Origin of the sequence: Pedobacter africanus (assembly GCF_040548825.1) — a bacterium.
Classification (GTDB): domain Bacteria; phylum Bacteroidota; class Bacteroidia; order Sphingobacteriales; family Sphingobacteriaceae; genus Pedobacter; species Pedobacter africanus_A.
Genome location: NZ_JBEPSL010000001.1, coordinates 2,190,717 through 2,248,387, shown reverse-complemented (window position 1 = coordinate 2,248,387; position 57,671 = coordinate 2,190,717). Strand labels below are relative to the sequence as shown.

The following is a 57,671-nucleotide window of genomic DNA, read 5'->3' as shown; positions in this document are numbered from 1 at the left end:
TGGCAGCAGGAAATTGATTTTATGGCTTTAAACGGAATTAATATGCCGCTGGCAATGACTGGTCAGAACGCACTTTGGTACAGGGTTTATAAAAGCATGGGCTTTACCGATAAGGATATGGATGCCTTTTTCTCCGGGCCTGCTTATTTTATGTGGTTTTGGGCTGGGAATCTCGACGGTTGGGGCGGACCGCTCCCACAATCCTGGATGAAAAGTCATGAGGAACTGCAAAAAAAGATCCTGGCACGCGAACGCGAATTGGGAATGACCCCGGTACTCCCTGCTTTTACCGGTCACGTACCTCCGGCATTTAAAGACCGGTTCCCGGAAGCTAAGCTGCAAAAAACCAATTGGGAGGGAAGGTTTGCAGATACCTATATTCTTGATCCCAAAGACCCGATGTTCCAGGTTATTGGTCGCAAATTTATTGAAGAACAAACCAGAACTTTTGGCACCGACCACTTATATGGTGCTGATACCTTTAATGAAATGTACCCGCCAAGCAGTGACCCGGCTTACCTGGCCGAATCAAGTAATGCGGTATACCAGTCTATGGCGGCGGCAGACCCTCAGGCAGTATGGGTGATGCAGGGCTGGACCTTCTGGGATAAAAGAGATTTCTGGAAACCGGAACAGTTGAAAGCCTATCTGAACGCTGTGCCTACAGATAAACTAATCGTATTAGACCTGTGGAGCGAGGTACAGCCTATATGGGACAAAACAGAGGCTTATTACGGAAAGCAATGGATATGGTGTATGCTCCACAATTTTGGGGGTAAGATCAATATGTTTGGGCATATGGATAAAGTTTCAATAGAACCCGCGGCAACACTTCATAACCCCAAGGCCGGCAACATGATCGGGATTGGGGTGGTTCCTGAAGGCATTGAACAGAATCCGGCCATTTATGCACTGATGCTGGATAACGTATGGAGAGATAAAGTGATTGATGCTGATGACTGGGTTAAAGATTATGTACACCGCCGGTACGGACAAAAAAATGCCGACGTAGAAAAAGCCTGGAATATACTTCATTACACAGTTTACAATGCCGATGGCGGACACGAAAGCATAGTTACCGGCCGGCCGACTTTTAAAAAGAGCACAGACTGGACAGACACCGAGCTGCCTTATCAATTAATTGATCTGGTCCCTGCGTGGGACCATATGATCAAAGCCTCGGAAAACTTTAAAAATGTAGATGGCTTTCAGTATGATCTGGTTGATTTAAGCAGGCAGATTATGGCTGATTATGCAAGCCTTTTACAGCAGGATATGGCGCTTGCCTATAAAAACAAAAACCTAAAATCATTTCAGCTGAGCAGCGGTAAGTTTATAACGTTAATCAAAGACATGGATAAACTGCTGGCAACCAGAAAAGATTTTTTGTTAGGCAAATGGTTAAATGACGCAAAAAGATGGGGTACAAATGATGCAGAAAAGGGACTTTATGAAAAAAATGCCAGAAATCTGATTACTTTATGGGGAGATAAAGATGCATCACTGCATGAATATGCCAATAAGCATTGGTCTGGGTTGCTAAACGGCTTTTACCTACCCAGGTGGCAGCAATTTTTTAAAGCAGTAACAACAGCGATGAACAGCAAGCAGCAGTTTAACCAGGAGGATTTTGACGGTGAAATCAAAACATGGGAGTGGAATTGGGTAAATGGAAAAGAATTATACACGGAAAAGCCGCAGGGAGATCCGGTAATCATTTCAAAAATCATGCACCAGAAATATGCGGAGGCTGTTAGAACAGCTTTCAAAAAACATAAATAAATCTACTACAGAAAAAAATATATACTGATGAAAATAATCAATGACAAGGAAAGTGCGGGTAGGCGCCTTATTGTTTTGTACCTGTTGTTTTTTTTACCGTATGGCATCGGTATTGCTACTGCCCAGGTTAAAAAAAAACCTCTAACATTTACCAATCCCATTGGAAACGGAGCTGATCCATGGGGCATTCATCACAACGGCTATTATTATGTGTGTCAAAGTAACGGAGATATCAATAGTAAGGGGATTTCAGTAAGCAAATCCAGTAAACTGAGCCAGTTGGGAAAACCGATAACCGTCTGGACTGCGCCAGATAAAGGTTGGAACAGTAATCAGATCTGGGCCCCTGAATTACATCACTTTAACAACAAATGGTATATTTATTATGCTGCTGGTAAAGCCGGCCCACCATATATTCACCAAAGATCGGGCGTTCTCGAGTCCGTAACCGACGATCCGCAAGGCAAGTATATCGATAAAGGTATCTTGAATACAGGCGAGGACAAAAACGATGAAACTGGTATAGTCTGGGCGATAGATGTTAACGTTGGCCGCATCAACGGACAGCTTTATGCGGTATGGTCGGGATGGGAGCAAAATGAAACAACAGATAAAACATCCCAGCATCTTTATATTGCCGAAATGAGTAATCCATGGACCATCAGCTCGAAGCGGGTTAAAATATCAAGTCCGGACCAACCTTGGGAACAAGGCGGGCCCCTGGATTTGAATGAAGGACCACAATTTTTGATGAGAAATGATCACGTATTTATCATTTACTCTACCCGGGAGTCGTGGACACCGGAGTACCGTCTGGCACAGTTAAAACTTCGGGACCGGACTAAATCCCCACTGGATGCAGGGAACTGGGAAAAGAAGGGCCCGGTTTTTCAGGGTAATGCAAAAGTACTGGGCACAGGACACGCAAGTTTTACCCAATCACCGGATGGTAAAGAGTGGTGGATGTTTTATCATACCAAGAAACATACCGCGCCCGGTTGGGAAAGGGATTTACGGATACAAAAATTTACCTGGAATACAGATGGAAGTCCTCATTTTGGCAGTCCGGTTCCTGCGGGTATAGCATTACCTGTGCCTTCTGGAGAAAAATAATACGCATATTGACAATCGATAATCTATTAAAAATGAACATCAGAAAGACTTTAGTATTTCTTTTTATCCTCACTGCAGGGATCGGAAAAAACAATGCGCAGCAACCAGCAGGAACATCGGTTGCGGGAACAAGATGGACAGCAGCACAGGCCAATGCCTGGTATGCTCAGCAAAAATGGATGGTTGGTGCAAATTTTTTGCCCAGTACAGCCATTAACCAGCTGGAAATGTGGCAGGCCGATACGTTTGATCCTCATACGATCGATAAGGAATTGGGATGGGCTGCAAAAATTGGTTTAAATACCATGAGGGTATACCTTCATAGCATTGCCTGGAAACAGGACTCTGATGGACTGAAAAAGCGTATAAATCAATACCTGGAGATTGCCGATAAACACCATATAAAAACAATATTTGTGTTTTTTGATGATTGCTGGAATAAAGAGGCAAAGGCCGGTAAACAGCCCGCGCCTAAAACGGGCGTACACAATTCAGGTTGGGTACAGGATCCCGGTCAGCCCATGTCCGCGGATATCCGTCTTTTTCCTGATCTTGAAAAATATGTGAAAGATGTACTCATGAGTTTTGGTAGGGATAAACGAATTTTACTATGGGACCTGTATAATGAACCTGGTAATTCTGATAAAGGAAATGAGTCACTTCCGCTGCTGAAGAAAGTGTTTGCCTGGGCGAGAACGGCCGCGCCTGAGCAGCCAATTACTTCGGGGATCTGGAAATGGGATCTCGAAGAACTGAATGTTTTTCAGGTGCAGAATTCTGATGTGATCACCTATCATGATTATGAAGATCCTGAATGGCATCTTAGAGTCATACAAATGTTGAAAACCCACGGACGTCCGTTGATCTGTACAGAATACATGGCGAGAACCCGGAATAGTCGTTTCTCGAATATTTTGCCAATGCTAAAAAAGGAAAATATTGCGGCAATCAACTGGGGGCTTGTTGCCGGAAAATCCAACACGATATATGCCTGGGATACACCCATGCCAGACGGGCAGCAACCAGAAGAATGGTTTCACGATATTTTTAAAGTTGATGGAACTCCATACCGGCAGGAAGAAGTAGATTTAATTAAAAATTTAACAGAGCACGGGGCCAAAGGTCAGACAAAAATATATCATATTAGAAATAACGGTATGGAAGCCTTGTTTTCTGATTGTGGAGCGCGCCTGATGAGTTTATTGGTGCCCGGAAAAGATGGGAAAAAAGTGGATGTGGTAATGGGATTTGATGAACCATCGGCCTACGATTCTTCCACTGAGCCTTACTTCGGTGCTACCATTGGCCGGTATGGGAACCGAATTGCCGGAGGGAAGTTCTCTTTGGATGGAAAACAATATCAACTTAGTATCAACAATGGTCCAAACACACTTCATGGGGGAATTACCGGTTTTCAGTATAAAAACTGGACCTTATCAAAAGCTTCGGATTCGGTTTTGGTCTGTACGCTCCAGTCACCTGATGGTGATAATGGTTTTCCCGGAAACTTATCGGTAAAGGTGGTTTATACTTTAACTTTTAAGCATGAATTACAAATTGATTACACCGCGGTATGTGACCAGCCAACAATTGTGAACCTAACGAATCATGCTTTTTTTAATTTAAATGGAGCTGGTAGCATATTGAAACATTTAATTCTGATTAATGCAAATAAATATACTCCTGTTGATAGTACGTTGATCCCAACGGGTAAGCTGGCAGACGTTAAAGGTACACCCTTTGATTTTCGAACTATGAAAAGTATTGGTTCAAGGATTGACATGCAAAACGAACAATTACGTTTTGGAAAGGGGTACGACCATAACTTTGTTCTGAATAAAAGTAAGGGGGCTGCTGCTGAAGTGCAGGGTGATTTGTCGCATATTATAATGAAGGTTTATACTTCGGAGCCAGGGTTACAGTTCTATTCAGGGAATTTTATGGAAGGAAAGAACAAACTACGTACGGGCCCGGATCATTTTAGGACTGCCTTTGCATTGGAATCCCAGCATTTTCCTGATAGTCCAAACCAACCCTCATTTCCTTCAACCTTACTAAGACCTTCTGAAGTATATAAAAGTAATACAACTTATTCTTTTTCGGTAAGGCGGTAATAAATTCGAAATTTGTGGGAACAGTTTCTATGTTTTTACACTGAAGCTAAGTCCATTTGAGATTAATGAGGTGTGATTTTGAAATACAGTGCTTTAGGCAGCTTGTTGGAGATGAGTACTGACGATATAATAGAATGGTTAAAATTCTGGGGTAAATTAATCGATTTTTAATTAGGCTTGGCAGGCTATACTTTTAAAAATCGATTAATTTTTTCGTATACAAATCCTCAATTATACTCATAAAATAGTCTTAAATGGTCCAGGTAATCCTCTTGATCAGTAAATGCTTTTTGTAGTTATGTGCAAAAGGCATTCTGTTTTTATGCATTCTTTTTAAACAGATTTTCAAAAAGTCTAGGCAGATCAATAAAAAAGTTTTATCATTGAACGAAACTATTGTTTGCTTGAAAGCTATAAAAATATTCTTGTCGGTATCGTTACTGGTGGCTGCAGTTGTAGGCTGTTCGCGACAAAGGGATGCTTCGCCGGGTAAGGTTCATATTCAAGAAAAAAATGGGAAGTACACCTTGTACAGAGATGGGAAGCCCTTTTACATCAAGGGTGCGTCTGGTGATGCACATTTTGACGCCTTAAAAAGAGCCGGAGGAAATACCGTAAGGGTATGGGATACCCTGAACCTCGCTAAGATATTAGATAGCGCTGCTGCAAATGAAATTGCTGTAGTGGTTGGATTGCCGGTTTTTAACAGCGATTATATGGCCTTTTACAATAGCGGGACTAAGGTGGCCAAGCAACATGAAGCGTTTAAATCGGTTATATCCAGGTTTAAAAAACATCCGGCAGTATTGATGTGGTGCATAGGGAATGAGCTGGATTTTCCACACAAGCCGGCTTACCTGAATTTTTACAAGGCTTTTAACGATTTAACGGAAATGATTCACCGGGAGGATCCTGATCATCCGGTTACTACAACAGTATTGAATTTTAACAGCAAAAATATCTTTAATATTAATGCACGCTGCAATGTTGACCTGATCTCTTTTAATATTTTTGGCCGGCTTTCTTTTTTAAGGGATGAATTGAAAGGTACATCGTTGTTTTGGAATGGTCCTTTTATGCTGGCCGAATGGGGTATTAACGGGCCATGGGATGGGACAGAGCAGACGGCCTGGGGGGCTTACATTGAAGATACCAGTACAAAAAAGGCCGAACTTTACCTGGAAAGGTATAAAACATATATGCCTGTAGACAACCCAAGATTTTTGGGAGCTTTTGCCTTTTTTTGGGGCAACAAACAAGAGGGAACACATACCTGGTTCAGTATGTTTGATGAGAACGGTGCGGAATCGGAGGTTGTAAGTGCGCTGCAGTATATCTGGACAGGTAAAAAAGATGCACATTCTTTTCCGCAGGTCAAGTATATGCTCCTGGATAAAAAGGGGGCAAGAGACAATATCATTTTATCGCCTGGAAACTACTCCTCGGCCGAGGTGTTGATGCTGGAAAAGGCGAAAATAAAAACAGTAAAGTGGCAAATTTTTAAAGAAGACTGGTACAAGAAAAATAAAATACACAGCACTAAAAAATTAAAGCCTATTGAAGGGCTTATTGGGGCAGATCAAGGTTTAAGTGTAAACTTTAAAGCGCCTGCTGAAGAGGGACCGTACCGGATTTTTGCTGCAATTTATGATGAAAATGGCCATTTCTCTACTGCAAATACACCGTTTTATGTAATTACTGACAAATGAAACCTGCCCTGAAACCTATTCATCTGGTGTCACCGCCTACGAAAAAGGAACGGTTTACATTGAGACTGATGATTACACTTGGACTGGCTGCTATGGTCTTCTTTCTTTACAATATGCTTGCACCCGAGGTAAGGGGCTACCGGCCGTTGTATTGGATGCTGGTGATGACGTTTGTTTTCACCTGCCTTAAAACAATCCATGAGTGGTGCCATTATCTTTTCATCACAATTCCTGAAACCCCTCCGCATGAAAAGGTATATACAGTAGATATATTTACTACCTATTGCGCCGGAGAACCTTATGGGATGATTGAGGAGACATTGAAGGCCATTCAGGCCATTACCTATCCTCACAATACCTATCTGTGTGATGAAGCGGATGATCCATATCTGAAAAAATTATGTGAAGAGCTGGGTGTAAACCATGTTACGCGTATAAAAAAGATAAATGCCAAGGCGGGAAATATCAATAATGCCCTGGCGAAATCTTCGGGTGAGCTTTGTGTAGTGCTAGATCCGGACCATGTTCCTTTTCCCGATTTTCTTGAGCCTATTGTTTCGCATTTTAATAATCCTGAAACCGGTTTTGTGCAAATTGTTCAGGCCTATAAAAACAATGATGAAAACCTGATTGCCAAAGGCGCTGCGCAGCAAACCTATCAGTTTTATGGGCCCATGATGATGACGATGAATAAGTATGGTACTGTATTGGCTATTGGTGCAAATTGTACGTTTCGCAGGACTGCACTGGAATCCATAGGTGGGCACGCTGCTGGGCTGGCGGAAGACATGCATACCGCCATGCAGTTGCATTCCAAAGGCTGGAAATCGGTATATGTGCCCAGTGTTTTGGCGCGGGGACTTGTTCCATCTACGCTTTCTGCCTATTATAAACAACAGTTAAAATGGTCCAGAGGCGTTTTTGATTTGCTGCTTACTGCTTATCCAAAGCTTTTTAAAGGATTTACCTGGAAACAAAAAATACATTATGCGGTCATTCCGATGCATTATCTTTCGGGGCTGATTTACCTGATTAATTTCCTGATCCCGATTATTTCTTTGTTTTTCGATGTGAGTCCGATGCGGATGAACATTGCCAGTTTTGGATTGGTGGTATTGCCCTTTGTTGTTTCTACACTCCTGATTCGTCATTTTGTACAATGGTGGGTCATGGAAGATGAGGAGAGAGGGTTTCATGTGGTTGGGGGCTTGTTGATGATCGGTACCTGGTGGATATACATCCTGGGATTGGTTTATACCATTATCGGGAAAAAAATACCTTACGTGCCTACACCCAAAGATGGTAATGAAGCCAATAACTGGCCTTTAAATGTACCCAACCTGGTTGTACTGGCATTGTCGCTGGCAGCGATAACATATGGTTTATGGGCAGATTGGAATCCCTATAATTTAATAATGGCCGGCTTTGCGGGCTTGAATAGTTTTATACTTTGCTTTAATATTGCTGCAAGCAGACAACAGCAATACAAGGTACTAAAAGAACGATACCCGCAGGCAAATGCTTTTATGGCCTGGATAAAAAAGGTAAAAGTAAATTTTTGGCTGATGAGACGGCGTTTGTATGCCGGAGTAAGAAGTGCATCGTTGATCATTACCATTATTCTGGCTTGTACGATATTGTATTTCGCTAAGTTTTCTGGTAAAGAGACTGCTGCTCGGGCGTTCCCCGACCATAAGTCAGATTATTTTATTACTGGTGTGTTTTCTCCTGCGGAATTTGATGGGGTATCGTCAATTAGACAGGTTAAGCAATTAGAGCAACAGTTGGGCAATCATTTTGATCTGGTGTCTGTATACATTCCCTGGGGAGATGAAGAGCATTGCAATTTGCCAATAAAGACTATTGATTCTATTTATAGAAAAGGATCAGTTCCAATGATTACCTGGGAGCCATGGCAAAATTTATTCAGGGATTACGGAAACAGGAAAGCAGATGAAAAGGTCTTCAAAAATATCACTGAGGGGAAATATGATCAGTACTTGTTAAAGTTCTCTGTACAGCTTAGCGGATTACAGCGTCCTGTTTATCTGCGTTTTGCACATGAAATGGATAATCCTGCATACCCCTGGTCTGCAGCTGGCAACAATAATTCTTCTGAATTTAAGCAGGCCTGGAAATACGTGTATGATTTCTTTTATACTCAGGCTGCTTACAATGTAATTTGGGTATGGAACCCATGGAAAGCTGAAAATGCTACTGCTTATTTTCCTGGAAAACAGTATGTGGATTGGATTGGTGTTACCAATCTGAACTATGGTGCTTTAAATTCTACCGAAAAATGGACAACTATGGAGGAACTGTATCAGCCTTTTCATCAAAATGCTGTTTTCCGTTCAGGATTACCAGTTATGCTGGCAGAGATGGGTTCTCTTACGAATGCCGGGGATCAGGATAAATGGTTTACAGAGGCTTTTCGTGTAAGAAAGAAATTCAAAGAAATCAAGGGCTTTGTTTTCTTTAATTCGGGGTTAGACAAAAATGTACCGGGTAATGCAGGGCAGGATGTGCTGAACTGGAGTATTCAGCATCCTCAGATTTTTAAAGAACTGTTGTTGCCTTTTGCGAGGAAAAGCAGAAAGCAGGCCGCTGCCGTTGTATTGAAGATACCACAGATAGATCAATCTGCTCCTCAGTCTGCATCCCTGGGGGCTAAGGACTTGTTTGAGGGACTTAAAGGAATGAATTATAACAGGGGTGGTGACTGGACAAATAACTATCATACGGTAACCATTTACGATATCCTGAACGATTTCAAGGAAATGAAAGCTATAGGGGTTAGTGCGGTTAAACGTTATGGCCCTGATATTTATGACCGGAATATACTGAAAGCCGCCAGACGTACAGGTATCAAAATACACTATGGCTACTGGATTTCGGATGAACTGGATTTTTTAGCTGATGGGGAAGAATTGAATAAATTACAGGCCAAAATATTGCAATCGGTCAGCTCCTTAAAAAAGGAGCCTATGATTGTTTCCTGGAACATAGGAAATGCAGTTTTTCAAAAACTCGATTTGTACTACTATAAGCCGGAACTCATTTATCAACAAAGTGCATACTTAAACTGGCTTAAAAAACTAGTTGCCAATATTCGGAAAATCGACCCGGAAAGACCTATATCGGTTGATGTAGGAGTAGATGAAAATATGAATTTTGTGGTGGATAGGCTAAAAAGGGCTATCCCTCAGATTGATGCCTACGGACTCATGGTGGACGATAAACCGGAGGGGCAGGCATTTGTCGGAAATTTAAATGCGCCTTATTTTTATAGTGATGTGCCGGTTTCTGCATATGCAGGTATGGGCGCCATTACAAAGGGAGCATTCATTTCGAACTGGCAGGATGAAAAGAGGATTGATAGGGTGGTGGCAAACGGGATTAAGGATGATCAGGGCAGGGACAAGTTTGATTTTATGCAGCTTGGTCGTCTTTGGGCAAAAAGCCCGATACCATTTGATGTTCCGGAAATTAAAATTATGAAGCCCGCCCTGGGAACATTTGAGGGCGCGGCATTAAAATATCATGCTTTGATCAAACACAGTAATAGATGGATGCTGGCTGATTCTTTAAAGCACGGTTTTGAATTTGAATGGAACCTGACCAGGGTTGACGGGTTTGAAAAACCGCTTTCTATGGAACGTTTTGCAACGGGAAATTCAGTTGTGCTTGGTATTCCTAAGGAGGCGGCAATGTATAGGATTTATCTGTATGTTGTTGAGAAGGGAAAGGTCTTGAAGATTGTAAAATCCAAACTCAACACACCTTTGATTGCACAATGATGTTTTATCATAGTTTATTTTCTTTTTAATTTATTTTTTATCATTTGTTTTCTGGCTTGATCTGAGTTTTTATTGGTTAAAATTTTCAATTTGACTTTTTTTGTCTGTGTTTATTTCTTTTCTGTGCTGATGGCATGATTTTATTTATACAATTTGTATTTATTGTTTGCTCAATATGAGTAATATTTTACTCAAAAATACACATAATAGATGGTTTTATTAAGATGTGAAAATATAGTGTTTTTGATAAAAAACATCTTAATTGCTTAAATTGGTGTGTTTTTAGATGTCTGTTTTATTTTTGGCCCGATTGTTATTAAAAATTTCAATTTTTTAATGAAAAAGACATGAATTCTATTTAATTTGCTAGAGGTAAATGAAATTATACTTATAAGAAATTGTTGTTTGCTTATGTTCACTTTTCTGATGAGTTTGTCTCTCTGAAGAAAAATATTCACTATGTCAGGCAAGAAGTTTTTTAAGTAGAGTAAATGTAAACTGAATTTATGCTAAATGCGCTCAGGTCTGATGTGCTCTCATCTCACAGAGGTAGATTCTGTCTGGGCTTTCTTGTCTGTTTATTTTTTAGTTTGAGTGTATTTGCTGAGGGGAGTAAAGATTTGTATCCTAACGGGGCGCAGGGTAACAGGGCGTATTTATATTGTGCAACTGAAGGTACAAATACTTTTTCATGGCCCTTTAAGACGGTAGGTACCCATTATGTTTATGCAAAGGCTGGCGAAGAAATCGCTGTTGCTTCAAGTGCTCAGGGAATTGGATCAGGAACTATCAATATTACAGCTCCAAATGGAGTTGTCTATACGTCAGGATCTTCGAAAACTATAGGGTGTATAAAAAGTAGGAGTGAGGAACTTGCTGGGCCAAACGATGGTTCAGGCCCGGTGAACGGCAGATATACATCCTTTTTGGTTCCAGTGACCGCAAATACAGAAGGTGTTTGGAAGATTGAGTTTTTGCCCCCATCTGGAATTCCCGGTAACTCAACTGTTAGTGTTCCCGATCAGTCGGCTAATGGCAGTTGGACACAAGGAAGCTCTGGGAATGGAAATCCTAACTTAATTTCGGCTTGGGATGTTTCGGTTAAAAGTGGAGGGGCTTTTATTATAGGCAGGGTATTTACAAATGTCTTAAATCTTCTTATATCCGCTAATTTTGAAAAAGATAAATCATATTATGCGAAGCATTATGTGCTGACGAAAGATGGTAGAGCGTATAGGGTGCAGACTAACGGGAATAATGGAGTTGGTTTTACTTTTTTCTCAAATAGTAACGGTTTCGCAAATAATTCTATTCCTAGTTATAAAAGCTTGAATTTGTCAACACAAGCCGAACTTTCGGCAGTTACTCACGATCCAAGGAGTCCTGATCAGGGTAATAATGTTACACATAAGATTTTTTATAACAAGCCAAATCCAGACTTGCCGGCAAGCGCAAGTATATTTCTAACTGGAATTGCTAATGCAGTGACCTGGCTCAAGAATACAGCAGTATTGCCAAAAATTGATAATATTCAGGTAAAAGGAGTTGAAGGAACAATAGGACAAGTCAGTAGAAAGGGAGCCTATATTACATTCAACTCTACTACTGGTGGAACCTACAAAATTACGATTCCAGTTCCTTCGGGAGCAGACAGAGTAATTGTAGGGGTCGCAACTGTAGGAAATAATTCGGTTTTTTGGGATGCAAAAGATGCAAATGGAGTTTTTGTTCCGGCTGGCACTCCTTTAAGTCAGCTTAAAACAAGGCTCCTATCTGCCGAGGTACATTTTCCGTATATTGATATGGAAATTAACCCTCAGGGATTGATCATTGAACTAACCAATAATACCTTGAATTATGACTTGGAGACGAGTTCGCTAGATGAAGGTGTTTATAGTGATAGAGTTTATTGGGATGATTCTGATATTTCCGGGGCGGGTACTGGAGACTCTTCAAGCCCGGTGAATACCGCCACTACCGGTCAACGAAGTAACTCGAATGGTCATAAATGGGGACGATATAATGCAGATGGGGGGTTAGGGCACAGTAGTTTTGGAGATACCAAATCTATGGATACCTGGGCTTATATTCAAGGTAGCGAAGAGTCGCAGCCTATGACAATTGTTATTAAATCTGCCGATTTAATGGTAGAAAGCATTACTCCTACTGTTAATACCTATTTTACTGATCAGAAGGTAAGTTATAAGATAAGGGTTAAAAATGATGGACCAAGTGATATTTCCGGCTCTACTTTCGAGTTTAAGGCACCGACAGGATACAATATCAGTTCTGTTGTGCCAACGATAATCAGTGGAACGGGGACTGTGAGTAATGCCACTGTTTCCGGAAGTACATACCAGTCGAAAGTAGCTATGAACAATCAGACTGTTATTGAATTTACGGTTACAGGAACTGTTGTTGCACCGCTCTCAAATCAGCCTTTTGAAGTTGAAGCCAGTATTTTGAGACCGCCAGATGTAACGGATCCGGATGCTACGGACCCTATCTCGGCTGTACCTGTGGACCCACACCAGGAGTGTTTGAATGGTTCGGCAATTGAGGGATGTAACAATATTAAGTACAATATTTTTAATCCTCAGCAATTTTGTATTGGATCTTCTATAGCTCCTGTTTCTTATACTGTAGCGTCGGGATTTCCCGATGTTGACGGTTATATGCCATTGGGTTTGGTTAGTAATTATTTCACTGCAACTAAAATTCTGACTGTATCAGGCGCACCTACTGAGACAGGTCTTTTCACTTTTACGCTACTGAGCCCAAGTAATGGCAGAAAAAAGACTACCGTTTTATTGTTGGTAAATGCCAATCCTACGATTACTGTTCAGCCTTCGGATATTACTATTTGTGAAGGCGCCAATAGCTCAACAACTGTAGTTTCGTCTGCAAGCACAGATACTTACAAGTGGCAATATGAAGGCTCAAGTGGATGGGTTGATTTTGTTGCGGCTAATGGTGTTTCTGGTTTCGGTACAGCAACGTTAACAATAACAAATGCTCCTTTGGCTTTAGACAAGGTTAAAATAAGGGTAATAGTATCTTCGGCTGCTGGATGTGCTACTGTATCTGATGTAAAGACAATAACAATACACCCATTACCAGAGGCACCATCTGTCACAGCTTCCGGGGCTACAATCTTCTGTGACGGAGAAAGTGTTGTTTTGAGCACAACTGCTACTGGTAGTTACCAGTGGTATTTGAATGGTTCAGCGATAGCCAATGCTACCGCCCAGACCTATGAAGCAAAAGTAGCTGGTAAATACACGGTGGTGGTAACCAATGCCAGCAATTGTGCCAGTCCGGTTTCCAATGAGATTACGGTTACAGTGAATACTGTTCCTGTTGCCCCGGTTGTAACTGCAAATGGCGGAACTATCTTCTGTGATGGAGAAAGTGTTGTTTTGAGTACTACTGTTACGGGCAGTTACCAGTGGTATCTGAATGGTTCAGCCATAACCAATGCTACAGGACAGACCTATGAGGCAAAGGTTGGTGGTAAATATACAGTTGTAGTGACCAATGCCAGCAATTGTGCCAGTCCGGTATCCAATGAAGTTACCGTTACAGTAAACACAGTTCCCGTTGCCCCGGTAGTCACTGCTGGTGGTGCTACAATCTTCTGTGATGGAGAAAGTGTTGTTTTGAGTACTACAGCTACCGGTAGTTACCAGTGGTATTTGAATGGTTCAGTTATAATCAATGCCACAGGACAAAGCTATGAAGCAAAGGTTGCTGGTAAATATACGGTTGTGGTAACCAATGCGAGCAATTGTGCCAGCCCGGTTTCGAATGAAGTTACGGTTACAGTGAATACTTTGCCAACCCAACCAGTCGTCACTGCTGGTAGCGCCACAATCTTCTGTGATGGAGAAAGTGTGGTTTTGAGCACCACAGCTATCGGTAACTACCAGTGGTATTTGAATGGTTCAGCAATAACCAATGCTACCACCCAGACCTATGAAGCAAAAGTAGCTGGTAAATATACAGTTGTGGTAACCAATGCCAGCAATTGTGCTAGTCCGGTTTCGAATGAGGTTACGGTTACGGTGAATACTTTGCCAAACCAGCCGGTCGTCACTGCTGGTGGTGCCACAATCTTCTGTGATGGAGAAAGTGTTGTTTTGAGTACTACTGCTACTGGCAGTTACCAATGGTATTTGAATGGTTCAGCAATAACCAATGCTACCACCCAGACCTATGAAGCAAAAGTAGCTGGTAAATATACAGTTGTGGTAACCAATGCCAGCAATTGTGCCAGTCCTGTATCCAATGAGATTACGGTTACAGTAAACACTGTTCCTGTTGCCCCGATAGTCACTGCTGGTGGTGCTACAATCTTCTGTGATGGGGAAAGTGTTGTTTTGAGCACCACAGCTACTGGTAGTTACCAATGGTATCTGAATGGTTCAGCCATAACCAATGCCACAGGGCAAACTTATGAAGCAAAGGTCGCTGGTAAATACACAGTGGTGGTAACCAACGCAAGCAATTGTGCCAGTCCGGTATCCAATGAAGTTACGGTTACAGTGAATACTTTGCCAACCCAACCAGTCGTAACTGCTGCTGGCGCTACAATCTTCTGTGATGGGGAAAGTGTTGTTTTGAGCACTACAGCTACGGGTAGCTACCAATGGTATCTGAATGGTTCAGCCATAACCAATGCCACAGGGCAAACTTATGAAGCAAAGGTCGCTGGTAAATACACAGTGGTGGTAACCAATGCCAGCAATTGTGCCAGTCCTGTATCCAATGAGATTACGGTTACAGTGAATACTGTTCCTGTTGCCCCGGTTGTAACTGCAAATGGCGGAACTATCTTCTGTGATGGGGAAAGTGTTGTTTTGAGTACTACTGCTACGGGCAGCTACCAGTGGTATTTGAATGGAACTGCAATAACCAATGCTACAGGACAAAGCTATGAAGCAAAGGTAGCTGGTAAATATACCCTTGTGGTAACGAATGCCAGCAATTGTGCCAGTCCGGTATCCAATGAAGTTATGGTTACAGTAAACACGATTCCTGTTGCCCCGATAGTCACTGCTGGTAGCGCTACAATCTTCTGTGATGGAGAAAGTGTTGTTTTGAGCACCACAGCTATCGGTAACTACCAGTGGTATTTGAATGGAACTGCAATAACCAATGCCACAGGACAAAGCTATGAAGCAAAGGTTGCTGGTAAATATACGGTTGTAGTGACCAACGCCAGCAATTGTGCTAGTCCGGTTTCGAATGAAGTTACAGTTACAGTGAATACTTTGCCAACCCAGCCGGTCGTCACTGCTGGTGGTGCCACAATCTTCTGTGATGGAGAAAGTGTTGTTTTGAGTACTACTGCTACTGGCAGTTACCAATGGTATTTGAATGGTTCAGCAATAACCAATGCTACCACCCAGACCTATGAAGCAAAAGTAGCTGGTAAATACACAGTGGTGGTAACCAATGCCAGCAATTGTGCCAGTCCGGTATCCAATGAAGTTACGGTTACAGTGAATAATTTGCCAACCCAACCGGTTGTAACTGCTGGTGGTGCTACAATCTTCTGTGATGGGGAAAGTGTGGTTTTGAGCACTACAGCTATCGGTAGTTACCAGTGGTATTTGAATGGTTCAGCTATAACCAATGCTACCGCCCAGACCTATGAAGCAAAAATAGCTGGTAAATACACGGTTGTGGTAACCAATGCCAGCAATTGTGCCAGTCCTGTATCCAATGAGATTACGGTTACAGTAAACACTGTTCCTGTTGCCCCAGTCGTAACTGCTGGTGGTGCCACAATATTCTGTGATGGGGAAAGTGTGGTTTTGAGTACTACAGCTATCGGTAACTATCAGTGGTATTTGAATGGAACTGCAATAACCAATGCTACCACCCAGACCTATGAAGCAAAAGTAGCTGGTAAATATACAGTTGTGGTAACCAATGCCAGCAATTGTGCCAGTCCTGTATCCAATGAGATTACGGTTACAGTAAACACTGTTCCTGTTGCCCCAGTCGTAACTGCTGGTGGTGCTACAATCTTCTGTGATGGGGAAAGTGTTGTTTTGAGCACTACAGCTACGGGTAGCTACCAATGGTATCTGAATGGTTCAGCCATAACCACTGCCACAGGGCAAACTTATGAGGCAAAGGTCGCTGGTAAATACACAGTGGTGGTAACCAACGCCAGCAATTGTGCCAGTCCGGTATCCAATGAAGTTATGGTTACAGTAAACACGATTCCTGTTGCCCCGGTTGTAACTGCTGGTAGCGCTACAATCTTCTGTGATGGAGAAAGTGTTGTTTTGAGCACCACAGCTATCGGTAACTACCAGTGGTATTTGAATGGAACTGCAATAACCAATGCTACAGGACAAAGCTATGAGGCAAAAGTAGCTGGTAAATATACAGTCGTAGTAACCAATGCCAGCAACTGTGCCAGCCCGGTTTCGAATGAAGTTACAGTTACAGTAAACACAGTTCCCGTTGCCCCGGTAGTCACTGCTGGTAGCGCTACAATCTTCTGTGATGGAGAAAGTGTTGTTTTGAGTACTACAGCTACCGGTAGTTACCAGTGGTATTTGAATGGTTCAGCCATAACCAATGCCACAGGACAAAGCTATGAGGCAAAAGTAGCTGGTAAATATACAGTCGTAGTAACCAATGCCAGCAATTGTGCCAGTCCGGTTTCGAATGAAGTTACAGTTACAGTAAACACGGTTCCCGTTGCCCCGGTAGTCACTGCTGGTAGTGCTACAATCTTCTGTGATGGGGAAAGTGTGGTTTTGAGTACTACTGCTACGGGCAGTTACCAATGGTATTTGAATGGTTCAGCCATAACCAATGCCACAGCCCAGACCTATGAAGCAAAGGTTGCTGGTAAATATACAGTTGTGGTAACCAATGCCAGCAATTGTGCCAGTCCGGTATCCAATGAAGTTACAGTTACAGTAAACACGGTTCCCGTTGCCCCGGTAGTCACTGCTGGTGGTGCCACAATCTTCTGTGATGGGGAAAGTGTGGTTTTGAGCACCACTGCTACTGGTAGTTACCAGTGGTATTTGAATGGTTCAGCAATAACCAATGCTACCACCCAGACCTATGAAGCAAAAGTAGCTGGTAAATATACAGTTGTGGTAACCAATGCCAGCAATTGTGCCAGTCCTGTATCCAATGAGATTACGGTTACAGTAAACACTGTTCCTGTTGCCCCAGTCGTAACTGCTGGTGGTGCTACAATCTTCTGTGATGGGGAAAGTGTTGTTTTGAGCACTACAGCTACGGGTAGCTACCAATGGTATCTGAATGGTTCAGCCATAACCACTGCCACAGGGCAAACTTATGAGGCAAAGGTCGCTGGTAAATACACAGTGGTGGTAACCAATGCCAGCAATTGTGCCAGTCCGGTATCCAATGAAGTTACGGTTACAGTGAATAATTTGCCAACCCAACCGGTTGTAACTGCTGGTGGTGCTACAATATTCTGTGATGGAGAAAGTGTGGTTTTGAGCACTACTGCTACGGGCAGTTACCAGTGGTATTTGAATGGTTCAGCCATAACCAATGCTACAGGGCAAACTTATGAGGCAAAGGTTGCTGGTAAATATACAGTGGTGGTAACCAATGCGAGCAATTGTGCCAGTCCGGTTTCGAATGAAGTTACGGTTACAGTGAATACTTTGCCAACCCAACCAGTCGTCACTGCTGGTGGTGCTACAATCTTCTGTGATGGGGAAAGTGTGGTTTTGAGTACTACAGCTACCGGTAGTTACCAGTGGTATTTGAATGGTTCAGTTATAACCAATGCTACAGGACAGACTTATGAAGCAAAGGTTGCTGGTAAATATACAGTTGTGGTAACCAACGCCAGCAACTGTGCCAGCCCGGTTTCGAATGAAGTTACAGTTACAGTGAACACTTTGCCAATCCAACCAGTCGTAACTGCTGCTGGCGCTACAATCTTCTGTGATGGGGAAAGTGTTGTTTTGAGCACCACAGCTACTGGTAGTTACCAGTGGTATTTGAATGGTTCAGCCATAACCAATGCTACCGCCCAGACCTATGAAGCAAAAATAGCTGGTAAATACACGGTTGTGGTAACCAATGCCAGCAATTGTGCCAGTCCGGTATCCAATGAAGTTACGGTTACAGTGAACACTTTGCCAACCCAACCGGTAGTAACTGCTGGTGGTGCTACAATATTCTGTGATGGAGAAAGTGTTGTTTTGAGCACTACTGCTACGGGCAGTTACCAGTGGTATTTGAATGGTTCAGTTATAACCAATGCTACAGGACAGACTTATGAAGCAAAGGTTGCTGGTAAATATACAGTTGTGGTAACCAACGCCAGCAACTGTGCCAGCCCGGTTTCGAATGAAGTTACAGTTACAGTGAACACTTTGCCAATCCAACCAGTCGTAACTGCTGCTGGCGCTACAATCTTCTGTGATGGGGAAAGTGTTGTTTTGAGCACCACAGCTACTGGTAGTTACCAGTGGTATTTGAATGGTTCAGCCATAACCAATGCTACCGCCCAGACCTATGAAGCAAAAATAGCTGGTAAATACACGGTTGTGGTAACCAATGCCAGCAATTGTGCCAGTCCGGTATCCAATGAAGTTACGGTTACAGTAAACACGGTTCCAGTTGCCCCGGTAGTAACTGCTGGTAGCGCTACAATCTTCTGTGATGGGGAAAGTGTGGTTTTGAGCACCACTGCTACTGGTAGTTACCAGTGGTATTTGAATGGTTCAGCAATAACCAATGCTACCACCCAGACCTATGAAGCAAAAGTAGCTGGTAAATATACAGTTGTGGTAACCAATGCCAGCAATTGTGCCAGTCCTGTATCCAATGAGATTACGGTTACAGTAAACACTGTTCCTGTTGCCCCAGTCGTAACTGCTGGTGGTGCTACAATCTTCTGTGATGGGGAAAGTGTTGTTTTGAGCACTACAGCTACGGGTAGCTACCAATGGTATCTGAATGGTTCAGCCATAACCAATGCCACAGGGCAAACTTATGAGGCAAAGGTCGCTGGTAAATACACAGTGGTGGTAACCAACGCCAGCAATTGTGCCAGTCCGGTATCCAATGAAGTTACAGTTACAGTAAACACTGTTCCCGTTGCCCCGGTAGTAACTGCTGGTAGCGCTACAATCTTTTGTGATGGAGAAAGTGTGGTTTTGAGTACTACTGCTACGGGCAGTTACCAATGGTATTTGAATGGTTCAGCCATAACCAATGCTACAGGGCAAACTTATGAGGCAAAGGTTGGTGGTAAATATACAGTGGTGGTAACCAATGCCAGCAATTGTGCCAGTCCGGTATCCAATGAAGTTACGGTTACAGTAAACACTATTCCTGTTGCCCCGGTTGTAACTGCTGGCGGTGCTACAATCTTCTGTGATGGAGAAAGTGTTGTTTTGAGTACTACAGCTACGGGCAGTTACCAGTGGTATTTGAATGGTTCAGCCATAACCAATGCCACAGGACAAAGCTATGAGGCAAAGGTTGGTGGTAAATATACGGTTGTGGTAACCAATGCCAGCAATTGTGCCAGCCCGGTATCCAATGAAGTTACGGTTACAGTAAACACGGTTCCCGTTGCCCCGGTAGTCACTGCTGGTGGTGCCACAATGTTCTGTGATGGGGAAAGTGTGGTTTTGAGTACTACTGCTACGGGCAGTTACCAATGGTATTTGAATGGTTCAGCCATAACCAATGCTACAGGGCAAACTTATGAGGCAAAGGTAGCTGGTAAATATACAGTTGTAGTGACCAATGCCAGCAATTGTGCCAGTCCGGTATCCAATGAAGTTACGGTTACAGTGAATACTGTTCCTGTTGCCCCGGTAGTAACTGCTGGCGGTGCTACAATCTTCTGTGATGGAGAAAGTGTTGTTTTGAGTACTACAGCTACCGGTAGTTACCAGTGGTATTTGAATGGTTCAGCCATAACCAATGCCACAGGACAAAGCTATGAGGCAAAGGTTGGTGGTAAATATACCCTTGTGGTAACCAATGCAAGCAATTGTGCCAGTCCGGTATCCAATGAAGTTACAGTTACAGTAAACACGGTTCCCGTTGCCCCGGTAGTCACTGCTGGTGGTGCTACAATTTTCTGTGATGGGGAAAGTGTTGTTTTGAGCACTACAGCTATCGGTAGTTACCAGTGGTATTTGAATGGTTCAGCTATAACCAATGCTACCGCCCAGACCTATGAAGCAAAAATAGCTGGTAAATACACGGTTGTGGTAACCAATGCCAGCAATTGTGCCAGTCCGGTATCCAATGAAGTTACGGTTACAGTAAACACGGTTCCCGTTGCCCCGGTAGTCACTGCTGGTAGCGCTACAATCTTCTGTGATGGAGAAAGTGTTGTTTTGAGCACCACAGCTATCGGTAGCTACCAGTGGTATTTGAATGGTTCAGCCATAACCAATGCTACAGGACAAAGCTATGAAGCAAAGGTAGCTGGTAAATATACCCTTGTGGTAACGAATGCCAGCAATTGTGCCAGTCCCGTATCGAATGAAGTTACGGTTACAGTGAATACTTTGCCAACCCAACCAGTCGTCACTGCTGGTGGTGTTACAATCTTCTGTGATGGGGAAAGTGTTGTTTTGAGCACTACTGCTACGGGCAGTTACCAGTGGTATTTGAATGGTTCAGCCATAACCAATGCTACAGGGCAAACTTATGAAGCAAAAGTAGCTGGTAAATACACGGTGGTGGTGACCAATGCCAGCAATTGTGCCAGTCCGGTATCTAATGAAATTACCATTACTGTAAATGCCCTTCCGATAATCCCAACGATTACAGCGATGGGCAACACTGTTTTCTGCATAGGTAATTCAGTGGCCCTAAGCTCAAGTACAGCCAGCGGTTATCAATGGTACAAGAATGGCGCAATTATACCTGGCGCATCCGGTAAGACCTATATTGCTACAGAAACTGGCTCTTACCATGTAGTGGTAACCAATGTAAATGGTTGCAGCAGCAGCCCTTCATTACCAACTCAGGTTACAGCAAGCCCTTATCCGGAATTGCCAAACATTTCACCAGCGGGGGCAACCACCTTCTGTGAAGGAGGTGTTGTTACGCTCACCTCGTCGTCGTCAGCAGGAAATCAATGGTACAAAAACGGAATTTTGATACCGGGGGCAAACGGACAAACATTGGGTGTAAATGAAATTGGTAACTATGCTGTAAAAGTGACCAATCAGGCTGGTTGTGCAAGTACAATATCAGCTGCTACAAATGTTACTGTTAATAAAGTACCTAAAGGGTTTGACGATGTCGTAAATAGTTTGAGCTGTGCACAATCTTCTTTCAGCTATAACCTTCAAACTAAAAATGTAAACAATATCCAAAAAGGAGGCAATGCGGTTCCTGCAGGCTTCACCTGGACAGTGAATTCTACTGTTCAGGGTGCAGTTAATGGTTCAGGTAAAGTGCTAAATGCCACATTGATCAATACAACAACAACAGAACAGTACGTGGTATATCTGGTTACTCCAATAGCAGAGGCAGGAGGCTGTGCAGGGCAACCATTTAAAATTACAGTCCGTGTTCCTGTATGTTTGGATATAGCTATCACCAAGTCAGCAAACCGAACCAACGTATCTGCTCCGGGAGATGAGATTAAATATTCTATTATTGTATCCAACAATGGGAATGCCAACCATAGCCATGTTAAAGTGAACGACCCGTTGTTGGGAGGGTTGCTGCATAGGTCGGCCGGCGATAACGGCAATGATATTCTGGAAAAAGGAGAAAGCTGGATCTATAGCGGAACTTATACCATTACCCAGAATAACATTGATGCCTTTGGCCTGCCAGATGTAAATACCGGAAAGATTGTAAACACAGCAACGGTAAGTTCTGTGGAATATCCACAATCCAAATCGGCTATAGCAGAAGTAGATATTGATGCCAATCCTTCGGTTGCCCTGGTTAAAACAGGAGCAATGAACCGTGACTTCCGCACCATGACCTATACATTTACCGTGACCAATAATGGAAATATGACCCTATACAACCTGGTGGTAAAGGATCCGAAAATTATCCAGCCTATTGTGTTAAGCCAAACGACATTGGCACCTGGGGCAACCACCAGCGGCATAGCGCAATACACGATTACCAATCCTGAAAAGGTTGCAGGTACCGTAAACAACACTGCTACGGTAACTGGCCTCACCAAATCTGGCACCCCTGTAACTGACGTTTCGGGTACAGCCGTGAATAACGACGAGCCAACTGTAATTGATATTACAAGGTACCCGATAGCCATTGATGATTACGCCAATACAAAAGCCGATATAGAGGTAGCTGTGCCGGTTATCAATAATGATAAACCAGCATTGTTTCCATTGGATGCAGCTACGCTTGAAGTAAAAAGTCAGCCAACCAACGGCAAACTATCTGTTAACAAGGATGGAAAAGTAGTTTATATGCCAAATAAGGGATTTTTCGGAATAGAGAAATTTACTTATAAAGTAGACGATTCAAATGGTCTGGGATCTAACGTAGCTATTGTAACCATTACGGTTGTGCCTCCGGATCTGGATGTGCCCAATACTTTTACACCAAATGGCGATGGGAAGAACGACACGTTTGTGATTACGGGATTGGAAAATTACGAAGGGGTTAGCCTGTTTGTTTACAACCGCTGGGGCGATGAAGTTTACAGAAATAATAACTATAAAAATGAATGGGACGGAAACGGGTTAAATGACGGTACTTATTTCTATGTGCTAAAGCTGAAAAAAGCGGGCAAAGAAGAGTCCCGGAGAAGCTGGATACTGATAAAAAGATAAATGAATTGAAATGAAGATTGTAAAACGCATTGTGACCTCCGTATTTTTTCTCTGCATGTTTGCAGGGTACTCGGCTGCGCAGCAAAACATACAATTCTCTCAATATGTATTCAATAGTTTAAGCGTAAATCCAGCTTATGCTGGTTATAAGGAAGAGTGGTTTGCACAGCTTGCGCTTCGTGCACAATGGGTTGGGGTAGAAGGTGCTCCCCAGACCGGGACGATATCCCTTGATGGTATCGTTGACCCTAGAGATAGGAAAATGGGACTTGGTTTCCAGATTACTTCTGATAAAATAGGCCCTCAATCTTCTACTTCAGTAACTGCAAACTATGCTTACCGCCTGCAGCTTGATCAGGATGATACCAGAAGGTTGAGTTTTGGCATTGGAATAGGTGCCGCCCAGTATAACCTGAAAGGAGATATGATCAAAACAGGAGAGGGCGGCGACCAGGCAGTTGCAGGACAAAATGATAGCCGTATTGTACCTGATGTAAGGTTTGGTGTATTTTACAATTCCAACTTCTGGTATATGGGACTTTCCCTGATGGATGCCTTTTCGGGATCGGATGTTAATGTCAGGAGTGTTTCTGCTGCTTTCAACATTGTACGCAGCAGACATGCATACCTCATTATGGGTGGTCTGGCCAACCTTTCGCCCGATGTGCGGGTTCGCCCCAGTCTAATGATAAAGGAAGATTTTAAAGGTCCTACAAGTGCTGATTTAAATGTGATGGCCATTTTTAACGATAAGTTGTGGCTTGGTGGGTCTTATAGAACGGGGTTCGGTTTGTGGAAGAAACAATACAGCACGCTTAACCTCGGTAAACAAAATTCGATATCCGGTATTGTTCAGGTATTTCTGAGCGAACGTTTTCGCATCGGCTATTCTTACGATCATGTAACCAGCAAGCTAAGCAGTAACCAGAATGGTTCTCATGAGCTTACCCTGGGGTTAACCTTTGGAAGGGTACCCAGATCATTCATTTGTCCGCGGGTTTTTTAATTTTCTCTGTCTTATGGAATCGCAGAAGTGATGGCATCCTTACAGTAAATGTATGGTATAATATTAACTTCTAAATTCTAAAGCAATGTTAGGTTCAAAAATTGATTTGTCAGGTAACCAATGGCTGGAGATTGTGTTTAATCAGAAAAACAAAAGCTATGGTGCTTATGCGCTTCGCAGGCAAAGCGCTTCTGATACAAGTAAAGCCCTCTTTATTGCAGGGGCTTTATTTATCCTGCTTTTTTTGTCTCCGAAGATCATCCAGTTGATCAAAGGTAACCCCGTAGTGGACGAGGTAGCCGATCGCACTACCGTTGTACAGGTGCAGTCGCCCCCACCGGTAAATCCGGAAACGCCACCGCCTGCTCCTGTTGAGCCTCCGCCAGCAAGGCAGCCCCAGATTAAATTTCCTCCGCCAATTGTAATGGAGGATAATAAGGTTGTTGATGTAGATCCAGTGCAGATCGCGGATCTTAAAGACGCAACCCCGGGACAGAAGGATGTTGTTGGACAGGAAGATGGACAGCTTGTAATTACAGAAACACCGGGTAAGGGGCCAGTGGGAGCTGCTGTAGTGGGCGACGATGTGTACCCAGATTTTAGGGCCTTAGAAGTGCAGCCTGATTTTCCAGGTGGAATGGATAAATTCTACAAATACCTGTCAAAAGCTATCCGTTATCCGGCAGCGGCGCAAGAGGCAACCATACAAGGAAAAGTATTCCTGTCTTTTATCATTGAAAAAAACGGTACCCTTACCGATATCAAAGTTGAGCGGAAACTGGGTTACGGCACAGATGAAGAAGCTATAAGGGTACTCACAGCAAGTCCGAAATGGATGCCGGGCATTCAGAACGGAAGAGCCGTGCGTGTAAAATACAACATCCCCATTAACTTTTCTTTAGCGCAATAGGATACCAGCCGCCTTTGCTATGCCCCCAAAACAATCATTTTGGGGGCATTTATTTTTAGGCGCACAAGCCCATTTCGAGATTACTGCCAAAGGTCTTTTCCAGATGTGCCTCGTAGCGTTTCAAATCCTTTACTACATCTGCATTTTTTTCTACATCATGAAAATGTATACCCTCCAGCGGTTTCATACCTGTAAAAGCATTCATGCGGTGAAATCCGAACATAGGGCCTTCGTCCACGCTTTTCTGGTTAAAAAATTCTCCGGGTAGGGTAAAGGCTTCCTGAGGTGCATTCCATGAAGTGGTCAACATGTACTTTTTGCCATTCATAAGGCCTCCTGTTCCATAATTGATGGCGGGATTGGCAGCAGAACGACCATCGCTATGGTAAATGCCATTATTGTGACCTTCTGTAAACACCAAATCTATATACTTTTTAAATTCATGCGGAAGCTGAAACCACCATACGGGCGTATGGTAAATGACGATATCTGCCCACTTATAATTTTCAACTTCCTCCTTAATGTTGTAAGGCTGATTGATGTCGGTATGCCTGACTTCGAACCCTGGCTTGTTGTTGAAAAAGTCGAGTGTCTTTTCTGTAATGCTTCTGTTGAACAGGCCTCCGGAATGTTCAAATACCTGCCCTCCGTTGATAATGAATATTTTTGTCATGTCTTTATCTAAATTGATGACACAAAATTACGGTGCTTATTATTATAATTAAAATAATATAATTTATACTTTTGTATTATAATAATGATAGATAGGTATGGTAAATCTGGAATGGTTCAGAACTTTTAAGGTGATATATGAATGTGGTACGCTTACAGGTGCCGCTGAGGCTTTATATATATCGCAGCCAGGGGTGAGCTTGCATTTGAGTTCGCTTGAATCTTATGTGGGCTATAAATTATTTGATCGGACTTCACGGAAAATGATAGCGACAGAAAGGGCCAAGGTGCTTTACAATTACATTCAGGAACCCCTTACAAAACTGGAAGAAGCTGAAAGGCATTTCCATAAAAGTGTGGAACGCGATGTCCCGACCATTAGTATAGGTATGTGTTTTGAAACTTTTCAATATACACTTGAATCTTACCTGCCCGGGCTTCCCTTTAATGTGATCATTAAATTCGGGGAATATCCACAAATGCTGAGTGATCTTGACGCTGGTATCCTCGATTTGATCATCACCCCGCAAAAAGGTGATTATAAGGGCTTGTTGTACGAACCCTTTTTTAAAGAAAAAATAGTATTGGTATGTGGAAAAGGGACTTCTGTAGCAGATTTTGATAAGTTTGTTAAACGCGATGACAAGGCGGCTTGCCTGACCTGGTTAAAGCAGCAAACCTGGTACGGAACTACAGGCGACATGGAACATCAGCGAAGGTTTTGGTACAATAACTTTGGTAAGCGCCCCGATTTTAAGCCGAATTATATTGTTCCGAACCTCTGCTCAATTATCAGGTGTTTAAGTACAGGTAAAGGCCTGGCCGTAATGCCTGACTTTCTTTCCAGGCAGGAACTGGATGCCGGAAACATAAAAGTACTTTGGGAAGGTAAAGATCCTATTGAAAATACCCTGTATTTCGGCACACGCAAAAACACCATTTATGAGGAGCAGATTAAAGTGATAAAAGACATCTTTTTGAAAGAAATGGGAGAACCGCAAAGTGTCTTTTAACCAAAAAATAAATAGGCTAAACCTATGGCAGTACAAACACCTACCAGGTCGGCCAACAGCATGGCGCCAATGGCATAGCGTGTGTTTTTTATGCTTACCGAACCAAAATATACGGCTACGATGTAAAAAGTGGTATCTGAAGCGCCCTGGAATATTCCGGAAAGCCTACTGGCAAAAGAATCCGGGCCATAAGTTTCCATGGTGCTTACCATCATTCCACGTGCTGCCCCGCCGCTTAATGGCCGGATCAGGGCAGTAGGCAGGCCTTCAACAAAACGGGTATCTGCACCCAGAAAGGCAAATCCATTTTTTATAGCACTGATCACCACGTCAAAAGTTCCGCTGGTACGCAGGAGCGATATGGCTACCAGCATGCCTACCAGGTAAGGTACAATCTTAATGGCAGTATCAAAGCCATTTTTTGCACCATCAATAAAGGCATCAAAAACGTCTATTTTTTTATAAAGTCCGCCTAAAACAATCAACAGAAACACCAGTAATATCAAACCATTACTCAAGATACCCGAAAATGACTTGATGCCTTCTGCATTTAAGGAAACGATATACAGTACCAATAAGGCAATTACAAAGGAGATGCTGAGCACCCAGATGATAATAACAGGCTGAATGATGTTGATCTTTTGCTTGAAAGAGACGATCAGCATTGCTGCTATGGTGCCAACAAAAGTTACAATTAAGCAGGGAATAAATATATCGGTAGGGTTGGACGCATTTTGTGAAGCCCGTATGGCAATTACACTAACCGGGATCAGGTTCAGTCCGGCTGCGTGTAAACACAGAAACATGATCTGGGAATTGGAAGCCACATCTTTACTCGGATTGAGTTCCTGCAGGCTTTCCATGGCTTTTAATCCAAATGGTGTGGCTGCATTGTCCAGCCCCAGTAAATTGGCAGAGAAATTCATGATCATGTGCCCCATTGAGGGATGTCCTTTTGGAATATCAGGGAAAAGCTTCGAAAAGAACGGACCTACTATTCTCGACAACAGACGAATGCCTCCGGCCCTTTCGGCAATGCTCATCAATCCCATAAACAAGGCCAGGATTCCGATCAGTTTTAAACAAAGCTCAACGGCAACCCAACAGGTTTGTATGATACCATCCAGCTTTAAGGGGTTTGCAGGGTCATCGGCCTTGCCGATGACCATCCAGTTGAAAATATCACTTTGCCCAAAAAAGAAGCATTTAACACCTGCTACTACGATAGCAACAATAATAAAGGCAGACCAGATTCTACTTAACGCCATTAAAGATGATTTAGTTCAGGCTCTAATTTAAGGTTTTTCATCCGTTAGTTCAAAGCCCCATGTTTTGCCTTTTTCTGTTGCCGGTATTCCATTTACCATCCATACCGGTGCTTTGGCTTCTTTTAAATAATAGTCAAAAAACTGCTGCTCACGAATCTGTATGTCTTTCCTGTTTTGGCGCTGCATTAAATTATGTGCCTCATTGTTGTAATTTAACATCCATACAGGTTTTCCAAGTCGCCTTAAACCAGTAAACATTTCGATGCCCTGATACCATGGAACGGCACCATCAGCGTCATTGGCCATAATTACTACCGGAGTTTTTACATTCGGCAGCTTAAATAAAGGCGAGTTCTCGATGTAAAGCTCTGGCTTTTCCCATAAGGTAGCACCAATACGGCTTTGTGTTTTTTCATATTGGAATTGTCTGTTCATTCCACTTTCCCAGCGCATTCCACCGTAAGCAGAAGTCATGTTAACCACCGGTGCCCCGGCCCATGCTGCTGCATACATATTGGTTCTGGTAATTAAATGGGCAACCTGGTATCCACCCCAGCTCTGACCCTGAATTCCTATTTTAGTGCCATCAACCCATGTGTTTTTCTTCAATGATTCAACTCCTGAGTTGATGAATTCTTCTGCAGATTTTCCGGGATAACCCTTTTCATAACTGATGTCTGGTGCAAATACCAGGTATCCGTTGCTCACAAAATAGGGGATATTTAAGCGTGAAGGGGTTGGGGCCGGAGCATTATAGGCATATAGTCCCTCTGAAAGTTTCTCATAGAAATAAACAATCATTGGATACTTTTTTGCCGGATCAAAATCTTCCGGCTTATACAATATTCCTTCGGCATTAAAACCTTTGGGGGTAGTCCATTTTACAAGGGCTGCAGTACCCCAATTGTAATTTTGCTGCTGAGGGTTGGTATTGCTGAGCTTTACCTGGGCTTTCATATCAGCTGACACATAGACATCCGGAGAATTTACATAACTGCCTTTGTCGAAAATATAGCGCTCAGCATCTTTGGCTTTGCCCAGATCAGAATATTTCATTTTTTCCATTACAACCAGTTCCGGGTTTTTATGGTCGCCAATGTTCTTTTTATAGAAGCCGTTCTCCTTGGTGGTATTGTTAAATGCGCTTAGCCATATGTTTGCTCTTTTTTCCAGGAATTTGCTTTCCGGATCGGTTTTCTGGTAACGGAAGGTGATTTTATTTTGCCTTCCAAACCCATTTGTGATGTTTTGTGGTTCAGCTTTTCCTTCAGGAGAGAATTCCCAGATATCGTAGCGGTCGTAAATCAATACCGCCTTATCGTCTGCTGCCCATGCTGCAGCGCCGTACGGACCTGGTTCATCAGGAACATCATTATCTTCTTCAACAAATTTGACAGCAAGACCCTTGTTTAAATGGACTATGCCTGCAGTCTGAACGTTATAGGCGTACCAGTTTGAATTTGTTTTATCAAAATAGAGGATATATTTACCGGCAGGAGATGCAACTGCAAATCCGGAGAGGCCTTCAATGATCTTTTTTCTTGCGCCTGTTTTGGTATCTACCAGGTAATAGTCTTTTATTGAACTGCCTGTCCATTGCGATTGGATCCTGTTGCCATAGTCTGTAGAAGCCAGTACAAAGTTGGCATTGCCCTCTGCTGCAGGACTTGCTTCAGGTAATTTTAAATCCGTCAGCGGAACAACCTTTGGATCGCTGTTAAATATTTCCATTGCCGTTAAATAGGAGCGCTTGAGCTCAGATTCGAGCCTTTTTAACTGCATAGGCTGCAGGTAATCGTCTTTATAGCCCCATACATCTAATTTCGCATGCTCAAAATCTACCAAGGTGGTGTCTTTTGGTTGCTTTACAGGTGCAATTCCAAAAAACAGTTTATTTCCATCTTTGCTAAAACTTAGTCTGGTATCCCCACTAACCGCCCATTTAGCAGGCATTCCTTTAATTTCATTGTCTACCAGGATCTGGGCAGTATCCAGGCTTGTGGAGTTGTAATAGATATTAAAATCTTTGATTTCTTTTTTTTCAGGACTGCGCTCTCCCAGAAACACAAGGTATTCTCCCTCTTCGTTGAACTGGAAGTTTTTAAAGTTGCCTTTACCATTTACCAGGGTTTTTACAGTTCCTTTTTCTGTATTCAACAGGAATACACCTTCAGGTGCAGTTTTGTCTTTTTTTGAACCTGTACAGGCAAAAACCATTTGTTTACCGTTTTTGTTAAAGCTATAGTCACTCACATATCTGAAGATACGTTCGGTGCCTGTGGTCAGGTTTTTCAGGATAAGATCTGTGCCTTCCTGTTTGGTTTTGTTTTCCGGCTCATCAAATGCAAATACCTCTGCATCGTCTTTTTTAGGTGTTGCCGGTGCAGGTCCTGATTTTGTTTTCTTTGAGGTATCCGGACTTTTTTCCAACAGATAGGCCAGGAGCGAGGTGCCTTTTTCGGGAATTTTATAAGATTTAATTCTGGCCACCTTTGTAACAGCTGAATTTGCAAGATCAACTATAAACAAAGAATCTTTGGTCATATCGTCTGGTTTTTTCTTTTTTATCCTGCTTTCACGGGTATCTTTAAATAAGGGTTTAACCACTAAGGCTGCGTATTTTGAATCGCTGCTAAATTGAAGGTTTGTGCCTCTTGCTATGTTTATTTTAGCGTTGGTAACCAGGTTTTGCAGGTGCAAAGCGCCATCACCTTCCTGTTTTAATATGGAGTAAGCAGCCCATAACCCATTATTGGATAGTTGTTTTGCCCCCACAGCTTCCCAACTGTCGTAAACATTATGGTTTAATGGTTTCTTTTGTGCAAAACCTGCACTGGAAGATAACAACAAGAATAAGAGCGGACATAGTTTTTTTAGCATGGTTAGTATTGGTTTTTTATCGCCTGTATGTGTTCAGGCTTAAAAATTGGAAAATTTTAGGTATATATGGTTATTGTATGTCAAATTTTACATTAACAGACCCTAAATTAGTTTTAAGGGAAAAATCCAGGCATAAAAAAAGCACCTTTAAGGTGCTTTTTTTATGGGTAACCAAAATGGTTATTTGTTCTTTTTTTGCTGAGCCGCTGCCTGTTGCTGCTGGCGCATATACTCATCTAACTTAGCACTAAATCCAGATTTCTTTTTCTTCTCCACTGGTTTTGCTTTGTTTTCCTGTAAGGTTTTATGGATCTTTTCATCGTCAACCATAGATTTGATCAGGAACTGCTGGGCAAAGGTCAGCATGTTGGCCAGGAAATAATAGTAGTTCAATCCTGATGGATAGCTGTTCAGTACGCCCAAAAATATGATTGGCATGATGTAGCCAATATATTTCATTTGCCCTGTTGCACCAGAGATCTGGTTGTTAAAGTAGGTGTAAATTAGCGTAGAGATGGTCATCAATACACACATTAAACTCAGGTGGTCACCAATGAACGGGATGTTAAAACCAAACTTAATAAAGTCGTCATAAGTAGAAAGGTCCTTCATCCATAAGAAAGATTCGCCCCTTAACTCAAACAGGTTAGGAAAGAAAAAGAAGAAGGCCATTACAAATGGCAGCTGCAGCAGCATAGGCAAACATCCGCCAAGTGGGTTTACACCTACCTGTTTGTAAAGTTTGAGGTATTCCTGTTGCAGTAATGTTGGGTTATCTTCACCAACTTTAGCTTTTATCTCGTCCATTTCCGGCTTCAGGATCCTCATCTTAGCCATAGAAAGGTAAGATTTGTAGGTCAATGGCGACATGGCAACTTTCAGCGCTATGGTTAACAGCAGGATGATCAGACCGTAGCTCCAGCCAAATCCTTCCAGCCAATTGAACACCGGTAATACCACAAACCTGTTGATGTATTTTAATGGCCAGTAACCCATATCCACTTGTTTTTCCAATTCGTGGCCCTGCTCTTTTAAAGTAGAGAATTTATTGGTGCCAAAATAGAAGTTCATGGCATAGTGCTGGGCAGCAAGCTGGTTAAAAGGCATCTGCATGGTTGCACCATACCATTTTATTTTACCTGGCTCTGTACTTACTTTTACCGCCAGTTTTCCATTGTCAAAAGGAACAGCAGGAATCAGGACCGCAGAAAAGAAGTGTTGTTTGAAAGAAAACCATTCAATTTTTCCTTCTTTTAACTCTTCTTCCTCATCCTTTGCTACATTTAAATGATCCGGGTTTTTCTCCTGGTATTTATAATATGGTGCAGAGTGTTCCTGTTCTTTTTTGCTCGACTTTTCCTGCTCAAGTAGTGTAGCTTCCCAGTTTAACGCAATATTACTACCCTGGATAACCTGGTTTAATCCATTTAAATTGATATTGAAACCTACCTGGCTGCTGTTTGGCTTTAAGTCGTAGATAAATTCAATATACTTATCGGCCGAATAGTTTGCACGCATGGTAACAGTATTGTTTCCTGATACAGCTGTAAAATACAGGTCATTGGTGCTGAACATTTTTCCACCGATGTTCAGGTTCAGACCGAATTTATTCTGGTCGCCATCAAACAGGACAACCGGTTTGCCGCTATAGGTCTTTTGTCCTTTTACCGTTACCGACTGGATTTTACCTCCTTTGTTGGTTAAGGTTATTTTTAGCTTATCGTTCTCCAGGATATTTGTTTGTGTCGTTCCGGTAATGTTGGTGCCGAAAGGACCTGCCAGTGCAGCTGAATCTACAACCGGGGCAACTGGTGCAGTAACAGCCGGAGCTGATGCCGGGCTTACACCGGCTTTTTTTGCCGAATCGGCAGCAATTCTTTCACGCTCTTTTTTTATTTCCGCATCACTGGGCTTAAAAAAATAAAAAGAACCTGCCAAAACGATCATGATCAGGAATAATCCTGTAAACGTATTTTTATCCATTATTGTTAGTTAAACGCGTATTATTTTGTTTTCTTCTTCGCAAACTCCATCGCAGCGGCGACAAATTTAACAAAAAGTGGGTGAGGATTAGCAACAGTTGATTTTAATTCAGGGTGAAACTGTCCACCAACAAAGAAAGGATGGTTTTTTAGTTCAACAATTTCAACCAGATTGCTCTGTGGGTTAACGCCTGAGGCGATCATACCAGCTTCTTCGTATCGGCTCAGGTATTCGCTGTTAAATTCATACCGATGCCTGTGACGCTCGGTAATGTGTGTTTTGCCATATGCCGAATAGGCTTTGGTGCCTTTTTTCAGGTCGCATGGATAAGAGCCCAGTCGCATGGTACCACCTTTGGCTGTAATACTCTTCTGGTCTTCCATCATGTTGATCACAGGATGTGTAGCTCCTTCGTCAATTTCAGTCGTATTTGCACCCTTTAAGCCCAGCACATTGCGGCCAAACTCAATAACGGCACATTGCATACCCAGGCATATTCCAAAGAACGGGACATTGTTTTCTCTTACATATTGAATGGTATCAATTTTTCCTTCTATACCACGGCTACCGAAACCAGGTGCAACAAGTACACCATCCAAATGGGCCAGCCTTTCTTTGGCGTTATCCGGGTAAATACTTTCTGAGTGAATGTATTCTACTTTTACCTTGCATTCATTCCTGGAACCCGCATGTACAAATGACTCAATGATTGATTTATAGGCATCAGGTAATTCTACGTACTTACCCACCAAACCTATTTTAACTTCAGATGTCGGGTTTTTTAAGCGGCCAAGGAATTCTTTCCAGCGCTCCATATCCGGTTCGTTTCTCTGCGCCAGTTTAAGTTTGCTCAAAACGGTCTTATCCAGCTGCTCCTTCATCATCAATAAAGGAACATCATATATAGTTGACGCATCCTGCGATTCGATTACAGCATTTACGTTTACATTGCAGAACAAAGCAATTTTTTTACGGATATCCAATGAGATGGAACGCTCAGAGCGACATACCAGGATATCTGGCTGAATACCGTACTCCAATAATGCTTTTACGGAGTGCTGTGTAGGTTTGGTTTTCAATTCACCTGCGGCGGCAAGGTAAGGAATAAGTGTTAAATGGATGACTATGGCATTGTGCGCCCCTTCTTCCCATTTGAACTGACGTACAGCCTCAATAAAAGGCAGCGACTCGATATCACCCACTGTTCCGCCAAGCTCGGTAATTACGATATCGTACTGACCGGTTTCGCCCAGCTTGCGCATGTTACTTTTGATCTCATCGGTAATGTGCGGTACTACCTGTACGGTTTTTCCCAGGTATTCGCCTTGCCTTTCCTTATTGATTACATTCTGGTAGATTCTGCCGGTAGTAATGTTGTTTGCCTGCGAGGTAGGTACATTTAAAAAACGCTCGTAATGACCAAGGTCCAGATCTGTTTCTGCTCCATCTTCGGTAACATAGCATTCTCCATGCTCATAAGGGTTTAATGTTCCCGGATCAATATTGATATAAGGGTCGAACTTTTGGATGGTAACACTGTAGCCGCGTGCTTGTAATAATTTGGCTAATGAAGCGGAAATGATGCCCTTACCTAATGAGGAAGTAACACCGCCCGTAACAAAAATATACTTAGTCATGTTTATGAATTTCTGAAACAAAGCAGTAAATAAAATACTGTCTTATTGTTTTTGTACGGGATACAAAGTTAGGAAATAAAACTGAAGCCGGGAGGTACTTTTTATAAATAATCGGGAATTCTAAAAAGTGATGATAAGCGCTTAATCCAGAAATTGTTAGAGGGTGAAACCGTAGAGCCGTTTCTTTGCTTCCTCCCACTTTTCTTTTTTATTGGGCTCGTAGCGGGTAAATAATTCAAGTAGTTTTTCCAGATCTTTTTCTGTTTCTACTTTTTTTCCTTTGCTGGCCGGTATAATTTCTGCCTGGTGATTGGTAAAGCCATCAACCTTGGTGGCAAACCAGGTGGTATAATAACGCGGAATGGCGAGACCAAGTATCATGCCGGGCAACCCATTAAAGCCTTCCGGGCCACCTCGAAGTAAAATTTCATCCGTATAAAATGCAACTACGTATACAGTATCGTGGATAATGCCTATTGCTTTTCTGCATTCATACCCGGCGATGGTTCTTACGTCGTGCATAATTTTCCAACTCAGAACAGGAATGGTATCTGTAAGTAAATAATTATCATCCATTACAGAACGTTTTAATACCCTCAGGTTCCTGCTGTAATCTGTATATATTTCATTGCTTGGTTTGGAAAGGGAGAAAAAAAAGAAACCTTTATGCTCTTCTTCATCTGTTTTTGCACCTGGTTTGTACAGGGATTTGTGCTGATCAAAAATGAAATCCCAGTTACTGGTCTGGTATTTTTTCATTTTTTCTTTAGCTTCCTGGGGCAATCCGGAGTTTTCGAGGCTTCTTTGCAGGTTAACTTTCTTTTCGAACGTAATTTTGCCATATGGGATGAACCTTTCCTGGGCTTGCAGACTGATACAGCAAAAACATAAAAGAAATGTAATGGCCTGTTTCATGTTACCGATCTGTTGTTTTTTTTATAAAATTACCACTTAAATTCCAATTTAATCCGATAAGCACATACCTTGGGATATAACTGAAGGTATCTTCACTTGTGACGTTACCTCCTACGAACCTATTGTAACCGATTTTCTGGTTTAGTATATCTGTAACAGATAACTTAATTTCGAGTGCTTCGCTTTTCAGGAGTTTTGCAGACAGGTAGCTGTTCCATATTGCTGTGTTCAGGTCTTGTCCAAATGATGCATTGGCTGGCCTGAAAGACAGCGAGAAAGAAGTATTGAATTCGGCTTTAAAGGGCAGTTGTACCGTTCCTGAGATTTCATGATTGTGGGTAAGGCTCCTTCCGTCATTAATTTCTCCTATCGATGATTTTCCTGTCATAAGAGATGCAGAGGGGATATAGCTGAACTCAATTTGCTGTGTATAGTAATTAAGTGATCCCCTTAAATTGTACTGGGTGTTCGCTGCCTTGTTTTGTGTAGCATTGATAATGGCTATGGTATTGGAACGGTTAAAGCCTACATCAATTCCAAAACGCAGGTGAGATTTGGAAAAACCTTTGGAGTAACTCAGATTGCCACTGATGGAATTGTTGCCATTGGCATTGATGAAACTGGAAATGCGTTTGTTGAAATCGTCTACCAATTCGGTACTCACTATAGCGTTATTTGTAAAACCATAATTAAAGTAGGCCGAGATATACTGATCTGAATTGAACTGAAAACTATTGTAAGAAAGACCAAAACTGTTTGTAAAGGAAGGTCTTAAAGCAGAATTTCCAATAACCTGGTACAAAGGTGTGTTAATTTGCCTTACAGGCTGAAGCTGATCTATACTTGGTTGCTGCATGTAACCGTTATAGTTAACTGCCAGAGTATTGCTGTTGTTTATCTTATAGAGCAGATTGGTACGGGGCGATAGGTTGAGGTAACTTCTTTCAAAGTCGGTTTGTTTATCCAGGTCTTTCAGTTCAAAATTGGTTTGCGTAGCCTCCAGTCCGCTTGATAACGAAAAATTCTCGTAGCTATACTGCCATATCATTTTACCCACATTGGAAAAATTAATGAACTTAAAGTTGTTGCTTAAGGAATCTATTTTTTTTGCGTTGTTTGCGATGTTGTCAAATACCAGCCGGTTACTGCCGGATGATATGGTTTTGAAACTATAACCGGTTTCAAAAGTCCACCTCTTGGAAAGGCGATCGGTATAATTGACCCGCATTCCTATAGAATTCTGTTTACCGGTGTTCTTTTTTCTCAGATCAGTATTTTCAACCCTGATGCTATCCCCACTGGCATTGAAGTAAACCGTGCGGTTTGTACTATTTTCGGCGCTTCTGCTGTTCTGGCTTTCAGGTTGAACATCGATAGAAAGTGTACGGCCGTTTTTTTCGAATTTTCTGGACCAGTTGATGTTTCCATTAAATATATCACTGTTGCCATTGCCTGTATTTTCCTGTTTGTTCTGGCTGATGAAAATACCATTGTCGCTACGGGTTTCATTTCCGCCTACGGAAGTGTTTTCATTCCTGTTCCGGCTAGCACCAAATGAGATTTTTAGAATGGATTTGGCGTCGGTATTGTAGTTGAATGTTCCTTTTACAGACTCTCCGGCAACATTTGTATTGTTTGCTGTTCTGCCTGAACTGAAGAACTTTGTCTCGTTGGGAAGCAACTCCTGTGAATTGGTGGTTGTGAGATTGACGTTGTTGTTATCAAAGCTTTTGAAATTCAGTTTTAAGCCCATTTTGTCTTTGCTGAATTTATCGGCATAATAAGCTCCCATACCAAAATTATTCGGTAAACCACCCGACGCAGCTATATAATCTTCATCGTCATCACCCGAAACATACATAATAGAACTCCCGTCATCGCCAACTTCTATCAGATCATATTCTTCACCTTTCAGCTTGCGCATGGAGTTGTTTATTTTAGATTCGTTGTTCAGATTTGAATAATTGCCATAAATGGCGGCTTTGAGCTTATTCTTAAATATACCCGCCATTCCACCATAATCGCCCAGATCTGACACGTTGGTATTCAGGTCGATGGTAGCCAGATAGCCATTTTTTGCATTGTCCTTTAATTTAATGTTGATGGTTTTGTTTTTTATGCCGTCATCTATCCCGGTTAAATCGGCGCTTTTACTTTTTTTATCATACACTTGTATTTCTTCAACTGCGTTGGCCTTTAAATATTTTGTGGCCAGCAGAGGGTCGTCCCCAAAAAACTCATCCCCGTCAACCAGTACTGTTTTTACCGTTTTTCCCTGGGCTTTAATGGTCCCGCTTTTATCGACTTCAATCCCTGGCAGTCTTTTCAACAGTTCCTGGACATTGGCATTAGCCCTGACAGCAAAACTGTCGGCCTGAAAGACCAGGGTATCGCCTCTCATTCTCACCGCGCTTTTGGTTGCCTGTATCACAACTTCTTTTAATACCTTGGATTTCAGCTCCATATTGATGTTCCCTAAATCAATATTTGAAGTGTCGGATATCCTCAGGTTGCGAATATAGTCGGCCATTTTAGGATAGGAGATGAGCATTTTATAATCGCCGGCCGACAGGTTTTTGAGCTCAAATTTTCCATTCCGGTCTGTGCGCGTTGTTTTTACCATTACCGAATCTGAAGACCGGATCAGCAGTACCGCGCTGTATTCCAGTTTTCTTTTCTCAACGGTGTCGGTGACTACACCTCTTATGTTTGCTTTTTGTGCCCAAGCGGTAAGTACAGAAAATGTAAAAAGAATAAATATAAAAGTCTTCTTCAGCATAATTACCACGTAACAACCCGGCGGAGTTCTTAAAGCTAAGAACTATTTTCTTGTCTGCATTAATTTTTTCCAAATAATATCTGCTTTTACCTTTGAAGATTTCAATGATTGTGAAAAGTTTGTTCTATCAATTTCTTTATGTTGAGAGAACCGCTATGATTTTCACGCTAAAACCCTGTTTAAAATGGGTTTTGTAGGTGCGTAGACCTACGAAACAGTTAGAAAACACCTACTTGTTATTAGCCTGAATAAATAGATGAGAGCGGCAAACAGAGGAGATGTTTAGAAAAAAGGCCCGGAAAACCCGGGCCATTCTATAAATGTATATTTGGTTAGAATATGCTGTTTAAAAAAAATCAAACACTATTTGCTGTTTGATTATATAAACATAATATAAAATTTATAACAATCATAATATTATTTTTATTTTTTTTTGATGAGTTCTACAAAGTATTGATTTTTTCAGGATAGACATGCTTCTGCGCTGCAGAAACAGGGTTTTTTAGCAATAAAATTATCAACAGATTATTTGCAGCAGTTATAGTAGATTTTTACTTTTTGTGCACTTTCAGACCAGGCTATATATACACTTGTCTCCTTACCCGAGCGGTACTTAAATCCGTTTAAAGCAGACTTTTTTAATTCGTTGTAAAAAACTGTATCGGGAGTGTTCTTGTCGGGATTTTCGTTTTCGGTGACAGCCGGCTCCAGAAAGTTCTCGTCTTCAAAAAACAACTTATACTCTTCCTTTATAAAGGCCATCTGGCTGCGCTCCTTTTTCAGGTCGACCGTAGATTTATAGTTGTCAATCAGATCGGTAGCTTTAAAATCTTTGTGGTAAATCTGTTTGCCGTTGTGGGCGGTAATGGTAAACCGGATATTCATGCCTTTTAACACCTCGCCGGTAAGGGAAACCTTGAAGGTATCGACCTTTATAGTGTCGCTAAAGGGCTTTAATGCCACCTGATCTGCTATCTCGCCTTTGGTTTCCTTACCCGATGGACTGCAGGCAGCGAAAGACAACGCGAACAACAAAACAGGGAGTAGATAGCTTTTCATGGTTTAAAGATTATTTTTTCCAGATCTTCGGGCGTATCTATAGCTATAGTTTCTATATCAGTAACCCTGGTTTGAATGGCATAACCATTTTCTATCCAGCGCAATTGCTCAAGGCTTTCTGCAATTTCAAGTGCCGAAGGCTTTAGTTTTGTAATTTCCTGCAAACTGAGGGTAGTATAGCCATAAATCCCGATGTGTTTATAGAATTGCTGGCTGTTTAACCATTTGTCTTTTTCTGCATTTCTGATGTAAGGGATGGTATGCCTGCTAAAATAAATCGCTTCCTGACGGCTGTTGATCACTACTTTTGGGATGTTGTTGTTAAACAATTCTGCCTCGGTTTGGATCTTTTTGATCAGTGTGGCCAACTGTACATTTTCTTTCTCAAAACAAGAGACGAGCAGGTCGATCTGTTTTGGATCGATGAATGGTTCATCGCCCTGTATATTGATGACGATGTCATAATCAAGGAAATGCCGGGCTACTTCGGCACAGCGGTCTGTACCACTTTGATGGGTGCTGGCCGTCATTACAAAGGAACCACCAAATGAATTTATTTCGTTTGCAATCCGCTCATCGTCTGTAGCAACAACCACTTTGGTTAAGCTTTTGGCTTTTAAGGTTTGTTCATATACCCTTTGGATCATGCTTTTGCCTTGTATTTCTACCAGCGGCTTACCCGGAAAACGGGTAGAAGCAAAACGAGCCGGTATAATACCAAGTACTTTCATTCTAAAACAGTCCGTTAATTTCGGCTTCTATAGATTGGATGATGGTGCCAAGGTCTTCCGGATTATTGGTGAAATCGAGTTTATCCTTGTCCAGGATCAGCAGTTTGCCCAGGTTGTAATTTTTAATCCAGGTTTCGTACTTCTCATTTAGTTTTGAGAGGTAGTCTATACGAATACTGGTTTCGTATTCACGACCCCTTCTTTGTATATTGTTTACCAGGGTAGGTACCGAAGCGCGCAGATATACCAGCAGATCGGGTGGTTTAATAAACGAGGTCACATTTTCAAAAATGGCTTTATAGTTCTGATGGTCTCTGGTCGTCATTAAACCCATTTCATGAAGGTTATCTGCAAAGATGTGCGCATCTTCATAAATGGTCCTGTCCTGAATTACATTTCTGTTGAAGTTCTGGATATCTACAATTTGCTGAAAACGGCTGTTTAGAAAATAGATCTGAAGGTTGAAACTCCAGCGTTTCATATCGGAGTAAAAATCTTCCAGATAGGGGTTGTTGTCTACTGCCTCATACAAGGCTTCCCAGCCATAATTCTTTGCAAGCAAACCTGTTAAAGTAGTTTTCCCTGCGCCAATGTTTCCAACTATTGCTATGTGCATATTTTATTCTTGTAGATCAGAAAGGTAGTGTTTTTATTTTTTTTATTAAAATGATTTGAATCCGATCAGTTCTCTAACCTCCTTAATCGTTTTCTGAGCGCTTTCCCTGGCTTTTAAAGCGCCATGCTTGGCTACCTGGCGTAAATAGGCACTGTCTTTGGATAAGTCTTCAATGCGCTCGCGGATAGGGGTGTTGAACACGATCATATCCTCTGCCAGCTGTTTTTTGAAATCGCCATACCTGATGGCCATTTTGTTGTACAATTCATCGAAATGTTTAAGTGTATCGGCTGGAGAAACGATTTTCATCAGGTCAAATAAATTCTGAATAGCCTCCGGTTTTACCTGGTTTTCTTCAGTTGGCCCGCTGTCTGTTACCGCACGGGATAGTTTTTTACGTATAATTTCCGGACTGTCGGCCAGGTAAATGCAATTGCTATCGCCGCTCGATTTGCTCATTTTACCATTTCCATCCAGTCCTGGCACTTTAACCAGGTTTTGTGAATAGTTAAAAGCAAAGGCTTCAGGGAAATAATCTGAATTGTATAATCTGTTAAAACGGTTACCAAAGGTACGTGTAAATTCAAGGTGCTGCTCCTGGTCTTTACCCACAGGCACTTTTGTAGCTTTATGGATCAGGATATCCGCTGCCATCAGGGTAGGATAGGTTAACAGGCCTGCATTTACATTGTCGGGCTGCGACCTTACTTTATCCTTAAATGAAGTGCTCCTTTCCAGTTCGCCCATATAGGCATTCATATTCAGGTACAGATACAATTCGGCAACTTCGGGAACGTCAGACTGAATGTAGATGGTTGTTTCTTCGGGATTAATTCCGCAGGCAAGGTATTCTACCAGAACGTGTCTTACATAACCATGCAGGTCCTGAGGTGTAGGATGGGTGGTTAGCGAGTGAAGGTCTGCAATGAAAAAATAACAATTGTAATCGTATTGCATTTTTACAAAGTTGGTTACAGCACCAAAATAATTTCCCAAATGTAACTGCCCTGTCGGACGGATTCCGCTAACTACCGTTTCTTTCATTAGAATATTGCTTTTTATTTCAAGAGGCCGAAATTAATAAAATACTTTTTTGTATTCATACAGTCTGTATTTATTATTTTTGAAAACCATGATTGACTACCTGAAGCAAGCACACAGAATCTATTCTATTTTTATTATTCTTTTCTTCTCGATCATTTTTTTTCCTTTTTATTATTTATCGGCACAAAATCCAAAGACCTATGGTTTGCTAAACTGGTTGCGCAAATTAAACAGCAGGCTTTGTGCTTTTTTTATCGGTGCTTTGTTCCGTTTTACTTTTGAAGAGCCGCTGCAAGAAGGACAAACGTACATCTATTGTTCAAACCATACCTCTAATCTGGATATCATGATCCTTTGTACCCTGGCCAGGGGCCGTTTTCATTTTATGGGAAAGGAGGAACTGCTCAAAAACCCGGTGCTGAAAATATTTTTTAAAACCATTGACATTCCTGTTAACCGCGAAAGCCGGGTTTCTGCTTTCCGGGCATTTAAAAGGGCGGCTGAAAACCTGGAACAGGGGATGAGCCTGATTATTTTTCCGGAAGGAGGAATTGATGATGAGCATTATCCTCCAAAGCTGATGCCATTTAAAAATGGCCCATTCCGGTTGGCAATAGAAAATAAGGTGCCTATTGTGGCGGTGAGCTTAACAGATATCTGGAAAAGAATGTGGGATGACGGATCGAAATACGGATCATCTCCAGGTGTTTGCAATATTTATGTGCATAAGCCCGTTCTAACTGCTAATTTAACAATAAATGATTCAGATGAATTAAAACACCGTATTTTTGACCTCATAAACAGTAAACTTGTGACCAATGATTATAGATAAGCAAACCATACATAAAGTAGCAGATCTGGCAAGAATTGCGGTAAAAGAAGAGGAGATGACTGCATTGATACCGGATATGAACAAGATCCTTACATTTATGGAGAAACTGAATGAACTGGACACCACCGGCGTTGAACCTCTGGTGTATATGAACGGAGAAGAGAATGTTTGGCGCGAAGACCAGGTGAAACAGGAGATCAGTGTAAAAGATGGCTTGAAAAATGCTGCGCTTCACAATGAAAATTTCTTCCTGGTGCCAAAGATCATAGAAAAATAGCACAATTTGTAACATCGGAATACCAGTTCGTGTCTAAAAAATAAAAAAGCGATGGAGAAAGAAGCCACATCAGCCAAGCTGGGTACATTGAATGGAACAACAAGTAAAGCCTTGATCAACATTAAGGATATAGGCCGGAAATATGTTATTGGATCTGAGGTGATACATGCATTGAAATCGGTTACCCTGGACATTCATAAAGGCGAATTTGTTGCTTTGATGGGGCCTTCTGGTTCAGGAAAATCTACGCTAATGAATATTTTGGGCTGTCTGGATACACCAAGCAAGGGTGATTATGTTCTGAATGGTACCAATGTCAGCCACATGAGCGATAATGAGCTTGCCGAGGTACGGAATAAAGAAATTGGTTTTGTTTTTCAGACATTTAACCTGCTCCCGCGTTCTACCTCCCTGGACAACGTGGCCTTGCCCCTGATTTATGCAGGTGCAAATAAAAAGGAAAGAGATGCCCGTGCGCTTAAAGCACTTGAAAACGTAGGCCTTGGGAACCGTGTAGGCCATAAGCCCAACGAGCTTTCCGGCGGGCAGCGCCAGCGGGTTGCAGTTGCAAGGGCTTTGATCAATAACCCCTCCATTATTCTGGCTGATGAGCCTACAGGAAACCTGGATACCAAAACTTCTATCGAGATCATGGGGCTTTTGGAAGAGATCCATAGTAAAGGAAATACGATCATCCTGGTAACCCACGAAGAAGATATTGCACAGCATGCACACCGGATTGTAAGGATGCGTGATGGTTTGATTGAAAAGGATTATCAAAACACTGATATTAAAACTGTTTCGCCCCGTTTATCCGGATTAAAAGAAAAGGGCGATGACTTTGAAAAGATAAACTAATAAGACGGATGAAGATATACACCAAAACAGGTGATAAAGGATTAACATCGCTGATAGGGGGTACCAGGGTACCTAAATTTCATTTAAGAATAGAATGTTATGGCACTGTAGATGAGTTGAATTCTCATATCGGCCTGATCATGTGCCAGGATATTGAAATGCATCATCAAAAGATACTGAAAGAAATACAGGATCGCCTTTTCACGGTTGGCGCTTCTTTGGCCGCTGATCCTGAAAAATCGAGAATGAAGATTCCCGATCTTCAGGACAGTGATATCAATCTGTTGGAGCAGGAAATGGACAATATGAACGAAACGTTACCAGAATTGAAACATTTTGTCCTCCCAGGCGGAAATACTGTAGTTTCTTATTGCCATATTGCCCGCTGCATTTGCCGAAGGGCCGAACGCTTAACCGTTCATTTAGCGTCTGATAGCTTTGTTGACGAAAAAATGACTATTTATTTGAACCGTTTAAGTGATTATTTGTTTGTTTTGGCACGAAAACTGAATTCAGATGCTAAAACAGAGGAAAATATCTGGATTCCGCGATTGTAAAACAGTCAGAGCAGATGTAACTGGAAAACAAAGCTATAGTAACAAAAATAGTGGAAAAAAAGTTTGTTTTGCTCGTGTTTTTTAATATACTTTTGCGAAATAAATTTGAATAACCTAATAGTAATAAATATGTATTGGACACTAGAACTCGCATCGCACCTGGAAGACGCTCCATGGCCTGCAACAAAAGATGAATTGATTGATTATGGTATACGATCAGGCGCACCTGTAGAGGTGATCGAAAATTTACAAGCTTTGGAAGATGATGGCGAACCCTATGAAACTATTGAAGAGATCTGGCCTGATTATCCAACAAAGGACGACTTCTTTTTTAATGAAGATGAATATTAAGGTTTGATTAAAAAATAACAAGTGCAAAGGGCTCCGGAAAATCCGGGGCCCTTTATTTTTCAGAACTTTTTAGGTCGGTTATTGTTAATGTAATGTCATGGGGGCAAATGCAATCCATGCTTTAGTTAAATATATATCTAAAAATTAATCGTTATGGGAAATCTACTTTATCTTGTGGCCGTAGTATTGGTAATATTATGGATTATTGGCTTCTTTTTTAATGGGTTCGGCCCGAATGTGGGTGGATTAATCCATATTTTACTGGTGATTGCAGTAATTGCCATTCTGTTAAAAGTCATTAACAGAGCTGCATAATAAGATAGCTTTAGTTGCGCAGCAGATGTGCTGCGCAACTAAAGTACTTTATTTTCTATTTTTCATAAAGATAGCAGCGATCTCCATATCTTCATGATAGGTAATCTTTATGTTTTCTCTTTCGCCCTCAATCAGATGGATGCGCTGCCCGGAATATTCAGCTACAGAAGCGTCATCTGTAAATTCATTTCGGAAAGGAACCTGATACGCTTTTTTTAAGACATCTACATTAAATGTTTGAGGTGTTTGCACCAATGTCAATTCATTTCTGCTTAAAGCTTCGTTTGTACCATCATTTAATACCCTTCTTACCGAATCTGAGGGTGTAATGCCCGGAATGCAATTGCCCAGTTCTTCGGCATTCCGGTAAGATCTTAGAATCAATTCTGATGATACCAGGGGCCTTACGGCATCATGAACCGCTACAATTCCCTTACCTGTAATGGCTTTTAATCCATTTTTGACAGAATGGAACCTTTGTTCGCCACCTTTAATCACTTGATGAGGGATATCAAAGTTATGAGCAAAACAAAGCTCTTCCCAGTAACTGTGCTGGTGAATGTTCAATACCAGCAGTATTTGCGGATTTAAGGGACATTGGCTAAAAGCAGCAATAGTATACATGAGCAGCGGCTTTCCATCCAGCAATAAGAACTGTTTGGCAACGGAACTTTGCATTCTGCTGCCAGAGCCACCTGCAACTATAATTGCATAATATTTCATTTGCGCATTAGATGATCAGCATCGCATCTCCATAGCTATAGAAACGATATTTTTCTTTCAAAGCTACATCGTATGCATGTCTAACATAATCATATCCGCCAAAAGCACTTACCATCATCAGTAATGTAGATTCTGGTGTGTGGAAATTGGTGATCATTGAGTTGGCAATACTGAAATCATATGGAGGGAAAATGAACTTGCTGGTCCAGTCGTTTGCTGCTTTTAAGGTTCTTGCCGATGAAACGGCCGACTCTATAGCACGCATTGAAGTTGTACCAACTGCACATACCCTTTTTTTGCGTTCAATTGCCTTGTTTACAATATCTGCGTCTTTCTGTTCAATAATAAATTGCTCAGAATCCATCTTATGCTTGGTTAAATCCTCTACTTCAACAGATCTGAATGTGCCCAAGCCCACGTGCAAAGTAACCTCTGCAAAGTTTACACCCTTTAACTCCAGGCGTTTCATGAGTTCACGACTAAAATGTAAACCTGCAGTAGGGGCAGCAACGGCTCCTTCGTGTTTTGCAAAAATGGTCTGGTAGCGTTCTTTATCTTGCGCAGTTGCTTTACGTTTGATGTATTTTGGCAGTGGGGTTTCACCCAGGATTTCAATGTTTTTCCTGAATTCTTCATCTGTACCATCAAAAAGGAAACGGATGGTCCGGCCACGTGACGTAGTGTTGTCAACAACCTCAGCAACCAACAGGTCATCATCTCCAAAATATAGTTTGTTGCCTACCCGGATTTTACGGGCCGGATCAACCAAAACATCCCATAAGCGAAGTTCCTTGTTTAGCTCCCTTAAAAGAAATACCTCAATAGTAGCACCTGTTTTTTCCTTATTCCCGTACAAGCGGGCTGGAAATACCTTGGTGTTGTTCAGGATCATCACATCCTGATCATCGAAATACTCTAAAACATCTTTAAATATTTTATGTTCAATTTTACCACTATCCTTGTGTAAAACCATTAAACGGGCCTCGTCTCTCTCTTCCGAAGGATTATTGGCAACCAGTGATTCAGGTAAATTGAACTTAAATTGAGATAACTTCATATGTTTTGATGTAATATTTTAGGGCGCAAATTTACGAAATATAATTTTTAATAATGTATAATTATTTTTCTTGCTTCCTGATAAATTAGTGTTTTCATTAATTTATACCTGTATCAGGCCTTCTTCAGATTTTCTACAGAATTCAATTATAGTTTTAATTATCTTTATTGTGACTAAAATCTTTTATAAATGTTAAACTTGTTTCATATGAAAAAAATCTACTTTACGATTGCTGCCTTTTGTTTGTTTGTATGTTTATTGGGTTGTACCAAAAGCAACGATACTACAGACACACAGCTTAGCTATAGCTTCAATGCCATTAACCTGAATGCATCGTTGACTACAAACGCAGGGACCAGTGGTGCCATTGTACCTGCCGGAACTCCAGGCAGCATTAACTGGAGCAGTGCAGGCATAAACATTTCAAAAGTCGAATTCAGTGCTAACCGTGGAGGGAATCCTGTATCACTGGAAACCAAGAACCTTTACGCGGTTAATGCCTTAAAACCAGACTCGTTATCAGGTACTGTTTTTTTGTCTTCAGGTGTTTATGAGAAAAATGAATTTAAGATCACTGTCAGCGAGTCAGTAACTAACCCGCCATTGATCCTTAGAGGAACTTATGTAGAAGCCTCGGGTACAGCGATACCGGTTATTGTTCAGCTGAACACTTCTCAGGTGTTTAAGCTGGAAGCCCCAAGAATTGAAGTTAAACAAGGTAAATATGTTGCCCGGGTTACGATTGAACTAAATGGCCTGGTGAAGGGGCTTACAGCAAGCGATTTCGGACAGACAACACGTACTGCGCCAAACAATACCATTCTGGTTAGCAATACTGTAAACAGAGCACTTTTCGAAAAACTGGTATTCAGATTGCCTTCGGTTTTAAGTGTGAGCATGACCAAACAGTAGGTCGGTTTTTAACCGATATAGGCCGGGCTTTACTTTTTTGCAATTATAAGACGAATTGCTGTAACCTTTTTTGCTAGCTTTGGTCTAAACGATATGATTATTTTCAGACTAATAGGCGAAAGTTTTAGGTTTGCAGCTGATGCCCTGCGCCAGAATAAATTGCGTACCATGCTTTCCTTACTGGGAATTACCATAGGTATTTTTGCCATCATTTTTGTATTCTCCGCAGCCGATACTTTCAGAAGCAAACTTCAGGAAAGTATCGATAAATTAGGTTCAAAAACCATCTTCGTTCAGAAGTGGCCCTGGGGCGGTTTTGGCGATTATCCCTGGTGGAAATATATGAACAGGCCTGAGGCTTCGTTAAGAGACTACAATTCGCTTAAAGAGCGTTTGGAACATGCGGAAGGGGTTTCTTATGAAATTTATGCAGATAGCAGGACGGTGAAATACCGGAGCAATTCTGTAGAAGGGGCGGGTTTAAAAGCTGCATCGCAAGACTTTAACAAAACCTGGAACATAGATTTTCAGGAGGGACGATATTTTACAGAAAACGAAGGTAAAGCCGGTTCCCCGGTGATCATTCTCGGTGCCGATATCGCTGACGGCCTGTTTAACGGTGAACCTGCCGTAGGGAAAAAGATCATTGCGATGGGGCGACGCCTGACCGTTGTGGGCGTCTTTAAGAAGGAGGGAGAAGATATGCTGGGTATGTCGCAGGATAAGAATATACTGATTCCCTTAAATTTTGCAAAGAGTTTGTTTGACATCGAAAACGGACGTTATGACCCAACTGTAACTGTAAGGGGTAAAGAGCATATTGCACTGGATGAAATTGAAAGTGAGATTCGTGGGGCCATGCGTGCCATCCGGAAAATCAAGCCCGGCGCAGACGATGATTTTGCATTGAACAAAAGTACCATTGCTTCTAATCAGCTGGATGTAATGTTCGGTGTGGTAGATATTGCGGGCTGGGTAATTGGTGGCTTTTCTATTCTTGTAGGCGGCTTTGGTATTGCCAACATTATGTTCGTTTCTGTTAAGGAACGTACCAATATCATAGGTATTCAGAAGTCGCTGGGTGCGAAAAACTATTTCATTCTGCTGCAGTTTTTGTTTGAAGCCATTGCACTTTGTCTATTGGGCGGTTTGCTTGGTTTGTTCCTGGTTTACATCGTAACGCTCATTTCCGGCGCACTGGGCTTTGAAATGGTATTGTTCATGAAAAATATAATGCTTGGAATTGGTGTGTCATTTATCATTGGCACCATATCCGGTTTCTGGCCGGCTTACGCTGCATCCAGGTTGGATCCTGTAGAAGCGATCCGCTCCTGATATGGCTTCCCTTTGCGCTAAAAAAGAAGGCATGACCACTCGAAAGCTGGAACCTTTTGCGCTGAAGGAGCGCAAAAATTCCTATGCTTTCTCCTTGCATGCACTTCTTTTTTAGAATGGCGGATCAGCATAAACTCGCTATTTTATTTATATGATGGATATAAAAAGGCCTGGTTGTGGAAATAACCAGGCCTTTTTTATTATTTTAATACATGTAGTGTTTTAACTCAGTTTAGCTAAAGCTGCTTTTATTCTTGAAACGGCATCTCTCAGTTTATCTTCAGCAGCAGCATAAGAAAGCCTGATGCAATCTTCATTACCAAAAGCCTCACCGGTAACTGTTGACACATGTGCTTCATTTAATAAATACAGACACAGGTCTTCTGCATTGGTAATTACCTGGTCGCCATTCTTTTTACCAAAATAAGCTTTTACTTCAGGGAAGAAATAGAAAGCACCATCTGGCAGGTTCACTTTAATACCCGGGATTTCTTTTAGTAAAGCATATACGATATCTCTGCGGCTTTTAAACTCGGCCACCATCTGGTTTACCGATTCCAGTCCACCCTGATAGGCAACAAGAGAGGCACGCTGGGCTATAGAACAGGTACCTGAAGTGATCTGCCCCTGTAATTTATCGCATGCATTGGCAATTTCCTTGTTTGCAGCCATATAGCCAGATCTCCAGCCAGTCATTGCATAAGACTTAGAAAAACCATTGATTAGGATCACCCTGTCTTTCACGGAATCAAATTCTGCAATTGAAGCATGTTTACCAACAAAGTTGATGTGCTCATAAATCTCATCAGAAATGATGTAGATGTTCGGGTATTTCTCAAAAACTGCAACCAGATCGGCCAGCTCTTCTTTGCTGTATACTGATCCTGTAGGATTGCATGGAGAAGAGAACATGAACAATTTGGTTTTAGGCGTAATTGCAGCTTCCAGTTGTGCGCCTGTTATTTTAAAATTATTCTCTACGGTAGCATTGATAAATACCGTCTCGCCTTCGGCAAGTTTGATCATTTCCGAATAGGATACCCAGTAAGGAGTAGGTACGATTACTTCATCTCCCGGATCAACAAGACACATTACGGCGTTGGCCAGCGACTGTTTGGCACCTGTAGAAACTACAATCTGATCGAAGCTGTAAGTCAGCCCATTCTCTCTCAATAACTTTTCAGCAATTGCTTTACGTAATTCAGGATAGCCTGAAACCGGACTGTAATAAGAGAAGTTGTCGTCAATAGCCTTTTTGGCTCCGTCCTTAACAAAATCAGGTGTAAAAAAGTCTGGTTCCCCGAAACTGAGGTTAATAACGTCTATCCCTTGTGCGGATAGTTCTCTACCTAACTTCGCCATTTTGATGGTTTGCGACTCCGATAGGTTGTTGATTCTTTTGGATAAAAATGTCATAGTAATTGGTGCGAAGGCAAATTAAATTTTGTGCGGAAACAAATATATGAACCTCACGCCATTATAAATTAAAAAAAATACTTTTTATATAAATTGACCGCTAAACTGTACTTTTGGATGCTAAACTCAGCAATTTGCAACCTCAGAAAAAAGCCATATTAACCGCATTGTGCATCAGTATCGTGCTCATGCTGGCAAAATTTGTAGCCTATTTTATCACGCATTCCAATGCTATACTTACTGATGCTGCCGAGAGCATTGTAAACGTACTGGCCAGTAGCTTTGCATTTTACAGCATTTACCTGACTACGCTCCCTAAAGATGAAAACCATCCTTACGGACATGGAAAAGTAGAGTTTTTTTCAGCTTTTATTGAGGGAACGCTGATTGCCATTGCCGGGGTGATCATTGTTTTTAAATCGGGCTATGACCTGGTTTATCCAAAACCAATTACCCAGCTTTATGAAGGTGCTGCCATTATAGGAGCAACCGGATTGGTAAACCTTTTTGTAGGCTATTACCTGATCAATACAGGAAAGAAACATCAATCAATAACGCTTGAAGCCGATGGTAAGCACCTTTTAACCGATGCAATAACCAGTGCAGGTCTGGTGATTGGTATCCTGCTGATCAGGCTCACAGAAATATACTGGCTGGATAGTGTAATTTCCATACTATTGGGACTTTATATTATTTCTAATGGGTACAAGCTCACGCGTCGTTCGGTAGGCGGCCTGATGGATGAGAGTAATGTTGACCTGGTAGCTACAATTATTGATATACTGCAAAAGAACCGTAAAGATCCCTGGATTGATGTACATAACCTAAGGGCCCAGCAATATGGTGCAGATCTGCACATCGATTGCCACATTACCCTGCCGTATTATTTCGATCTGAACAGGGTGCACCAGGAAATATCTGAAATTGATCAAATGATCAATGGTAAGGCGCACCGTAAAACGGAACTTTTTATCCATGCCGACCCCTGTTTGCCTGCCTGCTGTAATTATTGTCGTATGAAGGAATGTCCGGTCAGACAGGAAGCATTCAGGGGCGAGATTGAATGGACAATTGAAAATGCAACCAAAAACCAAAAACATTTCGACCAGCAATGAGCTATTTTAACGTTAGGGTATACGGTCTGCTGATTAATGAGCATAATGAAGTGCTGATCAGTGACGAGCAATCGGGCGATCGCAGGTTCAGTAAATTTCCGGGAGGAGGTCTGGAACTTGGGGAAGGCTTAATTGACGCGTTGAAGCGCGAATTCATAGAAGAATGCAATGCGGAAATTGAAGTACTATATCATCTATATACCACAGATTTCTATGAGCAATCCTCATTTAACGACAGTCAGATCCTGAGTATTTATTACCTGGTTAAGGCGGTAAATCCCTTAAAACTGAATTTTAAAACCATTGCATTCGACTTTGATCAGGATACCCTGCAGTCGTTCCGATGGATCAATATAAACGAACTCAAAACGGAGGACGTGACTTTTAAAACTGATAAAACAGCAATTGAGCTGTTGCTAAAACAAATAAATTCATGAACCTGGCCAAACGTGATGAAAAAGTAATCTGGCATCCTTATACCCAAATGAAAGACCCTTTGCCGCATATTCCGGTTGTAAGGGGCCAGGGGGTGTACCTTTTTGCTGAAGATGGCAAAAAGTATATCGATGCAGTTTCCAGCTGGTGGGTAAATATCCATGGACATGCACATCCCCATATTGCCGAAAAAGTTGGGGAGCAGTTGCGTACCCTGGAGCATGTTATTTTTGCGGGTTTTACCCATGAGCCTGCCGTGCAACTCGCCGAACGTTTGCTGCCTTTATTGCCGGGAGATCAGACAAAAGTCTTTTACAGTGATAACGGATCTACAGCTGTAGAAGTGGCCTTAAAGATGTGCCTGCAATACTGGACCAATTCCAGCAAGGCACGTACAAAGATCATCGCATTTAAAGAGGCTTACCATGGTGATACTTTTGGGGCCATGTCTGTAAGCGGCCGCAGTATATTTACTGACCCCTTTAACGCGTTGTTGTTTGACGTAGAGTTTATAGATCTGCCCGATGCCGGGAATATAGAACAGTTGAAATCCAGGATCAATTACCTTTCAAATGAAGTAGCCTGTTTCATCTTCGAGCCCATGGTGCTTGGCGCCAGTGGTATGCTGATGTATGAGGCGGCCTACCTGGACCAGTTGATTGAGTGCTGTCAGAAACATGGGATCCTGACCATCGCTGATGAGGTGATGACTGGGTTTGGGCGTACAGGAAAGTACTTTTCCTGTGAAACGCTGCAAAACAGGCCGGATATCTTTTGCCTCTCTAAAGGTTTGACCGGAGGAACCATGCCCCTGGGTGTTACCACTTGCAACAACAAAATATTTAATGCTTTTTTGAGTGATGATAAATTAAAAACATTATACCACGGGCACTCATTTACAGCTAACCCGGTAGCCTGTGCTGCTGCACTGGCCAGTCTGGATATTTTGCTCGAACCCGGCACGCTGCTCAATATCAAAAGAATAAGCGACAGTCACCATGTCTTTGCGCTAAAGATAGAGGGGCATCCGAAACTGAAAAACATCCGGCAAACAGGCACCATTCTGGCTATGGAATGGGAAACCGGCACTGATACTTCTTATCTTAACGGATTAAGGAACCAGTTGTATCTTTACTTCCTGGAACGCGGTATAGTTATGCGCCCGCTAGGCAATATTTTATATATTTTGCCTCCATATGTGATCAGTAATGAAGATCTGGAGTATATTTACCAAACTATTTTACAGGCATTAAAAGATATATAACATGCAGCTTCAGGCAATTTTAGAGCATATAGTGAAGGACAACGTTTTGCACGCCAAATGGTTAAATACTTTGTCGTACATGGAAAACGCAGGGGCAAAGAAGATCTCGGCCTCAGAACATAAGGAGCAAGTGAACCTGATTATTCTGAAGCACGCTGCCGAGGAGCACCGTCATGCCTATTACCTGAAAAAACAACTTGATAAACTGGATGGGGATTTATGTAAAACCTATACCAGCGATGAACTGCTTACACCAAACCATGCCAAATTCTATTTAAACGCTTTAGACGTTGCTGTTTGCCGCTATTTGAAGCAGCATTTTAATTTAAGCGGATATGAATTGAAATTTGCAGCCTACCTGTTTGTTACCTATGCGATTGAAGTACGTGCCGATGAACTTTACCCGGTTTATCAGGAGGTTTTAACCGGTGCAGGAAGCAAAGTCAATGTGAAGTCAATTATCCTGGAAGAAGAGGGACACCTGGAAGAGATGCTGAACCAGTTGAAAACATTCTCGGCTGACTGGGAAGCACATGCCAGAGTGGTCATTAAAATTGAACAGGAGATGTTCGACAAATGGATTAAAAATTTGCAGGTTGCGGTTACAGCTTAATTACTTTTTGCGGGGTAATGGCGTAAAAACTATCGCCTTTACCTGGTGTCATGATTTTTAATCCTGTAAAAACACTAAAGGCAGGCAACACTGCACAATCGCTACCAAAGTAAAAACAAGGGAACTTTAATTGCTGTCTTGCTTTACCATAAAGCATGATACCGGGATGAATATGCCCGGAAACACTGTAATACTCATCAGTTGTCGATGGTTTGTCGTGGATAAACCGGAAAGGAAACAGCAGCAGTTCTTTGGGATGTACGGTGATGCCCAATGCCTGATAGTCCTCATTTTTCAGCTCATCGTGATTCCCTTTTACCAATACCACCTTTAAACCCGGATATTTTTTCCTCCATTCCATAAAGGCAGTGGCGTCACTGTTGATGTTGTTGTGGAACATGTCTCCTGTAACCAGCAGGGTTTCAGGTGTAAACTGCGTCATCAAACTGCTGAGCCTATGCAGGTCGGTGGTTCCGACAGTTGACGGTACCTGTATGCCATTTTTTCTGAAATGCGCAGATTTGCCAATGTGCAGATCGCTGACAATAAGCATCTGCTGTGCCTCCCAATATATTGCCCTTTCTTTACTCAGGACCAGCTGCTCTCCTTTACAATCAATTGTCATGTTTTCTTTTTGTTTTCTTCTCGGTTTCCGCGGTCATTCTTTCAATGCGCTGGCTCAACTCTTCGGAACTCATGCTGTCCCTCAGGCTATCTACCTTTATGGGAAAGCAAAGCGGAGTGTAACGGTCTGTTTTTACGACTACAATTTTGCTCAACTGTATACGCTGCAGCGCTGCGGCCAGTCGTGGCTCTTCAATCTGCTGATAGAAAGCCTCGTCATATGCTTGTCTTAACAATAAATTATGTTTGTCATAATCGCTGAATACATTGAAGAACAAAGCCGCAGATGATTGCAGATGTTTATTGGCTATGTATTTGCCGGGGAAACCCTGGAATACCAAACCTGAAATACAGGCAATGTCCCTGAATTTCCTTCTTGCCATTTCAGTGGCATTTACACTGGTCACAATGTCTTCCCCAAGATTTTTAGGGCTAAACAGTGCCTTAATGTCTTTTTCATTTATCGGGATATTTTGTTCGCTCAGCAATTCAAATCCATAATCGTTCATGGCTATAGAAAATGAAATGGGCTGGGTTTTACTTAGCCTGTAGGCAATCAGTGCGGCCATGATTTCGTGTACCTGGCGGCCTTCAAAGGGGTAGGCAAACAGGTGATGTCCGTCTTTTGTTGTGATCAGTTCGATCAGAAATTCATTATCCTTAGGCACATGCGAAGCTTTTTTCTGCCTTTGAAATAAAGGATAGATGAAATCCAGCTCTATGTCCTGATGCGTTTTATCTAAAGTTTCGTTGTATTTTTTTCTCAGAATGGCACCCAGACTAGCTGTCAACGATATGCGCCCACCCATCCAGCTTGGGGTGATGGCCCTTTTTAACTTACTTTTCCTGACCACTACCGTCATCTCCTTGATCATGATGAACTCCAGTACCCTGCCGGCCAGGGTAAAGCTGTTGCCAGGTTTCATTCTTGATATAAAAGATTCTTCAATCATGCCTATATAGCCACCGGTTATAAATTTTACCTTCAGCATGGGGTCGCTTACTATGGTGCCTATTTGCAATCGGTGGCGCATAGCTGTCCGCTTGTTTTCTACTTTCCAGAGTCCGTCAACCTTCGTTACCTTGCTAAACTCGGTATATGCGGTCAGGCTGTCGCCTCCGGTGGTAATAAACTGCATAATCCAGCTCCATTCCTGGGGCAGCAGTTCCTGGAAAGCGTGGGTTTCCTTGACCTCAAAAAATAGTTTTGCTTCATCGAACCCATCACCTACGGCAAGGGTTACCAGGTACTGGATCAAGGTGTCGAAGGCCATCACTACCGGTTCCCTGCTTTCAATGTTTTGTGTTCTGGCTGCTTCTTTAATTGCAGCAGCCTCTACCAGTTCCAGTGCGTGGGTGGGTAAAAAGTAAATGGTGGAGGTTTCGTATGGCGAATGTCCGCTCCGGCCTGCACGTTGTAAAAACCTGGCTACGCCCTTTGGTGAGCCGATCTGTATAACGGTGTCAACGGGCTTAAAGTCTACCCCCAGGTCTAAAGAAGAGGTGCTGATCACGGCCTTTAAAGCACCAGAATGTAAGGCATCTTCAATCCAGTTCCGCAATTCATGGTCTATAGAACCATGATGAATGGCCAGTAATCCCGCCAGGTTTTCATCCAAACCAAGCAGCGTTTGGTACCAGAGTTCCGCCTGCCCGCGGGTATTGGTAAAAATTAAAGTGGTTTTGCTTTTATAAATTATTGGCAAGAGTTTTTCGGCCAGTTTATGCCCGAGATGCCCTGCCCATGGCAGCAGGTCTATATGGTCGGGTAAAACAGATCTGATGTCGATTTTCTTTTCCAGGTCTGCCTTTACAATGGTCTTTAATACATCTGCATAAGGCACCAGTACTTCCATGGCTTGTTCCATATTGCCTATAGTTGCAGATATGCCCCATATCCTGAGCAGGCGCTCAGGCTGTCTTTCCTTAAGCAGGCCCTTAATTCTGGAGATGCCCAGTTCAGTCATTACCCCACGTTTGCTGCCCAGCAGTTCATGCCATTCATCCGCTACAATGCATTGCAGTGTATCGAAAAAACTGAATGTGTTTTTTTGTGCCAGCAGCAAATGAATGCTTTCAGGGGTAATGATGAGCACCTCTGGCATCTGCTTTTTCTGCTTCAGCTTTTCGTCCTGCGGCGTATCTCCGTTACGGACACCTATATGCCAGTTGAGTCCGAGTGCGGTGCAAACCTCACGCATGGCCCTTGCAAGGTCTTTGGCCAGCGAGCGGAGCGGGGTGATCCAGATGAGTTTCAACCCGGGTTTGTCTGCTTTTTTGTTGATTTCATCAATCACCACAGCCAGGAAAATGGAAAAGGTTTTGCCAAAACCAGTAGGAGCGTTAATCAGACCGCTATAACCCTCGGCATAATATTGCCAGGCATCGGTTTGAAATTTAAAGGGCTTTTTTTTGGCTTTCCTTAGCCATTTAGTCACCTGTTTGTACCCTTTGCTTTTTTCCAGTTCCATTTTATAAAACTCAATAACGTAAATTTAAGGGTTTGGCGGTGTTAATGTAGCCTGTAACAATTGTTTTAAGTCATCAAGCGTATTGATTTCATCTGCTTTTTTGTCTTTTCTCCATCGGGCAATGCGCGGAAACCGCAGGGCCAGTCCAGCTTTATGCCTTTTGCTCTCTGTAATTCCCTCAAAAGCAATTTCAAATACCAGTTCGGGCTTTACGGTACGTACCGGCCCGAATTTTTCTATTGCATTTTTTACCACAAAGGCATTTACTTCCTTTATTTCTTTGTCGGTTAATCCTGAATAGGCTTTAGCGATGGTGACCAGCTGTGCCCCATCACGTACGGCAAAAGTATAATCGGTATAAAAATTAGCTCTTCGGCCGCTTCCCTTCTGCGCGTAGATCATGACGGTATCTATTGTGAAGGGGTTGATTTTCCATTTCCACCAGTCGCCTCTCTTTCTCCCGCTATGGTACAGGGAATCCAGTTTTTTTAACATGATACCTTCGCTGTTGATGTCGCGTGCGCCCATTCTCAGTTGGGCCAGCTGTTCCCAGGTCTTAAACCCAATGATGGGCGACAAGAGCACAATGCTTTTGGTGCGCAATCGTCCAACAGTATCCGCCAATAGCTGTCTTCGCCTGCTTAGTGGTTCCGACCTCAGGTCATTTCCT

38 protein-coding genes (2 of these 38 cut by a window edge) are annotated in these 57,671 nt (G+C 42.2%); 21 read left to right on the top strand and 17 right to left on the bottom strand.

Annotated features, from left to right (window positions below; translation table 11 throughout):
• From ABIE26_RS09235 to ABIE26_RS09200, 8 genes are all read left to right on the top strand, one after another.
• Nucleotides 1–1,782, top strand: the 3' portion of a protein-coding gene (locus ABIE26_RS09235) for an alpha-N-acetylglucosaminidase (RefSeq protein ID WP_310137550.1). The gene continues 456 nt to the left of window position 1, outside the view; the window shows 1,782 of its 2,238 coding nt (coding positions 457–2,238); the start codon falls outside the window, past its left edge; it ends in the stop codon at nucleotides 1,780–1,782.
• A gap of 27 nt (nucleotides 1,783–1,809) precedes the next feature.
• A complete protein-coding gene (locus tag ABIE26_RS09230) occupies nucleotides 1,810–2,895 on the top strand; it encodes a glycoside hydrolase family 43 protein (protein ID WP_310137553.1) in 1,086 nt (361 codons plus the stop codon).
• Between the two features lie 32 nt (nucleotides 2,896–2,927).
• Nucleotides 2,928–5,009, top strand: coding sequence for an aldose epimerase family protein (locus ABIE26_RS09225; protein WP_310137556.1), 2,082 nt, complete (start codon nucleotides 2,928–2,930; stop codon nucleotides 5,007–5,009).
• A 404-nt stretch (nucleotides 5,010–5,413) separates the two neighbouring features.
• Nucleotides 5,414–6,718 carry a glycoside hydrolase family 2 TIM barrel-domain containing protein gene (locus tag ABIE26_RS09220; protein WP_354375437.1) on the top strand — a complete coding sequence of 435 codons (1,305 nt, stop codon included), beginning with the start codon at nucleotides 5,414–5,416 and terminating at the stop codon, nucleotides 6,716–6,718.
• Nucleotides 6,715–10,518 carry a glycosyltransferase family 2 protein gene (locus tag ABIE26_RS09215; protein ID WP_310137560.1) on the top strand — a complete coding sequence of 1,268 codons (3,804 nt, stop codon included), beginning with the start codon at nucleotides 6,715–6,717 and terminating at the stop codon, nucleotides 10,516–10,518. The genes ABIE26_RS09220 and ABIE26_RS09215 overlap by 4 nt, the downstream gene beginning before the upstream one ends.
• Nucleotides 10,519–11,108: 590 nt before the next feature.
• Nucleotides 11,109–23,333 (top strand): DUF7507 domain-containing protein, encoded by a 12,225-nt coding sequence (locus ABIE26_RS09210; RefSeq protein WP_310137561.1) that lies wholly within the window; start codon nucleotides 11,109–11,111, stop codon nucleotides 23,331–23,333.
• Nucleotides 23,334–23,343: 10 nt separating this feature from the next.
• Nucleotides 23,344–24,339 carry a PorP/SprF family type IX secretion system membrane protein gene (locus ABIE26_RS09205; RefSeq protein ID WP_310137563.1) on the top strand — a complete coding sequence of 332 codons (996 nt, stop codon included), beginning with the start codon at nucleotides 23,344–23,346 and terminating at the stop codon, nucleotides 24,337–24,339.
• Between the two features lie 85 nt (nucleotides 24,340–24,424).
• Entirely contained in the window at nucleotides 24,425–25,249 is an 825-nt protein-coding gene (locus ABIE26_RS09200) for an energy transducer TonB (RefSeq protein WP_310137566.1), read from the top strand.
• A 55-nt stretch (nucleotides 25,250–25,304) separates the two neighbouring features.
• Here the strand turns inward: ABIE26_RS09200 and ABIE26_RS09195 are convergent, their stop codons facing one another.
• Nucleotides 25,305–25,922: an NAD(P)H-dependent oxidoreductase gene (locus tag ABIE26_RS09195; protein ID WP_310137568.1), complete on the bottom strand. Its 618-nt coding sequence runs from the start codon at nucleotides 25,920–25,922 to the stop codon at nucleotides 25,305–25,307.
• A gap of 97 nt (nucleotides 25,923–26,019) precedes the next feature.
• Between ABIE26_RS09195 and ABIE26_RS09190 the strand changes: the two genes are divergently transcribed.
• Complete coding sequence (locus ABIE26_RS09190) at nucleotides 26,020–26,934, top strand: LysR family transcriptional regulator (RefSeq protein ID WP_310137569.1); 915 nt, start codon at nucleotides 26,020–26,022, stop codon at nucleotides 26,932–26,934.
• Here ABIE26_RS09190 and ABIE26_RS09185 read toward each other — a convergent pair.
• From ABIE26_RS09185 to trpS, 10 genes are all read right to left on the bottom strand, one after another.
• Nucleotides 26,931–28,202, bottom strand: coding sequence for a nucleoside recognition domain-containing protein (locus ABIE26_RS09185; protein WP_310137572.1), 1,272 nt, complete (start codon nucleotides 28,200–28,202; stop codon nucleotides 26,931–26,933). The two genes, ABIE26_RS09190 and ABIE26_RS09185, sit on opposite strands and share 4 nt — an antisense overlap.
• Before the next feature lie 27 nt (nucleotides 28,203–28,229).
• A complete protein-coding gene (locus tag ABIE26_RS09180) occupies nucleotides 28,230–31,082 on the bottom strand; it encodes a S9 family peptidase (protein ID WP_310137575.1) in 2,853 nt (950 codons plus the stop codon).
• A 180-nt stretch (nucleotides 31,083–31,262) separates the two neighbouring features.
• Nucleotides 31,263–33,065, bottom strand: coding sequence for a membrane protein insertase YidC (gene yidC / locus ABIE26_RS09175; RefSeq protein ID WP_310137578.1), 1,803 nt, complete (start codon nucleotides 33,063–33,065; stop codon nucleotides 31,263–31,265).
• A gap of 20 nt (nucleotides 33,066–33,085) precedes the next feature.
• Nucleotides 33,086–34,702: a CTP synthase gene (locus ABIE26_RS09170; RefSeq protein WP_310137581.1), complete on the bottom strand. Its 1,617-nt coding sequence runs from the start codon at nucleotides 34,700–34,702 to the stop codon at nucleotides 33,086–33,088.
• Between the two features lie 156 nt (nucleotides 34,703–34,858).
• A complete protein-coding gene (locus ABIE26_RS09165; protein ID WP_310137584.1) occupies nucleotides 34,859–35,617 on the bottom strand; it encodes a GLPGLI family protein in 759 nt (252 codons plus the stop codon).
• A 1-nt stretch (nucleotide 35,618) separates the two neighbouring features.
• The gene (locus tag ABIE26_RS09160; RefSeq protein WP_310137588.1) at nucleotides 35,619–38,396 is read right to left on the bottom strand and encodes an outer membrane beta-barrel protein; all 2,778 of its coding nucleotides are present in this window, start codon (nucleotides 38,394–38,396) and stop codon (nucleotides 35,619–35,621) included.
• Nucleotides 38,397–38,921: 525 nt separating this feature from the next.
• On the bottom strand, nucleotides 38,922–39,455 hold the full coding sequence (locus tag ABIE26_RS09155; RefSeq protein ID WP_310137593.1) for a hypothetical protein: 534 nt from the start codon (nucleotides 39,453–39,455) through the stop codon (nucleotides 38,922–38,924).
• Nucleotides 39,452–40,186, bottom strand: a complete 735-nt coding sequence (gene kdsB, locus ABIE26_RS09150; protein WP_310137596.1) for a 3-deoxy-manno-octulosonate cytidylyltransferase — start codon at nucleotides 40,184–40,186, stop codon at nucleotides 39,452–39,454. The genes ABIE26_RS09155 and kdsB overlap by 4 nt, the downstream gene beginning before the upstream one ends.
• A 1-nt stretch (nucleotide 40,187) precedes the next feature.
• On the bottom strand, nucleotides 40,188–40,802 hold the full coding sequence (locus ABIE26_RS09145; RefSeq protein ID WP_084239733.1) for a deoxynucleoside kinase: 615 nt from the start codon (nucleotides 40,800–40,802) through the stop codon (nucleotides 40,188–40,190).
• A 45-nt stretch (nucleotides 40,803–40,847) separates the two neighbouring features.
• A complete protein-coding gene (gene trpS, locus ABIE26_RS09140) occupies nucleotides 40,848–41,846 on the bottom strand; it encodes a tryptophan--tRNA ligase (protein ID WP_310137600.1) in 999 nt (332 codons plus the stop codon).
• Between the two features lie 88 nt (nucleotides 41,847–41,934).
• On the opposite strand from trpS, the gene ABIE26_RS09135 reads away from it, so the two are divergent.
• From ABIE26_RS09135 to ABIE26_RS09110, 6 genes are all read left to right on the top strand, one after another.
• Nucleotides 41,935–42,678, top strand: a complete 744-nt coding sequence (locus tag ABIE26_RS09135) for a lysophospholipid acyltransferase family protein (protein WP_310137602.1) — start codon at nucleotides 41,935–41,937, stop codon at nucleotides 42,676–42,678.
• Nucleotides 42,665–42,955, top strand: coding sequence for an Asp-tRNA(Asn)/Glu-tRNA(Gln) amidotransferase subunit GatC (gene gatC / locus ABIE26_RS09130; RefSeq protein ID WP_310137605.1), 291 nt, complete (start codon nucleotides 42,665–42,667; stop codon nucleotides 42,953–42,955). The genes ABIE26_RS09135 and gatC overlap by 14 nt, the downstream gene beginning before the upstream one ends.
• A gap of 51 nt (nucleotides 42,956–43,006) precedes the next feature.
• Nucleotides 43,007–43,813 (top strand): ABC transporter ATP-binding protein, encoded by an 807-nt coding sequence (locus tag ABIE26_RS09125; protein WP_310137608.1) that lies wholly within the window; start codon nucleotides 43,007–43,009, stop codon nucleotides 43,811–43,813.
• Nucleotides 43,814–43,821: 8 nt separating this feature from the next.
• Nucleotides 43,822–44,370 (top strand): cob(I)yrinic acid a,c-diamide adenosyltransferase, encoded by a 549-nt coding sequence (locus ABIE26_RS09120; protein WP_310137610.1) that lies wholly within the window; start codon nucleotides 43,822–43,824, stop codon nucleotides 44,368–44,370.
• Between the two features lie 129 nt (nucleotides 44,371–44,499).
• On the top strand, nucleotides 44,500–44,721 hold the full coding sequence (locus ABIE26_RS09115; protein ID WP_008240955.1) for a DUF2795 domain-containing protein: 222 nt from the start codon (nucleotides 44,500–44,502) through the stop codon (nucleotides 44,719–44,721).
• 153 nt (nucleotides 44,722–44,874) lie between these two features.
• Nucleotides 44,875–45,036 carry a lmo0937 family membrane protein gene (locus ABIE26_RS09110; protein ID WP_144008948.1) on the top strand — a complete coding sequence of 54 codons (162 nt, stop codon included), beginning with the start codon at nucleotides 44,875–44,877 and terminating at the stop codon, nucleotides 45,034–45,036.
• A gap of 48 nt (nucleotides 45,037–45,084) precedes the next feature.
• Here ABIE26_RS09110 and ABIE26_RS09105 read toward each other — a convergent pair whose 3' ends face one another.
• Together ABIE26_RS09105 and queA are read right to left on the bottom strand one after the other, a co-directional pair.
• A complete protein-coding gene (locus ABIE26_RS09105) occupies nucleotides 45,085–45,759 on the bottom strand; it encodes a 2-C-methyl-D-erythritol 4-phosphate cytidylyltransferase (protein WP_310137676.1) in 675 nt (224 codons plus the stop codon).
• A 7-nt stretch (nucleotides 45,760–45,766) separates the two neighbouring features.
• Nucleotides 45,767–46,816, bottom strand: coding sequence for a tRNA preQ1(34) S-adenosylmethionine ribosyltransferase-isomerase QueA (queA, locus tag ABIE26_RS09100; RefSeq protein WP_310137680.1), 1,050 nt, complete (start codon nucleotides 46,814–46,816; stop codon nucleotides 45,767–45,769).
• A 207-nt stretch (nucleotides 46,817–47,023) separates the two neighbouring features.
• Between queA and ABIE26_RS09095 the strand changes: the two genes are divergently transcribed.
• Complete coding sequence (locus ABIE26_RS09095) at nucleotides 47,024–47,728, top strand: hypothetical protein (RefSeq protein WP_310137681.1); 705 nt, start codon at nucleotides 47,024–47,026, stop codon at nucleotides 47,726–47,728.
• 93 nt (nucleotides 47,729–47,821) lie between these two features.
• Complete coding sequence (locus ABIE26_RS09090) at nucleotides 47,822–49,063, top strand: ABC transporter permease (RefSeq protein WP_310137683.1); 1,242 nt, start codon at nucleotides 47,822–47,824, stop codon at nucleotides 49,061–49,063.
• Between the two features lie 222 nt (nucleotides 49,064–49,285).
• On the opposite strand, the gene ABIE26_RS09085 is transcribed toward ABIE26_RS09090, so the two are convergent.
• Nucleotides 49,286–50,479: a pyridoxal phosphate-dependent aminotransferase gene (locus tag ABIE26_RS09085; RefSeq protein ID WP_310137686.1), complete on the bottom strand. Its 1,194-nt coding sequence runs from the start codon at nucleotides 50,477–50,479 to the stop codon at nucleotides 49,286–49,288.
• 113 nt (nucleotides 50,480–50,592) lie between these two features.
• On the opposite strand from ABIE26_RS09085, the gene ABIE26_RS09080 reads away from it, so the two are divergent.
• From ABIE26_RS09080 to ABIE26_RS09065, 4 genes are read left to right on the top strand one after another with little or no spacing between them, the layout of a single operon-like run.
• Nucleotides 50,593–51,594 carry a cation diffusion facilitator family transporter gene (locus tag ABIE26_RS09080; protein WP_310137689.1) on the top strand — a complete coding sequence of 334 codons (1,002 nt, stop codon included), beginning with the start codon at nucleotides 50,593–50,595 and terminating at the stop codon, nucleotides 51,592–51,594.
• Complete coding sequence (locus ABIE26_RS09075; protein WP_310137691.1) at nucleotides 51,591–52,031, top strand: NUDIX hydrolase; 441 nt, start codon at nucleotides 51,591–51,593, stop codon at nucleotides 52,029–52,031. Before ABIE26_RS09080 ends, ABIE26_RS09075 begins: the two co-directional genes overlap by 4 nt.
• On the top strand, nucleotides 52,028–53,293 hold the full coding sequence (gene bioA, locus ABIE26_RS09070; RefSeq protein WP_310137693.1) for an adenosylmethionine--8-amino-7-oxononanoate transaminase: 1,266 nt from the start codon (nucleotides 52,028–52,030) through the stop codon (nucleotides 53,291–53,293). The genes ABIE26_RS09075 and bioA overlap by 4 nt, the downstream gene beginning before the upstream one ends.
• Nucleotide 53,294: 1 nt before the next feature.
• Nucleotides 53,295–53,906: a hypothetical protein gene (locus tag ABIE26_RS09065; RefSeq protein ID WP_310137695.1), complete on the top strand. Its 612-nt coding sequence runs from the start codon at nucleotides 53,295–53,297 to the stop codon at nucleotides 53,904–53,906.
• Here the strand turns inward: ABIE26_RS09065 and pdeM are convergent.
• The 3 genes in view from pdeM to ABIE26_RS09050 are tightly spaced (at most 24 nt apart) and all read right to left on the bottom strand, a layout consistent with a single transcriptional unit that may run on beyond the window.
• A complete protein-coding gene (gene pdeM / locus ABIE26_RS09060; RefSeq protein WP_310137697.1) occupies nucleotides 53,896–54,531 on the bottom strand; it encodes a ligase-associated DNA damage response endonuclease PdeM in 636 nt (211 codons plus the stop codon). The genes ABIE26_RS09065 and pdeM overlap by 11 nt on opposite strands.
• Nucleotides 54,521–57,001, bottom strand: a complete 2,481-nt coding sequence (locus ABIE26_RS09055) for a ligase-associated DNA damage response DEXH box helicase (RefSeq protein WP_310137699.1) — start codon at nucleotides 56,999–57,001, stop codon at nucleotides 54,521–54,523. The genes pdeM and ABIE26_RS09055 overlap by 11 nt, the downstream gene beginning before the upstream one ends.
• A gap of 24 nt (nucleotides 57,002–57,025) precedes the next feature.
• Nucleotides 57,026–57,671, bottom strand: the 3' portion of a protein-coding gene (locus ABIE26_RS09050; RefSeq protein WP_310137700.1) for an ATP-dependent DNA ligase. The gene runs 962 nt beyond the window's last position; 646 of the gene's 1,608 nt are visible here — the last part of the coding sequence; its start codon lies off the right edge, out of view; it ends in the stop codon at nucleotides 57,026–57,028.

Excerpts from the sequence above, each read along its gene's own strand:
- ABIE26_RS09230 (WP_310137553.1), top strand. The coding sequence starts at position 1,810 with ATGAAAATAATCAATGACAAGGAAAGTGCGGGTAGGCGCCTTATTGTT.
- ABIE26_RS09225 (WP_310137556.1), top strand. The coding sequence starts at position 2,928 with ATGAACATCAGAAAGACTTTAGTATTTCTTTTTATCCTCACTGCAGGG.
- ABIE26_RS09215 (WP_310137560.1), top strand. The coding sequence starts at position 6,715 with ATGAAACCTGCCCTGAAACCTATTCATCTGGTGTCACCGCCTACGAAA.
- ABIE26_RS09205 (WP_310137563.1), top strand. The coding sequence starts at position 23,344 with ATGAAGATTGTAAAACGCATTGTGACCTCCGTATTTTTTCTCTGCATG.
- ABIE26_RS09200 (WP_310137566.1), top strand. The coding sequence starts at position 24,425 with ATGTTAGGTTCAAAAATTGATTTGTCAGGTAACCAATGGCTGGAGATT.
- ABIE26_RS09195 (WP_310137568.1), bottom strand. The coding sequence starts at position 25,922 with ATGACAAAAATATTCATTATCAACGGAGGGCAGGTATTTGAACATTCC.
- ABIE26_RS09190 (WP_310137569.1), top strand. The coding sequence starts at position 26,020 with ATGGTAAATCTGGAATGGTTCAGAACTTTTAAGGTGATATATGAATGT.
- ABIE26_RS09185 (WP_310137572.1), bottom strand. The coding sequence starts at position 28,202 with ATGGCGTTAAGTAGAATCTGGTCTGCCTTTATTATTGTTGCTATCGTA.
- ABIE26_RS09180 (WP_310137575.1), bottom strand. The coding sequence starts at position 31,082 with ATGCTAAAAAAACTATGTCCGCTCTTATTCTTGTTGTTATCTTCCAGT.
- yidC (WP_310137578.1), bottom strand. The coding sequence starts at position 33,065 with ATGGATAAAAATACGTTTACAGGATTATTCCTGATCATGATCGTTTTG.
- ABIE26_RS09170 (WP_310137581.1), bottom strand. The coding sequence starts at position 34,702 with ATGACTAAGTATATTTTTGTTACGGGCGGTGTTACTTCCTCATTAGGT.
- ABIE26_RS09165 (WP_310137584.1), bottom strand. The coding sequence starts at position 35,617 with ATGAAACAGGCCATTACATTTCTTTTATGTTTTTGCTGTATCAGTCTG.
- ABIE26_RS09160 (WP_310137588.1), bottom strand. The coding sequence starts at position 38,396 with ATGCTGAAGAAGACTTTTATATTTATTCTTTTTACATTTTCTGTACTT.
- ABIE26_RS09155 (WP_310137593.1), bottom strand. The coding sequence starts at position 39,455 with ATGAAAAGCTATCTACTCCCTGTTTTGTTGTTCGCGTTGTCTTTCGCT.
- kdsB (WP_310137596.1), bottom strand. The coding sequence starts at position 40,186 with ATGAAAGTACTTGGTATTATACCGGCTCGTTTTGCTTCTACCCGTTTT.
- ABIE26_RS09145 (WP_084239733.1), bottom strand. The coding sequence starts at position 40,802 with ATGCACATAGCAATAGTTGGAAACATTGGCGCAGGGAAAACTACTTTA.
- trpS (WP_310137600.1), bottom strand. The coding sequence starts at position 41,846 with ATGAAAGAAACGGTAGTTAGCGGAATCCGTCCGACAGGGCAGTTACAT.
- ABIE26_RS09135 (WP_310137602.1), top strand. The coding sequence starts at position 41,935 with ATGATTGACTACCTGAAGCAAGCACACAGAATCTATTCTATTTTTATT.
- gatC (WP_310137605.1), top strand. The coding sequence starts at position 42,665 with ATGATTATAGATAAGCAAACCATACATAAAGTAGCAGATCTGGCAAGA.
- ABIE26_RS09125 (WP_310137608.1), top strand. The coding sequence starts at position 43,007 with ATGGAGAAAGAAGCCACATCAGCCAAGCTGGGTACATTGAATGGAACA.
- ABIE26_RS09120 (WP_310137610.1), top strand. The coding sequence starts at position 43,822 with ATGAAGATATACACCAAAACAGGTGATAAAGGATTAACATCGCTGATA.
- ABIE26_RS09115 (WP_008240955.1), top strand. The coding sequence starts at position 44,500 with ATGTATTGGACACTAGAACTCGCATCGCACCTGGAAGACGCTCCATGG.
- ABIE26_RS09110 (WP_144008948.1), top strand. The coding sequence starts at position 44,875 with ATGGGAAATCTACTTTATCTTGTGGCCGTAGTATTGGTAATATTATGG.
- ABIE26_RS09105 (WP_310137676.1), bottom strand. The coding sequence starts at position 45,759 with ATGAAATATTATGCAATTATAGTTGCAGGTGGCTCTGGCAGCAGAATG.
- queA (WP_310137680.1), bottom strand. The coding sequence starts at position 46,816 with ATGAAGTTATCTCAATTTAAGTTCAATTTACCTGAATCACTGGTTGCC.
- ABIE26_RS09095 (WP_310137681.1), top strand. The coding sequence starts at position 47,024 with ATGAAAAAAATCTACTTTACGATTGCTGCCTTTTGTTTGTTTGTATGT.
- ABIE26_RS09090 (WP_310137683.1), top strand. The coding sequence starts at position 47,822 with ATGATTATTTTCAGACTAATAGGCGAAAGTTTTAGGTTTGCAGCTGAT.
- ABIE26_RS09085 (WP_310137686.1), bottom strand. The coding sequence starts at position 50,479 with ATGACATTTTTATCCAAAAGAATCAACAACCTATCGGAGTCGCAAACC.
- ABIE26_RS09075 (WP_310137691.1), top strand. The coding sequence starts at position 51,591 with ATGAGCTATTTTAACGTTAGGGTATACGGTCTGCTGATTAATGAGCAT.
- bioA (WP_310137693.1), top strand. The coding sequence starts at position 52,028 with ATGAACCTGGCCAAACGTGATGAAAAAGTAATCTGGCATCCTTATACC.
- ABIE26_RS09065 (WP_310137695.1), top strand. The coding sequence starts at position 53,295 with ATGCAGCTTCAGGCAATTTTAGAGCATATAGTGAAGGACAACGTTTTG.
- pdeM (WP_310137697.1), bottom strand. The coding sequence starts at position 54,531 with ATGACAATTGATTGTAAAGGAGAGCAGCTGGTCCTGAGTAAAGAAAGG.
- ABIE26_RS09055 (WP_310137699.1), bottom strand. The coding sequence starts at position 57,001 with ATGGAACTGGAAAAAAGCAAAGGGTACAAACAGGTGACTAAATGGCTA.